Here is a 57,671-nt window from a genome sequence, read left to right as displayed (position 1 = left end):
GGTCTCGGACAGCCTGCGCAGAGCGGAGTTCAGGGAACGTATCTGGTCCGGTTCGAGTGCCTCGTCGAGTACACCGCGGTCTGGCGAAGAGCCGTCCGGGTGGGGTGAGTTCTCGGGCTTCCTGGTCATTCGCTTCTCCTCGACTCTCGACACCCTCAGTATCTCCCGTCACGCATGGGTGCCATGCTGGGGCCCGCCGGCCGAGGTGGAGAAGGCCTGAGGAGAACGACCGAGGCGAACCGAGGCGAAGGACCGAGGAGAGGGACCGCGTCGTCATGGCTCGGACGCAAGGCTCAGGAAGCGGCACCGGCGTCGACCGTTCCCTCGCCGGTCTGGTCGGCGGAGTCTTCGGGCGCCTCGGGCGTGCGGGCGGGTTGGTGTTTCTGCTCGCGGGGCTCGTGGTGAGCGGGTGGGGCGCGTACGAGGGGGCGTATGCGGCGGGCTGGGCGGGCACACACGGCACCCTGACCGTGAAGCAGTGCGACGTGAGCTACCCGGGCAACGCCTCCCGCAGCAGCCGTAAGAACCGTCGGCCCGTGCGCTGCGAGGGTACGTTCGTCGCCGAGGGCGGCAAGAGTACGGACGCCCATGCCACCGTGCAGGTCAGGCAACGCTACGCGCCGGGCACCGAGTTGGCGGTGCAGCAGACGGAGCCGTTGACGGCGGCCGACGCGGCGGATGCCGACTACGTCCAGACCGGCATGGACCGGGCCTGGCGCCGGTTCGGAGCGTTCTTCGGCGGGTGGGTCCTCACGGGCCTCGGCGTCTTCTGCCTCGCCACCGGTTTCGCCCCGTTCGGCCGGAGCCGTGTCTCGTTCGACGCGGCGTGGGAGGCCGCCGGGCGGGGAGCGACGCGAGCGGCCTTGGTCGGGGTGATCGGCGTGGGCCTCGTCGGAGCCGGGGTGTCGTTCCTCGTCAGCTACGTCTTCTGACAGCGCACCCGGTGTCGGCCCCGGCTGCCGTCGGACGGTAGTCTGCGCCGGTCAACTTCGCGTTGATCTCTCTTCGTTCAGTCAACCACGGGGTCTTGCAGGCATGTCGACGCCTCCGCCGCAGTACCAGAATCAGCCGCCGTACGGACAGCAGCCGTACGGACAGCACCCGCCTCCCTATGGACAGCAGCAGCCGTACGGGTACCCGCAGCAACCGCAGCAGCCCTACGGAGGCCCGCAGCCGCCGCAGCCTCCTCGGGGACCGCAGCGTCCCCAGCCGGGAGGTCTGTTGCGGATGCTGAAGGCCGCCGTGGTCGTCATAGCGATCTTCGGTGGTCTGGCCTACTACGTCTGGGACTACAACACCAGCCCCACCGGCGGAAAGGCGAAGGCGGAGGCCTCGGCGTCGGCGGAGGCCGAGGAGGCCAAGACGCACGACCCGCAGGTCGGCGACTGCGTCAAGGTCGCGGACCCGCAGGGCAAGCCGTTGCCCACGATCGTCGACTGTGACTCGCCCGAGGCCGAGTACAAGACGGGCGAGATGCTGCCTGGCACCCAGCTGGAGTGCGACGCGAAGTACGACTACGGCATTCAGTACAGCAGCAGTCGGGGTCTCGATTACAAGTTGTGCTTCACCAAGGTCTGAGTCGGCTGAGTCGGCTGAGTGGGCTGAGTCGGCCCACGAGTCGCCGACCGCCGACCAGTACCGGCGCCATCCGCACGAGCGGTGGCCATCCGCACGAGCGGGCGGCGACCGGTACTGGCGCCGGCTGATCGCCTTGATCGAGCAGGTCAGGGCAGCGCGTCCGCCAGCGACGCACCCGCCGCCGCGAGAATGATCGCCATCATGGCCAAGCGGGTGCGTGCGCGCCGCGCCAACTCCACGCTGAGACCGGCGGAAGCGAGCGCCAGGCCGTACACCACGGTCCCCACACCCGCCGGCGTCCCGCTGTTGAGACGTCCCACGATCACGACGAGGCAGACCAGCGCCACCAGCGCCCCGGCGGCCATGAGGCCACCGCGAGCGCTCCGCGCCTGCTGTGAACGCTGTCTCGCGAACCCCGGGTCAACTCCCTCTACGAAACTCGCCCTGAGCTCATCCACGCCGGGCGGGGTCGGCTCGCCCCCGCCGTCTCGCATCTGCATCTCTACCTGTTCCCCGCCGAGTTCCCGGCCGTGCGTAGTCATGACGAGGCAGCGTAGGTGAATTCGCTAAGCTCACGCACCATGTTGCCTTCGCACACGCCCTCCCCCGCGCCGGACGCCACGGTCATACGGACCGGCCGCCGCGGTGCCATGGTCGGACTTCCCTGCTCCGTCCTCCTCATCGCGATGGGCGCCGTCGGCGTCTTCGGTGCCGTCGTGATTGCCACCGGGAACCAGAAAGGCGAGTCCACGCCCGGCGGGTACGCGGGTCTGGTGTTCATGCTGGCGCTGGGCGTGCTCGGCGTGTTCCTCTTCATCACCAACTGGGCGAACCGCAAGACGAGGATCCTCGTCGACAGCACCGGTCTGTGGCTCGACGGCGGAAGGCTGCGGAACGTCATCCCCTGGCAGAGCCTCGCCGGGGTCGGCCTCTACTGGAGCAAGCTCGGCCAGCGCCAGAAGCTCTACTCCCTGGAGCTGTTCCCCAGCGGCCCCATCGACCGGGACGACCCGGTCCTGTGGACGCTGGTCCGCGACGAGGAGCCGCTCCATCCCGGCCTGCCCCGGCTGCACTACCGCGTCCCGTTCCCCAGTGGCTGCCAACAGCAGGTGGTGGCGGCGGTCCAGCAGTACGTCCCGCACCTCTGGCTCGGCGAGTCGGAGCGCGCGCAGGGGCACATCGGCCGACCTGACGTGAAGGGGCACAAGGAGCGGACCCGGGGCCGTACGCAGTGACACAGCTGCTCATACGGGACGAGTGCCGCCGGGCGCAACGGCCCTGCCCTGGAACGAATTTGTGACAGCAACACTCTGAAGTCGCCTGCTGATGAGTCCGTAAGCTATGGGCACGGCTGTACATCTGTGTGGTTTCCCTCGACGGGTGAGGGAGTTGTACGGCCGTGCTGGCTGACGGGGGTGCTTTCTGCTGTGGCGATGATGTTGCCGGACGAGCTCGAATGGGTTCTCGAAATGCTGGGCTACAAGTGGCCCACGGCGAACGAGGACAAGCTCAGGGACTGCGCCACCGTGTGGCGGCAGTTCGGCGAGAAGGTCAACGAGCTCCACACCACCGCCAACAACAGCGCGCGTCAGGTCACGGCCCACAACGCCGGTGAGTCGATCGACAAGTTCACCAAGACCTACGAGAAGTTCGACGGTGGCGGCGGCAACGACGGCTACCTCCGCAGCGCCGCCGAGGCCGCCTTCCTCATTGCGAACGTGCTGGAGGCCTGCGCCTACCTCGTCGAGTTCGCCAAGTGGGCGGTCATCGCCCAGCTCATCGCCCTGGCGATCGAGATCGTCGCCGCGCACGCCGCTGCGCCCTTCACCTTCGGCCTGTCCGAGGTCGCCGGCCTCGGCGCCACCCAGGTCACCCGCCTGATCGTCCGACGCCTCCTCGACGAGCTCAAGAAAGCCATGATCGAGGCGTTCATCGAGATGCTGAAGGAGCCTGCGATCTCGGCGGTCGAGGCGATGGTCACCGACCTCATCCGGCAGACGGTGAACGTCGGCTTCGGCGCCCAGGAGGGCTACGACATCGGCGCCACCATGAAAGCCGGCGGCGAGGCAGGTCTGGACGCCCTCAGGCAGAGCCCGCAGACCTTCGCCGAGGGCATCCGCGACAGCCTGGGCCAGAAGGCCGGCAGCCGGGCCCGGCATGCGGTGGACAGCCGGATCGATGGGTACGACGGTCCGTCGGGGGGTGACATCGGCAGCGACTCCGGGCCGGGGAGTTCCAACTCATCGCCCTCTTCATCGTCCTCTTCGTCCGCGGACTCTTCATCCTCGGACTCTTCATCCTCGGACTCTTCTTCGTCGGATTCCTCATCCTCGGACTCGTCTTCCTCCGACTCCTCATCCTCCAACTCGTCGTCCTCTGACTCAAGTTCGTCAGGGTCGGACTCCTCCAACTCGACGCGCTCGGGCAACGGCAGCATCCCCGGGGCGAACATAGGCAGCGGCATATCCGCCGACACAGGTGGCGCCGACATCCCCGCACCCAATATCGGCGCGGGCCCCGACTCCGGCTCCGGGCCGGGCTCCGACTCCGGCGATCCGTCCTCCTCGGACAGCCCGTACTCCAGGCCGACGCCTTCCGCAGGGCCGTCCCTGTCGGACTTCGACGACCCCTCGTCCGGCGGTCCGTCGTCCGGCAGTCCCTCGTCCAACGGCTCCGACTCCAACGGCTCGTCCAGCACACCGAGCACGTCCGGCCCGTCACACTCCGGCGGCGGCTCCCCCGTGTCCGGACTGTCGTCCCCGAGCCCGCAGTCCACGCCCACTCCCGGGTCCGCGTCGTCCGGCGGTACGTCGTCCTCGCCGGGGGGCGGCTCGCTCGGCACCCAGATCGACAGTCTGGCCGCCAGCGCTCCCACGCAGTCCAACGCGGCACCGACGCCGACCACCGCCGACCCCTCTCACGCCAGTTCCGGCAGCCGTTCGGACGGCGGCGGGGGCATGCCGACATCGCCCACTGCGCCTTCGACCGGGGGGCCGACTCCGGGTGGGCACCACAACCCGGGGACTTCCGGCGGTGCCGGCACCCCGTCCGCGACCAGCCCGAATCCGAGCTCCGGTCCGGCGAGGAACCCTTCCGCCGGCACGCCAGGAACGCCCTCCGCGACGGGGACGGGGCCTGCTTCCACGCCGAGCCCGACATCTCCTACGACGCCTCGGAGTACGCCTGCTTCAACGCCGGACGGGCGAGTTCCGGGTACGGGGGACGGCCGTACTCCCGGTACGCAGGGCACGCCGGACGGTCGAATACCGGCCCAGCGTCCCGGGAGTACGACTCCGGGCGAGGGCAGCACGCCGCGGAACACGCCCGGTACGACGCCCGGCGACCGCACTCCGCCACGTAACACGCCTGGGACCGCCACACCGGGGGACGGCACCACGCCGCGCAACACCCCCGGGACCACGACCCCGAACGACGGCACCACCTCGCGAAACACCCCCGGTACGTCACCTGGCGACCGCACTCCGCCCCGCAACGGCACGGACTCGACCGGCGGCAGCCGTACCCACACTCCGGGCCAGAACCCGGGTACGACCAATCCGAACCAGAACCCCTCCCAGTCGGCTCCCCCCAGGACCGCATCGCCCTCCACGAGCACTCCCACGACGTCACCGTCCCCGTCGACGGGCGGCGGGCCTGAGCGCAACTCGACACCGGGCAGTGGTACGCCGAGCTCCTCGACACCGAGCAACAGCACCCCGAACTCCTCGACCCAGCCCGGTCCCGCCCCCCACAACCCCACCGCTCAGGGCACGCCCGGCACCCCGAACCAGCCGAACGCCGGCTCCACCCCCAACAAACCGCCCCACCAGCCCGCGGGCAGCACGCCGAACACCCCGAACCAGCCGGGCGCGCAACCCAACACCCAGCAGCCCCCGGCGAACACCCCGAACCAACAGCAGCACCCGCAGGTCGTCCCGGTCCCGATCCACCACGTGACCCCGGCACCGAACAACCAGCCCACCTCACAGACCCCGCACGCCACCCCCAACCAGCAGGACTCCTCGGAGACCCCGAAGCCGAAGGACACCCCCACCCCGGCCTCGGAAACCCGCAACACCAACCCCCCAGGCGGTGTCACCGACCCCACCCGCGCCGAGCAGGACGCCCTGGAGAACTCGGTCCCGCGAGACGAGAACGGCGACCCGACCCGACCGCCGAACCCGGCGGACGGCCGCTGGGTCGAGCGCATCAACGGCGAAGGCCGGGACGCCCCCGGCCGCAACAACAACTGCGTCGACACCGCCCTGTCCACGGTCGACACCTACGCCGGCAACCCTACGGCCGCAGGCGCACGCACCCCCGACCACGACGCCGACGGCAACCCCTCGGACCGCGGCGAAAAGGGCGGCCGCGACCGAATAGAGAACACGCTCGGTGCCCGCTTCAGCGACATGGGCAACGGGCCCGACGCCTTCAACCGCCTGGAGAACACCCTCCGCGACAGCGGCCACGGCTCACAGGCCGTGATCATCACCCAGGACGCCAACGGGCGGGCCCACGCGTGGAACGCCGTCAACCACAACGGCAAGATCACCTACATCGACGCCCAGACGGGGCAGCAGAGCTCGAAGCCGCTGCACAGCGGGGACCACGGGGTCTTCGCGATTCCGCTGGACTCCAACCGGCAGCCGGTGACGCCCGACAGCACGGGGGCACCGGAGAACCGACCCCTGTCTCGGTCGGCATCGACCACTCCGGCAGGCTCTGACCGACGCCCGCCGGATGACCCTGCCGGCGCTCCGCCCTCCAAAGACTCCAGGTTCGACCCCGAAGAGGTACGCGGCTCCGCCGAGTTCGGTGAGCGGCAGCAGACCGATCACACCCATGTAGATGGCATGCCGATGGAAGAGTCCCAGGCAACTCTCCGTCAGACGCATCATGTGTCACAGGTCGACCTCGGGCCAGTCCTCGCGAATGCCCGGCGCTGGGCCGAGGATGGTTCGCTGGATCGCGTGGTACAAGAAGCGCGAGAAAAGGGCCATGTCACTCAGTCCCGCCTGAATGAGATTCTTGGCAAGAAATTCCAGCAGCTCAACGACGACCAGAAGATGGCCGTCGTAGCCGGTATCGCGCGTATCAGCAACACGTTCCACGAACAGCATGCCGTCGGCAACAACCCGATACAGCAGGACCCGGATCGACGCCGGGAAAAGGGTATAGAGCGGGGAGTGAACCCGCTACCGGGAGTCGGCATGCACGACAACCACCGGGTTCGCCGCGGCAACGATGCCAAGACAACCGGCCCTGCCGACGTTCGAGCCAGAAGATATCTCGTCGCACAGGAAATCGGTCCCGACGCCTCGAAGGAGGCGAGGGACAAGGCTCACGAGGATTTCGACAAGATATGGAATGACCACAAGGACGGTGACCTGCGCCCCGACATGTCCGGCAAGAACTATGCCGTTCTTGAGGTGCACGAAAAGGTCGGAGACAAGACCGAAGTTCACTATGTCATCGACTCATCGATCCCGACAGGCGCCAATTATCATCAGGACCATTCCGAGCCTCACCTGGGTGAGTGGATGAGGCAGGTGGAGGCTGCGGAACCGGGCAAGTACAAGGCCGTCAGGCTCTTCACAGAGTTCGAACCATGCGGCAACGTGACCGGCACAGGAGGCTCCAACTGCTCGGATTATCTCAGCCATGATCGCGAGCGGGATTCCGGATCACCCCGAGCCAGGAATAAGGACGATCGCGAGAACCGCCCCCCTGAGGTGCAGAACAATCCACCAAAGAGCGATCTCCGCATTTCCTATGGAATCGGATACCGCCGAGGCGATCGCTTCGGTTACGAAGCCGAAGCTGCCGCCGCCGAGTACGCCACGGCTGCCGAGCGTGATGCAGCCGTCAAGGAAGCAAGGAAAATGGACAATGCGGAGCGAAATCGAGTCAAGGCCATCACCGATGAACAGATGATCAAATACCGCGGCGAATGGCTGCGAGTCTGGAAAGCCGCCGCCTCAAACGCCGAGTGAGAGCGTGAGATCCATGGCCTAACATGAGCGGCGAGCCAAGCTAGACATGAATCGAGGACACGTGGAGTTGACCCTTGAGCAGGCCTTGGAACGGGCTCAGGCATGGCTGGCGGCGCCACCGCACCCGGGACAACGCACTCTGGCGATCCGCGGCACGGTCGGCTCGGGCAAGACCGAGTTTCTTCGGACACTCGCCGAACAAATGCCGGATGCTGTCTACTTGGACTGCCGGGGCCTGCGGGCGGAGGACATCGCTCATCGTCTGCTGCAGGCATGGGGAGTCGACGATGCGAATCAAACCCTGGGCGATGGCGTACGCCGGCTGACGCGCGACGGGGTGGCACTGCTGGCGAATGTCCAGTGGGCTGACGAATTCGTGACCTCTGGTGAAGCAAGCCGGATCACCAGAGATCTGGTCGCCCATTTCACCCGGACCTCTCGGGCGGCCATCCGATTCGTCATCGAACGCTCAGCGGACAGGCCATGGGTCTTCCTGCCGACCCGGAATGAGTTGGTTCTCCAGTCGTCATTCGACGCACAGCCCGCCGATACGACCCTGGCCGACACGCTTGCGGCTCACCCAGCCCTGTTGGCTCTGGCTGCCGCCGAGCTTCGCGACGTGCCCCTGAGCGTCTGGGAAAAGCTGTGCATGATCCTTGAGATCAGGGTGTCACAGCAGGAGTTGAGCAGGTTGCCGGCACGCCTGCCGACGGTGCTGCATGTGTCTGCCGATGGGGACGGCCAGGTACGGGTCCGCTTCCAGGCGGAAGCTGTACGCCACCGGATCCGGGAACTGAGCCGGGTCGATCACGCGGCCGTCGTCACAGCGCTTGTGGACTCCCACAGTGAACGAGCAGCTGGACCCTGGCGAGCGGCGGGACCTGTGGGGGCGTACGCAGCCCGGGTCCTGGGCCTCCACGCCGTCCATGCGGGCATGCTCGACGACTTGCTGAGTGACGGCCGAGTCCTGGCGAACCTGGAAGCGACCGGTCTCCTGCAAGCCCTCGCTGTCCGATGGTCCGACGGTGTGCCCCAAGGCGGTATCGCTATCGACGCTCACTACCTGGAGCGACTGGGGCTGGCCGCGGCACCGCATGACGAGTGGGTGGCCTGGCTGCACCACTGCGCGCTGAGCCGCGGAGAGGAGCAGCTCGTGGAGTCGGTCGCAGCAGAAGCCGGGGCACGGCTGCCTTGGCGCACGATCTGGTCCAACTGCCGCCCCTACGGCGTGTTCGGTCGCTTCGGGAAATCGGACAACGGGGCCTCGGGCTACCCGTCGAGCGCAGAGCTCGCGACGGAGGACATTGCAGCGCAAGCCGCAGAGAGCCGTAGTTGGCCGATCCCTGCGGCGGGGCCTCCTGTCCGCGACATCTTCGACGGGTGGGAGAGCCGCGACGACATCGGCTACTTCCGATCCAAGCGGCTGGAATCAGGACACTGGCTGTTCGCCGGCGCATCCGGGGCTTTCATCGTAGACGTGCAAGCCGTTCCCGAGCTGCAGCCGGACCTGCCCGCCATGCCGAACCCCTTCATGGACTCACCCATTACCCGGGCCGGTGTGTGGGAATGCCCACCACCGGCATTGGCCGAGGGCGCGCCAAGCCGCGCATGGCTGGAGGCAACCTTCGGCCGCGGAACATGCCGCCCCCTACAGGAAGATGAACTACCGGCCGGCCTCGTGCACACAGAGAGCCGACAGTTCCTCATGGAGACCGGGCTGCCTGTCCTGGCCCACCACCTGCCATTCATGAGCACCATCGATGCCGCCGAGACAGGGCTGGTTCCCATGCTATGGCCGGAGCATGCGATACCCGCCGATGTCACGGGACCCTTTTACCACTTGGGGTGCTGGGGCGGAGGAATCGTCCTCCTTGACGGAGGGACCGGAGCTGTTGTCGCGGACGGCAACACAGGTTATGGCGATGCGATCCTGGCGAGCAGTCTCCGAAATTTCTTCATTCTGCTTCGGTTGTGCCACGAGTTCCTTGTCAGTGACTTCGCCACGAACTACGAGCGCGGGGACGCCCTCGAAAGCCTGCAGGAATGGGCCAACAAAATCGAACCGCTCACGGAGGACGCCCTCATTTGGCAGCACGCCCTCGATACAGATCTGAACGCCTGGGTCGCGATGTAATGTATCGGAGCTGAGGCGCTGGCTGCTCTGGACCGTCGTCACCGAGGGCGTAGAGGGTTGCATGTACCTGAGACCGTCGAACCTGTGTAGGAAAGTCTCAGTTAGGCTGCTTGGAGAGGGGAACCCTCCGGCACCTTGAGAGGGCGTCATGGCTCCATATCCCACTGGTTCTGCATCGTCCGTAGACCAACGCCGCGTCTCCCGAATTGAGTCGTGGTGGCACGATGGTGGTCCTGAGCGATCCGTGGAGCTCGTTGGGACTACCGGGACCGGAAAGACTGGGGTCCTCCTGCGACTGCGGGACGCACTCCCCACCCCTGTATGGGTGGACGCCACCGGGCTCACCGCCGAGGAGATCCTGGGAAAGATCCTCGACGCTTTCAACGTGCCCGATCTATCGTCCCAACGGGTGGATTGGGTGTGGGAGCTCAAGCGTGCGGGAGTGGGCAGCAGACCTCTTCTCATCGCCAACTCGCAACGGGCCGGGCGTACGCGTCAGTCCATCCAGCCCAGCCGCCTCATCAAGCGCGTGCTGGGCCCGCTGGTAATGGATGCGGGAGCCAAGGTGATCGTCGAATCGCGCCCAGAGGACCGTTGGCTGCGGGACTGGCTGACTCTCCGTGTGGATGCATCAGCGGGCCCACCTACTGGCCTTGGTGCCGCGCGTAGCCAACCGGCTTTGCGTGCACTCGCGTTCGCCGAGTTGCGTTGGACACCTTTCCGGGTGTGGTCGGCATTGGCACAGGCCGTCGGCGGCGTGGGTATCGGCGAGGACTTCCTGGCCACCCTGGCCCGGGACCTGCCTGACATTGTTGAAGCCGTCGAGGGTCGGGCCCGATTCGTGGACGAGCGGATCGTCGATGCGCTACGAGAGGAGACGGCCCCTTCGGACAGGCGCCAGATCCACACACGGTTGGTGAGTCAACTGCTTTCCATGGCAGAGGAGTTGGCCCCCTTGGAGGGCTGGGCAGCAAGTGGGCCCGTTGGGCACTACATCGCTCATGCCCTACCCGTACATGCACTTCAGGCTGACAGACTTGAGGAAGTACAGAGTGAAGGGCGCCTGGTCGCGCATCTCGATCCGGCAGCGCTCCTCGACGCAGCGAATCAGCAGGCCTCGGCGATCCCCAACGAAACCCTCATCGGCGACGCAGCCGCACTGTGGGTGGGGGGTGTGGGTTCGGTCAGCCAGCCTGAATGGGCGGCTTGGCTCCATCTCATGGCCACCGCGCGCGGCGATTCGCAATCTGTACAGGCGCTGGAGCAGTCAGGGATCGACTTTCCATGGCGCACCCGTTGGGCGCATTGGCGCCCTCCATACGGCTGGCGCAAGACATACCTTCGTGCCAGCTCTTTGACAGAGATCACCCAAGTCCAGGTGGGCAGACGCGTCGCCGTAGCGGGGAAGGGGCGATGGGACCGACGGGTCCGGCTGTGGGACGTCGAGTCGGGTGATCTCATCGCCGGGCCGTGGAGCGACGGAATTCCGGAACCAGGACAGTCGGAGCCGCTCTGGCCACGAGGTCAGGACAATCAACTGACCCAGCCCTGGTCGGAGTTGAACGCGTTCGGCAGCAGTCTGGCCGGTCCTCAGTTCACCGAGGCCCTGCGGGTGGGTGACGGTGTCGCCCTTGCCGGGATCGGCGGCGTGGTGATGGTCGCTCCGCGCGAACCGAGCACATTCATTCAGCCGGAACAGACCTATGGAGCCGCTCTGCTCGGCCACTTCGGGCTGGTCGACAACGACGCTCAGGACTTCTGGGAAGAGCCGGATCGCACGGTTCTTGAGGACCTCTTCGAGCCACAGGCAGTACAGCGACTCCGTGCGACGGAGCTACCGCCAGGGCTACGGAACGAAGGTGCCCGGCACCTGCTCGGCGAAGTGGGCCTGCCCGCCTTCACCGGCGCCGAGATGAGTCTCGTGGCCGTCGCAGAGGAGGGACTCACCGAGCTGACGGCGGAAGAGGTGTGGGGAGAGGACGATGGCAGCGGCATGTACTACCAGCTCGGAACCTGGCTGAAGGGCCGCATCGTCGTCGGCGGCGACAGCGGCACCGTCTATCGCCTCCCCGCGGAGGGCGAGGACGAGGACTCCGACCCCGAGGTAGCGGCGAGCTTGGGGCAGTTCGTGGCCATGTTGCAGAACTACGTGCTGGGGCGGTGCCTGCTGCCCATGGCATCAAGCCGCACGGAGCGCGAGGATATCCGGGATGAGATCGAGAACCTGCTGACCGCGATCGACGAGGACGGCGGAGCCTCCCGAGCCTGGAACTATACGCTCGATGACAACGACTGAAGGCGATGAGGCATCAGACAGCCGCCCTTTCGCGTGTATCACCTCATCACCTGTATCACCAGAGCAAGCCCTGGCCGAGCTCTTGAAATGGTCGGACACCGGCACCCAGCGAGTGGCCGAGTTGACCGGTCCTCCTGGGTCCGGACGGACAGAGACGCTGTTGCGGCTGAGTGAGGCCCGCCGTGAGGCGGTGCTCGTGGATGCCACCGGGCTGACCTGTGAGGACCTCATCGATCGGGTCATGACGGCCGCTGGGTTCACCGCTCTGCCGGAGAAGCGGGCGGACTGGGGATTCGAGCTCGAAGACTCCCCGCTCGGGGGTGGGCTGGTCATCATCGTCAATGCCCACCGTGCGGGACGTACTCGGCGCTCCACGGAACCCGAGCGCATGGTGCGCCGCTTCACCGGTGAACTGGCCGTTGGCGGCGGTCTCAAGGTCGTGATCGAGCGGGACCTGCCGGATGTCCGGTCGGCACACGATCACTTGGTCGTAGCACTGCAACCGAGCAGTTCCGAAGAGGATGAAGAGGCTGTGGGGCACCTGCCCGACGGCACGGACACCGAAGCGTTGCGGGCACTCGCACTGTCCGAGGTCCGTCGTACTCCCTTGCCTGTGTGGACCGTCCTCGCCCAGGCGCTGGGGTCCCATGTGGGCCGGTCTCCGGATGTCGCCACAACGCTGGAGGCTTCCAGCGAGCTACTTGAGGTGGAGGGCGACGGCTGGGTCCGCTTCCGTGACGAGCGGCACGCCGAGACGCTGCGTCTGACCACCGATGCCGAGATCGTACGAGCCGTGAATGTGGAGCTGGTCGCATGGCTGCGCGATCAGCCCGCGGCAGCGACGACCGGCCAGTACCTGGCGCAGGGACTGGCGATGCACGCCGTACAGGCCGGCGAGTTCGACTCCGTTCAGCGCTCCGGCCGGCTCGTCGCCCGTATCGATCAAGTCGCCCTGATCGACGCGGCCCACGCCGACGACTCGTATGTCGTGAGTGGTGCATCGCCGGCCGGGGACGCGGTCAACTTGTGGATGTGCGGCGTCGATTCCCTGTCCCAGGGTGAATGGGCATCGTGGCTGCACCTGATGAGCACGGTGCGTGGCGACACGGAGACCGCCGCCCAGATCGCCTCGTCCGGCCGGCCGCTGCCGTGGCAGGTGCGCTGGGCCCACTGGCGGCCGCCGGGTGCCGTGAACGCCGCGTACGTTCGGCCCGGTCCACTGGGGGACCCGGTCATCGCCCCTGAGGACTATCTCCCTGGCCGGCACGCCGTTTGCGCTCCGGGGGAATGGGACGAGCGATACCGGGTCTGGGACGCCGAAACCGGCGAGGAACTGGCCGGCCCCTGGCCGGAAGCGCTGCCCGCACCGGGGCGGCGCGAGCCGCTCTGGCTCACCGACGTGGAACGCAACGTCACACCCGACTGGGACGATCTGACCGTGTTCGACACCCTGGAACCTCCCTTCGTGTCGGATCAGGTGAAGGTCGGCGACCTCCTGGTCGTGACAGGGCTCGGCGGCATTTTCGCGGTCGAGCTCCACGACCCCGCCGCAAGTCCGCGCCTCAGCAAGGTGCACGGGGAGCCGCTCTTCGACGACTCCGGTTTCCTCCCCGCACTGCACCACGGGACAGCACGGCGCCGAGGCTCGTACGACCCCGACCACTTCGAACCGGGCGTCGTACGCCGCCTGCCCACCGGCCTGCTGCCCGAGGGGGTGACGGACGCCGAGGCGCGCCGCGTTCTCACGGACGTCGGACTGCCCGCCTTCGAAGGCGCGGCGATCCGGCTGGAGGCTCTGGACGTAGTGGGTCTGCCCCGGATCGCCCCTGGCGACCTGTCGGCAGACGCCGTCCCAGGTGCGTACTACAAGATCGGTACGTGGGGTGCCGGCGACCTGGTCCTGCACGGCGGAACGGGGCAGGTCGTCCTGTTCGGTGCCGACGACTGGAGGGGCGTAGACGACGACTTCGATGCCTACTTCGACGACGAGGCCGAGGAAGCCTACGAGACCGACGAGACCTACGAGACCTACGAGACCGACGACGAGCAGCAATCCAGCGCCGTGTTGATCGCCAGCAGTCTGGCCGCGTTCATCGACCTGCTCCAGCACTACCTTGTGGCTCGGTGCATGCTGGCCTCGGCGGGGAGCCGTATCGAGCGCGTCGCGATCAGGGACGATCTGCAGGACACGCTGCCCGACCTCGACCACGGCGCAGAGACAGGCACAGGCGCAGACGCGGGCGCAGACACTGCCTTCTGGACTGCCGCACTTCGAACCACCGACTGATCGATCCCCCTGACCGCCCCCGATACCGAGAAGATCTGACGGTAGAAAAGACCCGACGCATGAGTGCCACCGCCGCCCCGAAACGCGCTGAAGTCACGGCAGAACTCGCGCTCGACCGTGCACTGTGGTGGATCGACCGGCCTCGCGACACCAGCGCCTGGCTGTGGATCGGCGGGCGCTCGGGCAGCGGTCGAACGGCACTGTTGCGGGAAGTCGTTGCCCGCCATCCGGCCGCGGTCCGCGTCGACTGCGTCGGCCGGTCCGCGGAGGAGGTGGCCCGGGAGGTGGCGACGGCCCTTGGTATCGCCGCCACGGACTCCTTCGACGACAACTTCGCCACCATGACCCGCCGGATCAGCGACGATCCCGTGGTCGTACTCGCGAACACGCAGTGGGCGGGCCGGTTGCGCACCTCGCGCGAACCAGTGCGTGTGCTCGACGAGGTGGCACGGACGCTGATCAGGCACCATCGGCGCGGGCTGCGGATGCGCTTGCTGATCGAAGTCGACGATGCTCAGGCCACGGCCGCCGAGTTGGGCGGACGACATCTAACCCTGCAAGGGAGCTTCGGGAGTCTGCCCGCCTTCGCGGAGCCGGACGGGGATACGGCCTTGTCGTACGCCCTCCGCGCGCTGGCGTTGGCCGAGCACCGCTTCGTTCCCATGCCCGTGTGGTCCCTGCTCTGCTCCGCCCTCGGCCGAGACGTCCCGGAGTCCCGGCTCGACTCGCTGCTCGGCGACGACGCGGCCGGGGAGTGGATCCACCGGTCGGACGACGGGACAGGCACTCCCCTGGTCTCCTTCAAGCAGGAGGCAGTGGCCCGGCAATTGCGTACGCAGATGCCCGCCGAGGAGGCCAGGTCCTGGCACGCGCGCGCAGTGACCGCACTGTCAGCCGCAGACGCCCCCGAGGCGACGCGCTGGTACGCCCGTCGCGCCCTGGCCGGCCACGCTGCGGCGGCCGCCGGCCAGTTCGAGGCGTTCCTCAAGGACATGGCAGCAGTCGCCGGGGTCTGCCATGAGTCGCTCTTCGAGGCGTTCGAGGCCGCGTTTCACGGACGGCCCATCCCTCAGGGGAGCGCTGGGGCCCGCCTCCATTACCTGGCTCGCCGCGGTGTTCGGCCTTCGTCCCAGGGTGAGTGGCTGGCGCTGTTGCACCTGGCCCTGATGCAGGCCGGGCCGACGGAGGCAGCAGCCGCCGATCGGCTCCTGTCGGCTGCCGGGCCCGTGGCCCTGCCCTGGCGGACGCTCTGGGCCGAAGGCGTCGGTGCCGGCGTGTTCAGCACGGACGCCCTGGTCAGGCGCCCGATCGTCCGGACGCTCCGGATCGTGCACACCCCGACCGGCGACCTGGTCACAGCCCGCACCCGCCACGACCACATCGGCACCTGGGACCTGGCCACGGGCGCGCCCCGGCCCGAGCCCGGCGAGACCACGGACGCGTCCGGCACGACGCAGGCGGATCAGGGGCCTCAAGGGTGGCGCCCCGCTGGAGCCGCCGGCGGTGAAGTAGATCTGCCCTGCATGCCCCAGTACATCCGTCGAGGCGTGCGCTCAGGCCATCGCATCGCCCTGGCTTCCATGGACGGGGTGTGCGTGGTCGAGGTCAATCAGAGCGCCGGACAGGAAGCCGCACCAGGCCGCCTCCTCAAGCGTCTGGTCGACACCGACACGAAGCTCGCTCGGGCGGACCTGCCGACCCCGGCCCTGGCCCCCACGACCGATTGGCTGACCGATGTCTGGGGATCTGCGGCGGTCAAACGGTTCCCGCAGGAGACCCTGCCAGCCGCTCTCTCCGATATCGGTGCGCGCGAATTCCTCTCCGCAGTCGGCTTCCCCTGCGTAACCGGCTTCCTCGAACTCGACACCACCGGCCTTGCGGACATGGGCCTGCGTCCCATTGCCGAGCCGTTCGGAAAGCCGGACGAGGCGGACGAGGCGGACGACGCGGAGTCCACGTACTTCTCCCTCGGCAACTGGCAGGGGGCGCGACTCCTCCTCGACGGCCGCGACGGGCGCGTGCTGCAGGACGGTTCGTCGGGGATCGACGACGAACTGGCCGGAAGCAGTCTCGGTCAGTTCGTCGCGATGGTCCGCCTCTACTACTGGTGGCGCGCCTCCGACTGGTCGATCGAGGACACGGAGTCGGACGTACGTCACTGGCTGAACCTCATCGACCCTCAGGCATTTCAGACACAGGGCTGGCAAAGGGTCTTCGAGGACTACAACTTCGACGACCGGAGCTGACGGACCGGGGATCCGCCGCCCACGGAATGGAAGGGATTCACCCCAGTGCCCGAGATCAACGCCGAGGACTGGGCTCGCATCGAGATCTGGCGGGAGCTGCCCACACGGCAGCGGAGGGTGTTCTCTGTTCTAGGTCCGACGCTCAGCGGCAAGACCGCGTTTCTACGAGCAGTCCAGGACCGCTGGCCCAGCGCCACACTCATCGACTGCCGGGGTATGAGTGCCGACACGGTGGCTACTCGCATGCGCGAAGAGTGCCGTGCCGCCCCTGCCGGTCGTCCCTGTGTCCTCCTCCTCGCCGATGTGCAGTACGCAGGTGAGGTCCTGACGTCGACCGAACCGGCCCGAGTGGCGGAGATCCTGGCCCCGGGGTTCAGACGGTTCGAGGGCCGTGAGGTCTGGGTCATGGCGGAGTACGACCCGGACCTCGTAGCCCCTCCCCGGATCGCCGAGTACGAAGTCACCCTCCCCACACCGGCGTCGGCGGGTGGGGCTGCCGTGGAGGAACCGGCCACGGCCCGCCGGCTCGGGGCACTGGCCGCAGCCGAGCTACGTCAAGTGCCACTGTCCGTCTGGCAATTGCTGTCCTCCGCAGGCGGTGCGCCCACACCGGCGCAAACGCTCCTCTCCTTCGCCGAGCAGCGACCCGATGTCCTGGTCATGGACGAGGACCGGTCATCAGTCGCTTTCCGCTCCGAAGCTCTCCTCCACTCATGGCGACGCAGGCAGCCCTGGGATTCCGTGGCTCAGTCCCGCGCCGTAGAGGCGCTGATGGCCGGGGCGGCGGACGGAAGCCCGGGGCTCTGGTCCCAGCAGGGACCGTTGGGCCGGTACGCCGCCCAAGCTCTCCCCCTCCATGCGGCGCTGGCTGGTGCGCTCCCCCGCCTGTTGGACGACGGTCGGATGCTGGCCCAATGCTCGGCCACCGCGCTGCGCGAGGCCCTGGCCATCGCCCACCCCGACGGAGTGCCGTATGCGAGCGTGGCCGCGATGCTGCACTATCTGGAGGTTCAAGGCATCTCCCCCTTGTCACAGGGTGAGTGGGTGGCCTGGCTCCATCACGCGGCGCTCAGCGCGGGGCGCGTGGAGCTGGCCGAGCAGCTACTGGCTTCGGGGGTTCCGTTGCCGTGGCGGACCACTTGGACCCACTGGCGCCCCCTGGGCGTCTTCGGCCGAATCCAGGGCGAGGCCGGTCGTGTCGACGAACTCGGCGTGGCAGTCGGCGAGTCCGGCCCGACCGTCATCACGGCCCGGGACGTGACCACGGGCAACAACGCCTACCCGAAACACCGGTACATCCGTCAGGAGTGGTTCCCGGCCACCGGAGAGCCTGCCTCAGCTCCGGTCGAGGTGCGCGCCTCCCTGTCGGAGGGGGATCTCCCCTGGAGCAACGCACGCCACTCTCCGGGTCCCGAAACGCCCACCGCCCCTTTCGCCGAACACACGGACAGCGGCTGGCAACTGGGGGCGGTGGCGGGGACGCTCCCTGATCCGCCCAACTGCCCGTCCGCGGTGACGCAGGGCCTTTACGTCGATGGACGCTGGGTACTCACCGGCTCCGGAGGCCTCTTCGCCGTATCCGTCCAGGCAGCTGGAAGTTCGGCGCAGGACACATACGGCAAGCGGCCCATGGTCGCCGCACACACCCGGCCCGCTCCATGGCCGCTGCCGCCGTCCGCGTCCGCTGCTCTGCGCGGTGACGGAACGCGGGACTGGCTTGAGGAGACCTTTGGCGCAGGGGCCTGCCATCGGCTGGCCGGGGATCAGCTCCCCCAGGGGCTGGACGACCCTGCCGCGCGCCGCTTCCTCACCGAGACAGGCCTGCCGGAGATCAGCGACTTCCTGCATCTCGCCATCACCCCGCGCGGCGACCGCCCCCTGCCCGAAGTGGCCTGGCCCGGTCGGGGCCGGGACGTGCCCCGGCAACGCCGTGCCAGGAGCGAGGCGCCCAGCAACGGCCCGTTCGACGAGCTCGGTACCTGGATGTACTCCAGGCTCCTGCTCGACGGCAGCACCGGTCGGCTCTTCAGGGACACCACGGGCGGCTCACCCGACCCCGTCGCCGGCAGCAGCCTCACCCAGTTCTTCGCCATGGTCCGGCTGTACGACGAGTTCCGCAGGACACACTTCCCCTACGCCGCCGACCACGAGGACGCGCGGCACAACCTCGCCAGGTGGTGCGAACAGATCGACGGTGCCGCCGCACGTGCCGAGGCCTGGACGCTCATCCTTGAGGGTCACGACTTCGAGGACAGCACCTGGGACTTGGCCTCCTACCGGGCTGAAGGACGCTGAAGGACCAACATGATCACGATTCCACGTCATGAAGTCCCTATGGGGACTCTGCCTCAGGTGCTGAAGGTGATGCGAGGTCAGGCACGAGAGGCACGTCTTCCGCTCCGGCACCGGGGCCTGGGCCCACACCGTACTGGCTCAGGCGCCGGAACTCGGCGACAAACTCCTCGCCGCGGTGGACGCCAGCGACCCCGACCTGCTCCGCCCCGCATCACGCGGCGCCGTACTGAACCTCATGTACCCGCCCATGAACCTCCTCACCCAGCTGGTACGCGGCGACCAGGACCGGTTCAACACCGAACTGGCCAAGACCATCGAATGGCACAAGGACTACTGGACCGGCGACGAGGAACGGGCCCGCGACTCCGACGGACTCATCGCCCTCGGCCCCCTGGCCATCGCCTGCCTGGCCCGGGACTCGGGCTTCACCATCGAAGTCGAAATCGGGTACCTGCCCAAGTACCTCCTCGACGGCGGCTGGTATGGCGAATTCCCCACGTAACGCAGGGACGGAGCCCCACGACGCCATGCCCTTGAGGCCGGCCCCTAAAGGACCACGGAGCTCACAAAGACGCACAGGCCACACCCCAACAGACCGCCGAAAAGCAGGCTGAGGGCGGTGATTCGCGTCCCGCGCCGGATGGGCCGGCTTCCTGAACGGAAGGCAGCGCTCAGCGGGAACATGGCCACGCCGAACATCGACGTGCCGATGCACCAGAACCGCACAGCCTCGACGTAGAACGACGCGAACGAGCCGGGGCGGAACGACCCCCACCTGTCGACCACCGCCTGCACCTTCTCGCCCCTGTCTCGGTCCGCACCGGGTTCGAAGTCCTCCACGTCGAGGCGGGCCCCGCCGTCGTCAGGTCGGAAGGTGCCGGTGCACTCCACGTCGTCCCCGATGTCGTCCTTGCCGCAACGCTCGATGGTGACCGTCCCCTGCGTGGCGCCGCGCACCTTCGCGGGGCCTTCCTCGTAACCGGACGCGATGAGGACCAGGCCGAAGAGCACGAAGAAGATGCCCACCACTCCGGCCCCGATGCGGCTGCCGACACCCCTCTTCGCAGCAGCCGGGCCGACGCCGGGCACTCCGGCTCCGTCCTTTCGCAGGTTCGGCTGGCCGCTCGCGTCCGTCTTCATCGCTGTCCCGTTCCCTTGGTGTGGCGTCGTAGGTCGTAGTTCGTAGTTCGTAGGTGTGCCGTGTGCCGTGTGCCGTACGTGCGACATACGCAAGGCTTGCGCCCCCGGCCGACTCCAGATCTTGGCGAGATCGTTTCGTGCAGGTCAAACTGCCTGGAGCCGAACGCCGGCAACCGCCATCGCCGATCACACGTCGATACAGGACATGATCCATATCCCCGAGAACCCCGACACATCTCCTACGGCCGATCTACTCAAACCCTTCGAAACCTTCGAAAGCTGGAGCAGGGTCAACGCGGACACCAGCCCCGACGACGCCGAGCCCCTCGTACTCGACTGCGCACGTCACCTCACCGCCGACCCCGGCGGCGATACGGCACACGTGTGGGTGGCCGGGCTCGCGGAAATGGTGCGGTATCTCGCGGGGCAACCGACCGCTGAGGCCGAACGGGCGGCGGTCGAGGCGCTGTTGGCAGCCGCTTCGGCGTTCGGCGAGCGAAGCTGTGCGCACGAGACCCACCCATACGAGGAGGAGTTCGGCGACCTGGCCGAGGACGACCCTGCCTGGATCGGGCTGCCCACCTCGTATCTGTTCGCCGACCTGCCCCAACGGCCCCGCCAGGACGCCGATCTGTGCCCCGCCAACATCGCCGGAATCGCCCGCGTCACCGCCGACATGATCAGGCCCTTCTCGGCCGCCGACGGCATACCCATGGTCGTACCGGACGACCACACCTCGTCGGTGGAGCGCCTGTCCTCGATCCTCTGCGACTACCCCAACCGGGAGCCCGGCCCCACCCTTGAGTCCAACGCGGGCGTCGACGACTCGCTCGCCACCAAGGGGGCACGAGCGGGCTACGTCATCACTCAGTACGCGAGCTGCTGGTACGCCGTCTACCGGATCGCGGAGCGGTCGGTCTTCGACGCGATGATCGAGGGCTTGGAGACTGTGCTGCCGAAGCTCGGGGACCCGACGGCCTGCACACACGGCGACGACGAGCATCCTGACCCCGAGTTCGAGTCGGCCGACATCGCCGAGATCGGTTTCCACCTGCGCAGCCCCGGAGGCCGGGCGGAGCTTCGGGAGGCGCTCGACGAGTACCCGCCCGACGCATGGCTGTGCCCGCGTTATCTACGCGACCTCGCCGACGAGGCGCTCACCGAGCTGCGCACAGCGCACACCTCGAAGTTCGGGGTGCGCGACACCACCGCCCTGGACGGCATGTACGTACAGCCCGACGGGTCTCTCGACATCGACGCGCTGACCCGGTGCGTCATCGACGGCGACGAATTCGACGAGGCACCGGAGAACATCGCAGTATGGGCCGCCCGCCGGCACGCGTCGTCCGACGACCCCCACGAGCGACTGGTCCTGCTGCTCCTCACTCTCTGGGTCACCCAGGTCCGCGACCTTCCTTACGGCGTCGGCCGCGAGGTTCGGGCACTGCTCAGCACCGTCGACCCCGCGCCACTCGAAACGGCCTGCAAGCACGGCGACGAGCACGCGGACGGGCACGCGGACACTCACCTGGACAAGCGCCTACGTCGCTGGGACAAGCGCGGATTCGCCGCACACCTCCGCCACCTGTACGCACCCGACTCGTTCCCAGCACCGGAGGCCGCCCAGGCCGTCGCCGACGTATGGGGATGCCCGCGCTTTCTCGCCAGCTGGGCCCGCGAACTCGTCCTGCGACTGGACGAGGCGTACCGGTGGATGGACCAGGAGGACGGATACGAGGGGAGCACATTCAGCCGGGAGCGGTGACAGGCGCCCTTCACGCAGCCCGCTCCGACTCCGACGAGCCCCTCCTGATCTCACTGATAACTTGCTGTTCCTATCAATTCACTCAGTGGGAAATCGATGAGTCAGCCGCCCTTCCAACCGCCCCAGCAACCCCCGCAGCCGCCACAGCAACCGCCGAACGCCTACAACCCGTACAACCAGCCGACCCCGCCGCAGCAGCCGCCGGGCTTCGGACCGGCGTCGCATGCCTCTGGGCAGCCGCCTGTTCCAGGCCAGCCACCGATGCCTGCCCCGGGCCAGCCGCCGATGCAGCCGATGTATCCCGCACCGCCGTTCCAGGGGATGCCCTACGGGCACCAGCCGAACGCGAGCGGCCATCCGGTCGGCGCGGTCTTCCTCGCGCTCTTCGTCTCGCTCATCATCTCGATGCTCTACAGCGGCCTCATCCTGCTCACGTACAAGGACCAGACCATCACCGTGGCCAACACCATGTACTTGGGCCACGCCTTGATCAACGGAGCGGTCGTCGGCGCCTTGATCGGTGCGGTGGGTCACCGTAACCATGGCGCCTGGATCTGGGGAGCCGTGATCGCCGCGCTCGGCGCCTTCTTCGGCTACACCAACGCTTTCCCGCTCGTCATCGCCGACGCCCAATCGCCCGCTGCCATCGGTGACATGATGGAGGCCGACCCCTTCATCCCCGCCAAGGCGTGGTGGAACGACGAAATCGGCGGCGGAGTCGACTGGTTCTCCCCGCTCGGGCTCGTGCTGGCCGCGGTCACCGCCTGGGGGCTCGCCTACCTCATCGGAAACAGGCGCCGTCAGAGGTGATCGCTGGTCAGGCGCCGACCCGGACCACCGCCTGGTCCCCGGTCGGCAGCCTGACCCCAGTCGGCTTCACTTGAATGTCGACGACGGGGCACCTCCCCGGCCCGAACCGCCTTCAGCGGAACGCCGGACTGTCGCCGAGCCCCGCCAACGCCGCCCCGATACAGGTGACCATCATCGCCCAACGGGTGTGGCCGATCCTCGCGAGCACAAAACCCCACCCGCCCAGAGCCACACCCACGGCATACGTGGCGACCCAGACCCCCGCCGCGTCGCCCTGGGCGAGTCGTACGACGATGAGGACAAGGCAGACGACGGCGACCAGCCCGGCAAGTGCGGCGTACGTCCAACGCGCCTGCCGCAGATCGCGCCGCCTGCTCTCCGCGAGCCCCGGTCGCCCCTGTTCCTGGAACTGCGCCCGCAACTCGTCCGCGCTCACCCCGGAGCCGGAGGAGAGCGGCTGACCGCCTGTCCCGCCCGGCCTGTTCGCCGCCGTCTCATCGCCATGCGTGGTCATGAAGCGGAGCCTAGCGGTCGGCACCCGACACGACGGGGGCGCTCAGACGTTCCATGCACTCCGCCCATAAACACCGCCACTGTCGTACACACTGGTCCGGTCCGCCACTGTCGTACACACTGGCCGCCCCGGGCCTCGCGGCGGGTGCTCTCCCATGGCAGCGGGTGCTTCCCCTGGGTGTGCATTCCGGATCGCAAGGGGCAACGACCGGGAACGTACGCGCTGAGCCTCGCGACAGAGATGGAGGGCGAGGGCGGCCGCCCGCCACGACGCCTCAGCGCTGACCCCGCCGCCCTTCCCGGCCGGAGTCGTGCGCGGGCGCGTCCCGCTCGGCACGTGCGCGGTCCAGTTCCTCCTGCTGCCGTGCGTCCCACTCCGCGAACCGGACCTTGGACTGCTGGCGTTCGGCGTACGTCTGGTCGTCGGCCGCACGGCGGATCTCGTGCATCCGCTGGTAGACGGCCTCGGCGTAACGCGGGTCCTGGAAGGCGTCCTTGACGTCGACGTGCCCGCTCAGCACCGAACGGGCCATGTCGCGCAGGGCCGGGTCGAGCGACGTCGTGTCGGCGATGGTGCGCAGGGAGCGGTGCAGCCGCAGGGCCTGCTCGGGGTCCTGGGCGACGCCCATGAGTTCCTCGTCCTGGATCTCCCGGTCCGCGGTCATGGGTCCGGCACATCCTTCCTGTGGCTGCTGCCTGTCGATTCCGTATGTGGCGGGTTCGTCATCCGAACTCGCTGCGAGCCCAATCCTGCGCGTTCCCCGAGGTGTTCGAGGAGCGGGAGCCCGCAGTGGAGGGGGCGGCGGCTGTGGTTCTGCCGGCCGCAGGCGTGGTGTTCTGCGTGCTGTTCGAGGAGCCGGAACTCGCCGCGGCGGCGGTGTCGGTGCCCCCGTCGGATGCCTGGGACGACTCGGATGCCTGGGCCGACTGGGACGAGTGAGCGGCGCCCGCACCGTGTCCGGACACCGCGTCGACGCCCTGCTGCACACGGTCCCCGGCCGCCCCGGTGACCCGCTCCGTCGCGGTGTCGACGGCGTTGTTCACATGCGTGGCGGGGTCGACATAGTCGGCGAGGGTCGACCCCTCGCCGCCGGTGACCTCGTTCTTGAGGCCGTCCACATACTCGCCGGCCGCCTTCTTGGCGACGTCGGCCGTCTCGCCGAGGTCGACGCCTGAGCGCGCGTCGAAGTAGGTCTCGATGCTCTGCTGGCCGATGTTCTGCGCCATCCCGACGGCGGCTTCCGTGGCCTTCTCCTTGGCCGCGTCGACCACCTTCTCCTGGACGAACTGCTTGCCCTGCTCCTTGAGTTGGTCCTTGGCGAACTGCTTGACCTTCTCCTTGGTGATCTTCTCCAGCTGCTCCTTGGCGACCTTCTTGAGGGCGTCCATGGTGGCGTGCTCCATGGCCTTGGTGACCGCCTCCATGACCTCCTTCTTGAGCCTGTCGAGCAGCTCCCGGACGATCAGCCGGGTGGCCTGTGTCGCGCCCAGCGCGCCGACCTCGGAGAGTCCGAAGGTGAAGGGTGCCGCCGCCTGCGCGGCGATGATCTCGATGGCCAGGGCGATGAGTTGGACGATGACGGCGATTTTCGCGGTGAGTACCGCGACGGCGGCCGCGTCGAATGCGAAGGCAATCACTTCGCACGCGGTCTTCGCGTCGGGCAGATAGCTGTCCTCGCCGTTGGCGCCGGTATAGGCGCCCCACTCCTTGCTGAAACCTTCGATAGCGGTACCGAAGTTGTGGGAGACGATGGTGCGGGCGAGGCCCTCGCCGTCCCTCTGGATGTCTTCGAGTTCCTCGCCGAAAGCCCGCCAGGTCTCCGCGACCTTGTGCAGTGCTTCTTCGTCCACCTCGGGCCAGGTGTAGCCGAGGAGGTCGAGCACCCAGACAAGCTCACCGGGCAGTGTGAGCGACATGCCAATATCCCCCGAATTTAATTAGAGTTGACCGGCAAATTCAGAATTGGCCGGTGAGCCCGTCCATCTGGCCGCTGTTCGAAGTTTCCGCCGCGTCGTAGTTGCGCGCCATGTCCTGCAGGTTGTGCCCGACCTTCTGCAGTCGTTCCGCAAGACTGTCCATCGATGTGAAGATTCCGTCGCGAATCGGCGTGTAGACCTGACCGAAGATCTCCCCGAAGTCCGCGTCCGCCCACGGCTCTCCCAGCGCTTCGAGGGCGTCCTGAAGCCGCTTGGACGCGGTGGAGAAATCGCCGCCGAGGTCGACGAACTTCCCTCCCTGCCGCCGGAGTACATCCGTCTCCACGTTAAAGGTGTCGAACTCCATGGCTCTCCCCCGGACTCCCCTTGCCGTAGTTCATATTGGACGACAGACCGATACCTTAGACTCCTCGCGCACTGCCCCGCCAAGCCCGTAAGTCAAGAGATCGTCAAGTCATTCAAGGGGACACCAAAAGTGGTCACAACACAGCCACATTCCGGCAGCGCGAGAAGTCTGTGGATGGGAAGACTCCTCGGCCTGGGGCTGCTTCTCGTGGCCACGGTCGTCGCCGCGGTGACCATTCCGGAACTGCGCAGTGAACTCGCCGGTGAGGGCACCGAAGGAACCCTCACCATTTCTTCATGCGAGACACACACGAAGACCCACTACGGCACACACAGGCGTTCCACCGAACTCAAGTTCAGCTGCACCGGAAACTGGCGCGCGGACGACAGTAAAGCCACGTACGAAGACGTGGTGGTGGAAACCTCGTCGCGTTTTGAAACCGGGGCGAAAATCCCGGTGATTCAGGTGGACGACACCTTCGAGCAACCGCAGGACCGGGACCCCGGAGACGACGCCGCGATCCTCGCGTTCTGCCTCTCGCTGCTGGCCTTCGGCATCTACTGCCTGCTCACCGGCTTCGGCGCCCGCAACGGCCCCGGCCCGGGGGCCTCTTGGCAGCGCCTGCCGGCCCGAACCGTCACCGGCCCCGTCCTGGGCGGCCTCTTCACGCTGGGCGCCCTGGGGGCGCTCGTCTGCGCCCTCGTCCTGTGACATCCGTATCCCCACTCTGAGGAACCCTCAATGACCCAAGTACACGGGAACCCCGCGCCGAACACCGCCGCAGCGGGCGACCGTTCGAGCCTGTACCGCCTCATCGGCGCAGGCCTGATCCTCGTAGGCGTCGTCCTCATGGCCCTCGGCGCCTACCTCGGCCCCTACACCTACGCCACGTCCACCCCGGGCAAGCTCACGGTCGACACGTGCACGGTCGACTACAAGTACCGATCGAGCACGTCGAGCAGCTCCCGGAAGAAGACCAAGACCAGGTGGTGCTACGGCACTTTCACGTCCAACGACGGCTCGGTCAAGGACCTCAACGCCGAGCTCAAGAGCGACCTGCACCAGCGCGGCTACGTCATCGAGGCCATCAAGACCGGCGACACCACCTACAAGCTGGACCATGGCTGGGTCGGCGCGATCGCCACCGGGTGCGCTTGGTTCTTCGGTGGCTTGATGCCCCTGTCGATGGGCGTACTGGCCGCCATCACCGGCCTCTCCTCCTCGTATCCGTGGAGCCGACGCCGGGCCCGCCCTTACCTCATCACGTCCGTGGTGGCCGTGATCGGCCTCATCACCAGCCTGCTGGTGAGGCTCTTCGCGTGACGGAGGGCCCGCCCCGTCCAGGCAACGCTGATCGCCGAATGGACGCGGCACGCTGACGCTGGTCGCCTCGCGTCCCTGACGTACGGAGAGAGCTCTCGTTGCCAGGATGTGGCGCCTGGCAACGAGAGCTTTTGTCGTAGGGCGGCGGGACTCAGCCGGGGTAAGACCCCTGAGGCCGCATCAGGCTGGGCGCCTGCGGAGTCGGCTTGCGCCGGCCCGACAACGCCAGCAGCACACCCCCGGCCAGAAGCGCCAGGCCCACTCCAGCGGCGATCAGGCCCGTCAGCCACAGGGACTGATCCATCTCCGGGTGCGTCGTCTTCGGTGTGCCGTCCGGAGTCGCCAGGTGCTCCTTGCCCTTGTACGCCACCGGAGCTGTCTTGTCCTCGGGAGGGGAGGCGGCTGCCTTCACCGCTGCGGCCGCGTTGATCCGGCCGTAGCCGAGCACGGCGCTGCCGCCGCCCGCCGGGCGATGGGTGGTGGCGGTGAGGACGCTGTTGACCTGTGCGGGGGTCAGCTTCGGGTTCTTTGCCTTCATGAGCGCCACGACGCCGGCGGCCAGCGCACAAGCCGGAGAAGTGCCGTTGCCTTGCCTGTAGCCGCCGGCGTTCGTCGCGCTGATGATGTCGACACCGGGCGCGGCCACGTCGTTGTAGGTATGCACGGAGGAGAAATCGGCGCGCGTGCCGTTCTGCTGTGTGGCGGCGACGGCGATCACACCCGCGTAACCGGCCGGGTACGAGGCCCCGTTGAGCACGTCGCCCGCGTTGCCGGCCGAGGCGAGCACCGTCACGCCTCGGCGTGCGGCATAGGCCAGGGCAGCGGCCTCGTCCTCGTCGTAAGAGCTGAACAGGTTGTCGCTGCCGAGCGACATGGAGATCACGTCGGCACCGTTCTGGACCGCGTAGTTAATGCCGTCCGCGATCGGGTTGTTGCCCTTCCTGAAGGCCTCCTCCAGTTCCTCCTGGGTGCGTTCCTCCTCGTGCTTGTCATCGATGACACGAACCGAGAGGATCTTGGCCTTCGGGGCCACCTTGAGGACGTCCGAGGCCATGGCCGTCCCGTGCTGCCCCCACTTCGGGTCGCCTGCCTTCAGCCCGTCCTTGAAGAAGTCGGGCCCGGTGGTGACCTTGCCCTTGAGGGCGGGATGGTCCGCGTACACGCCGCTGTCGAGGACCGCAACCGTCACTCCGTCGCCCTGGCTCAGCTGCTGGGCCGCAGAGAGGCTGAGTGCCGCGCCCTCCCATCCGACCGGCGTGGCCGCCTGCGCCGGCGCGGTGGCCAGGGTGCACAGCATCCCGGTGAGGACGACCGCGGTTGATGTTGCGCGTATGGTCCGGAACTTCACTGCGGGACTCACCTTTCGAGGTTCCCGAGATGGATGTAGAAGGTCTTGCTGAGGGCGTTCGCCGTGTCCATCCAGGGCTTCCTGTCCTCGTCGTTCGCGCCGTAGTCGCCGAACTCGCCAGGCAGGTTGCCCGACGTACGGCCGTTGACCGCGCCGGTCGTGACAGCGACGGCATAGCCTCCCAGGGCTTCTCCGCCCATGCCGTTGCGCCTGTTCCCCTGCCACTTCGCTGCGAGCGTGCCCGGCACCGCGAACGGCACCACGGCCGCGTCAGGAACGTCCGCGTGCTCCTGGCTGTCGAAATACTCGCCCATCTCCTGGCTGGCAGTGCCCTCGGGCACGACGATGATCGCGACGGTGGCGAGCATCTCACCGGTGAGATCGACGTACGTGGCACGCAGAACGGCCTCGCAGCCGAGACGCTCCGCGGTTTGCTCGGTCTTTCCGCTGAGGGCCTTGGAGCACGAGGTCTCCTGCGAGATGCCCATACGGCTCCACTGCGCGACCTTCTTGTCCGACGCGTCGTGCATGTTGGACGGTTCGCCGACCGTCGCCGGGAAGAGCCGTTCGGTGGTCTCGTTGCGCCACAACGTCGGCCCATAGGCAGAGTTGGGTATCGACTGCTGGCTGTTGCTGTACGCGTGAGCCGCCAGGGCTCCACCGCCGAGCATGCCGAGCACGCCGAACACGCCGAGCAGACCGCCGATGACCTTTCGGGCAGTGCCGCCCCCGCTGGAGGGAGGAATTTGCGCGCCGGGCATGGGGTTCCCGGGGAGAGGGCTTCCGGGCGGGGCGTACGCGCCGTACTGCGGCGGCCCCGGCTGGGTCGGAGGCGGCCCAGGGGGTGCCGCCGGAGGTGCAGCCGGGGTGGGCGGCGGCACAGGGCCTGCCCCCTGCCATTGCGGTTGCCAACCGCCCTGCGGGGGCGGCGGCTGCCCATATGGGTTGCCGCTTCCCGGCGGCGTGGGATAAGACATCGGTTCTTCCCTCTCACAGATCTATCTGCGAGGGAGCACGATGGGTGGTCCGGCCTCCCATGACAGAGTCCGCGTCTCGACTGACTCGCAACCCAGGTTGCTGCGAAGCCCGACTACAGCCACTCGCGCACCTTTCGGCGCCCCCGCGAATATCGCAACAGCTTATGACCTTCGCAGACGCAAGGCGTATCCCGCCCGTGGAACTCGTATAACGATCTCATTGAAGGTTCGTGCCCCGATGGGACGGTGTCTGCTCGGCACGAACACCGGTATCCATCTCGCAAGAAGTTGTGAAAGTTCTGCGAACGAGAAAGGTCCGACGGGGACGTCCGAGTCTGTTGGACAGCGTGTGATGACATCAACTGACCCCGAGCCGCCGGAACCTCCCTGGAAGCTAGGCGAGTTGGTCGGCGAGGAGGAAGGCCATGGTCTCGCTCGCAGCCACCCTGGTCCACGCCTGTGCTGACCCATGGGGATGGCAGCCGCTGGCCAGAATCGGCATGCGGTAGCAGACCACGCCGACTATGCCGGACCGTTCCAGGCAGCACCCCGCCTACCGGCTGTTGTTCCTACGGAGCCCAACCTGGGACGTGGGCCCCTACCCCGGCCCTGCTCGATTGCGAGACCTTCGGTGGTCCAGTGTTGTGGCAGCCTGCATAGACTCTCGGATAATGTCGATATCCCCTCCGCCCGCTCCCACAGCCACAGTCATTCCCTACGGCCGGAGAGTCGCCCGGCAGCTTCGTACTCGGTGGGATCTTCATGGCGATGGGTGCCTCCTGCTGTTCCTGGCAGTGGCCATAACCGCCGGGCTCAACGGCAACGAACCTCAGCCGGTTGGACTCGTGGCACTGCTCTTCGCGACCATTGGCTACTCGGGCGTCAAGGCCTTCCACTCGGCCCTCTCACTTCACCACCTGGCCGTGAGCATCTACGACGCGGGGCTGTGGCTACGCGCCCGCAATGGGGAGAGTGTCATCCGCAGGGACACTCTCGCCGGAGTTGCCGTCCACTGGAGTGAGACCGGCAACCAGGGTGTCAGGCAGTACTCGATCAAGCTGCGCCCGAGTGGCCCGATTGACCGCGACGATCCAGTCCTGTGGGTCCGGTCCTGGTCCGTGACGAAGAACCCACCCGGCCTCCCGCGCCTGCGTCATCGCTTCCCGACCAACGGCGAATACGCCAGGTATCGGGAGCCCCTGGTTGAGGCGATCCGGCAGCACGCCCCGCACTTGTGACGCGGCGAGAGGCAACGCGAGCCGGGCCACTGCGGCTTCCCCAACGCCGAGGGGCATAGGGAACGCACCGTCGGCACCGTGCGCTGAGGCTGCGGGCCTTGGTTGCGCCTTCTGGCCGAACAACAGGCGGCTCGCCACGACAAAGAAACAGAGGAACACGATGACCATGCCAGAACTCCCCGATATGGGAGATCCTATTCCACAAGAGGGGCCTACGCAAAGCCAGTACAGCTACTACAGAAACGCGTTGATCTTCTTCGGCCTGATGTCCCCATGGGTCTTCATTTATGTGTCGACGAGGAAGCTGAGCCTTGTCTGGCTTTCCGTGCTGAATCTGATCGGCATGTACACGGGGTTCTACATCGTCGTTCGCGCCTGGCGACGGAACCTGACTCGACGCCTGTATGTAGCGCTGGCGAGTTCGTTGGCCTGCTTGATCGTCTGCACTTCGCTGTTCAAAGTGCTGAACTGAACTGCCACTTGGGTCCCGGGCTTCATGCCGTGTTCCACACGGTGGAGGGCCGCACCTTCAGTCGCTTGCCGTGGATCAGCTGCTTTGTGCCTGCAGATGGGCCAGGGGAACGACCGCAGCGCAGCTGCCGCAATCAGGCTTCGCGGATCGTGCCCGTGCCCAAGTCACTGCCGGGCGCGAGGCTTTCCAGGTGCCGCTTCATCTGGAGTCCCGCACGCCTCCTCCCCACCAGAACTGCCAGTACGGACGCGCCAGCGAGAGCAACCGTCGCGACATCACCCACGCCAAAGGTGATCACTGTCAGGGCCGCGATGCCGAGTAGGAGCGCCTTCAAGACTGTGGAATTGGCACTCGTCTCCACGGGAGAGGCGGGGTGAAGTGCACGAGGTTCGCTCAGTGCTGGGAGTTCCCGGTCCGCTGGGACAAGTGCGCTCACCGGCAGGTCGACTGAAGCATCCGGAGACTCAAGCCATCCGGCGACGTAACGCTGTCCATCCAGAATCAGTACGGCATAGCCGACCGAATTCACGTACGGGAGCTGCCGAGAGGGACGTCGCCAATAGACGTGGCCACGGACGCCCGTGAGCAGCTGAGCCAGAGGCAGGGGGTCGACGATGTCATCCAGAAACAGATGCAACTCACCGAACTCCGCGCTCGTCATACGAATGCGGGGCTTGAGCGGCTTCGTCACCGATGTGGACGCCGGCCGCGCATCGAGGGCCGCTCCCACCCCTGTGACGGAGACGGGCAGTGCATGGAGTGTGCCTTGCTGTCGAGAACGGTGGAGGCCGGCCACGGGGTCAGAGCGCCAACGGCCGAACAGATTCATGAACCAGCAGAAGGCAAAGCACCCCAGGGTCAAGAAGACCGTCCAGAAGTCTGCCCGCCCACCGATCTTCTCCTCAAGCGACTGCCGATCCCCGACAAATACCTCTAGGTCAGGTGACGACGGCGCGAAGAGGACCCAGATCTCTTGTCCTGCCTTCGGCTTGTCGCTCGACGTCATCTCCACCTCAGAGGTCTGGGGCCCCTGGTCGAAAGGCACAGATACCAGCACGGTGGAGGAGTAATGCCCGGTGCGCTGACTGCTTACATACTTCGAAGAGAGGACCTTCTCGATCTCAGTCCTACGCATCGCGGAACCTGCGTCAACGATCTCCCACGCTGCAGGCGTTGGAGACAGCGCTGCATAGGCCACCAGAAACGCGGGCACCACCCAGGACCAGGCCGCGAACCCGACCCAACCGTTACGCTGCTCCACCCACCAGTGTTTGCCCCCCGCACCCAGGTCATCGGTCAGGCGGCGGAGCAAGAAGACTCCGCCGCCGACAGCCACTGCTGCCACTACGAGGCAAGCGAAGAGATCCCACCTGGGGGGCCGAGTGGAGGGCTGGATCAGAACTGCGACGACCAAAGCCGAAATGCTGAGGCCCAGCAGAGCCAAGCAGCGGGCCAGGGTGCTGGACCTTGTCATCATCCGAAATCTTCCTCAAGACTGCGCTGCTTACGACCGAACGACGTCGTCGGCTCGTCCGCGCCCTTTTGCTTGCCGTCCTCTTCGTTACTTCCGACTAGCTCTCCGCCTGCGCCTGCCAGTCCGGCACCCACACCGCCAGCGGGCACCTCAATGGAGAAGTCGGGGTTCTGGCCGCGCTGTCCGTATCGTGACGCATCCCAACCTTCCGCAACGGGGATGTTGTCCCTGTAGTGTCCGGCGCCACCGACTGTTGCTCCGCCAATTGCCCCGCCAACTGCATTGATCAAGGCATTCTTACCCCACTCGGGGTCTTCGTCTGTCGTGAGCGCGGTATGGCCATCCACGGCAAGTCCACCGGCCACATTGCCGACAACACCACCAGTGATGTTCTCGGTGAGACTCTTGGCAAGATCACTCGGCGGTCGGGCCATGTCATCCATGATCTTGCCGGCCTTGCCTGCTGCTGCTGCCCCCGCAGGGGTGCCGACGGCTGCGGCAAGTCCTCCCTGCCAGGTCGCTTCCCAGACCTTGGCACCATCGATGTCCTGGCCGGAGAGTCCGGCACCGAGCAGCGTTCCACCAGTATTGCCAGCCCAGTTGACGAAAAAGCTGGCAGCCAGCTTGGTCATCTTCCCGGCCTGTTGGTATGCGCGGATTGCCGCAGCGATACGCCGTAGCAGCGTACCGAGGCGGGCAGAAATCCGGATCGCCTGAGCAGCGAGCCGAGTGACATTAGCGGCAGCGGCACCGCCCGCGACGCCGAAGCTCACAAAGGACAAAGCCACGCCAACACCGATCGAGACACCAATTTCGGTGTAGATAGCGTGAATCTCATCGTTGACGGTCTCGATCTCATCGGCCACATGATCGAGCTGCTTGGCGATGTCGTCGTACTCTTCGACCCCTTGCTCGACCGCAGCCTTGACCTTAAGCCAGTGCTCCCTGAAGGCCTCCGCGGCTTCACCGCGCCACGTGTGACCGACTGTGTCTTGGACGTTCCTGTCGAGCGCCTTGAGCAGTCCATCCGGACCCGCTACATCGGCCTTGAGCTGCCTCCAGGCCTTGGCCGCCTGCCTCAACTCATCCGGCCGACCCCCGGGGTTGACGATCTCGAGTCCAAGTTCAACGAGTTCCTCTGCACCCGACTCCTTGCCGCTCACTTGTCACCCCCGACGCCCTTACCGAAGAGCACAGCAACATCCTCATCATTCACTTCAGTATTTTTATTGATCTTCCTCAGGGCATCTGCGATGGCGTCCAGATGTTCGTGAACTGCCTTCATCGCAGAAGCTGCACTCGTCGAGTACTCGATGTAAGCGTTTCTGACCTCGTCCGATTCCGTGAGAAGCCCAAAACCGTCAGAGATTGCCTCTTCTCCGGTCTCATTTTCGAACTTCTTGAGATAGGCGCGCAGATCGTATGCCTGGAGCTCAAACTTCTTGGCGAGACCTCTGCCTGCCCCATCCGCGTAGTACGCCTCGTCGTCAGCCACTTGTTTCCCCGTTCATGAACGACTCGTGAGAATCGGTTGATATAAGCCGCCTATTACTGCGGCGGCCGTCTCCTCAAGCCTGGCGCTACCTTGCTGATCCTGAAGTGGGTTTTTGTCTGTTACTTGTGCTTCGACAAGTCTCACAGTTCTCCTTGTGGCCTCCTGCACACCCTCGCTTCAGCAGCACTCTGGCCCTAACAGGACATGGCGCCATGTCCCCATGCAGGCCTCAAGAGCAGTGCTGGCACAGGTCTGATGATCATGTGGGCATGGAATCGATTGGTCGCCAAGCGAAAACCGTGCCCGCCCCTGCGTCCGCCGGCCTCGACGCAGATTCAAGGAACTCGGAATCACCCACCCGCTCGTCTGCTCGTTCCCTACCTATTCACCTGTCCCAGCACGGATGTGGCGAGCCCTTACTGCCCTTGGCCCGGAGGCGGCTGTTGCGCGTAGGGGTTGGGGTGCTGCGGGGACTGCCCTAGAGGCGTCGGGTATCCCTGGTCGGGAGCTGCAATGGAGTACCCCTGATTGGGATTTGCCAGGTACGGCTGCTGAGGCGGGTGCCCCATGTTCTGGGGGTGGGCTCCGACGCCAGGGCTGACCGGGCCGATACCGGAGTTGCGGCGGTTGCGCAGTACAGCGAAGACGACGACGGCGCCAATTACGGCTCCGAGGCCGATAACTCCTACCACAAGGACAACGGCACCCATTGAAGAGGACCCCTTCTCATTCTCGGCATGTGCGTCACAACATCTGGGCTACGACGAGACAAGGCAGCATGGTCGTCGCGTGAGTCCCTGTCCCCCACCTTTTCAAAGCTCGATTGTCGTCACGGTAACCACGCAGCATGACCAAGAGACCCGCGTGCGTGCCGAACAAATTGAGCGCTGCCAGCCACCAATGCGTGCCAGACACGATCGACATGACGAAGCACAGCCAAGGGACGAGGATCCCGAGCCCGAGCAGGATGGTGGTGAATTGGCTCGCCGTGCGCGACACCATCTCATCGGCAGCGGTCGAGGGATCCAGGTCCGATAGTTCCGGATTCACAGCTTCTCCGAGGGGGTGCCACCCCTACTGACCCTGGTGCGGGGGCTGTTGAGCGTAGGGGTTGGGGTGCTGCGGGGACTGTCCCGGAGGGGTGGGGTAGCCCTGGTTGGGAGGCGTGTTGGGGTACTGCTGGTAGCCCGTCGGGGGCTGGGGCGGGTAACCCGTGCCGTGAGGAGGGGTTCCGCCGCCGGAGCCGGGGCCGCCGTTACCGCCATTGCGGCGGCTGCGGATTACGGCGATGGCGATGCCGATGACGACCACGGCGGCTGCGATGCCGGCGATGAGAAGGATGCTGCCCGAGGAGGACTTCTTCTTCTTTTTCTTGGCCAGGCTCGTGCTGTCGTTGTCGTCGGATGCGGCACCGGAATTCGTGGACGTGGACGGCGAGGACTGGGCGAGAGGGCCCTGCTTGGGGCCCTTGGGGATGTCCTTCGTCAATGCCGCGTACGGACGGATGATGCCGTAGCCGTACTCGTCGTCAGGCGTCTTCTTGACGTCGTGGTCGAGCAGCGTGGCAGATTTGATCAGGCGGTTGATTACCTGGCCTGCGGTGAGGTCGGGGTACTTGGCGCGGACGAGGGCTGCGGTGGCGGAGACGTAGGCAGCGGCATCCGATGTACCCGTTCCCTCTGCGTAGCCGCTGGACTGGGTAGGGTCTGCTTCCACGATACTGACGCCGGGAGCAGTTAGTGTCATGCCTTCACCGAAATTGGTGTTGGACCAAATTTTCAGTGACTCATCAACAGCTCCGACCGCTACCACTCCTGGAAGCTTCGCTGGATACGCCAGACCTGCGTCTCCATCATTGCCTGTCGCGGCGACAACAACAACATTGTGCTGCTGTGCATAATTGATTGCTTCGGCGCCCTCAGAACCAGGAGCAGCCAGCGAATCACCAAATGACAAATTGATGACGTCTGCACCCTGATCAACTGCGTATCGCACTCCTTCTGCCCACTGATCGTCATTGAAGTCGTCACTCTCGGCCGCCTTGATGGGGAGGATCTTGGCCTTCGGCGCCAGGCCGATCACGCCTGAAGCATTGCTCGTCCCATGTCCGTGACCAGCGATGAGACTTGCCATACCGGTGCCATGCCCGTCGGTGTCATTCTGGGCATCACCGCCTCCGGTGACATCTTTGCCCTTCAATACCTGTCCCGTCAGATCGGGATGCCTACCGTCCACTCCGGTGTCAACGACGGCAACTGTCACGCCCTGCCCCTGTGACTCTGACCAGACTTTCTTAAAGTCAATGACATCAATGACCCACTGCTTGTCGCGGATGTAATCCGCTGAGGCAGTAGGGGCCGAAGTGAGGAGCAAGGCTCCTGTCAACGTCACGACTCCTGTCGTGGACCAGAATCGCTTGACACCCAATTCCTTGCTCCTCACTCAACTATGACTGGTTCCGCCAGTCTTCATGCAGCGAGCCGCACGTATCCTCCGTGCGGCTCGCTAGTATGCCTACTCGATGGTCCGCGGCACGTTCCGGTTGCGGTCCTCTTCCGAAATCCAGGTCTCTTCGTCCTCGACCAGGTAGTCCGGACGGTCGCCCTGGCTGTTCTCCTCAGACCGTCGACCGTTGCGACCGCCCATGCCACCGGCCATTCCACCTCCGGCGCCGCGCTGAGTTCCGCCCCGGCTGCCGTGCAGGCCCGCGCCGCCGCCGGTGCCCTTGCCCGTGACGCCCTTGGCTGCGCCGACCACGCCGCCACGAGACTTCGCGAGGGCGCCGCGGCCGCCTGCGCCGGCACCGCCCCGTCCCGCCGCGCCAGCTCCGCCGCCACCCATGCCGCCCATACCGGCTCGGCCTCCGGCGCCGCGGCCTGCTGCCGCGCCACCGCCAGTCAGACCACCGCGACCGCCCGCGGCTCCGATACCGCCCCGCGCGGCAGCACCTCGTCCAAGACCGGACACTCCGCCAGGAGCGACGGCACCTGGGCCCTGAGTTCCTCCAGTACCGAGGCCACCGCTACCGCCGCTGACACCAGCAGGGCCCGTGCTCGGGCCCGTCCCCGTCAGGCCTGGAGAGATGCTGTCCACCTTCGTGCGGGCTGCCGGGAGCTGAGAGCCTCCCGTGATACCTGCATCTCGGGGCACCCCAGGAGCCGGCTTGATGCTGGCGGTGGAACCTGCGCTCCACGGCTTGTTACCCGAACGAGCTGTACCAGGCCCTCCCCCCGTAGGACTCGGCATTGTGATCGGAGGAGGCATTGTCACGTTATTACTCGGAGGAGTGACGCCCTCCTTCTCGTTAAAGGATCCGCCACTCTTGAGGTTCTGCCCATAGACCTTGTAGTTGGCCGCCAGTTCCTCCATCACCGCCATGGCCTGAAGGCGGCGCTCCATCCCCAGCGACAAGTTCTTCTCGTTCGCCTCGGCGACGGTGCCAGCGCTGACGCCCGCAGCCAGGTCCTTGTGCGCCTGGCTGTCATCGCGGTTGTCGTTGTCATTCATTTTGTCGCCCGCGCTCTCCAGCTTGGACGGTTCGTGAATGTCAGCCATCTTGCTCTTGGCAGCGTCGAGGTCCTTGCTGATCGCAAAGAGTTGCTCCGCCGTGAAGTTGGCGTGTGCAGCCCCGTTCCGAATCTGGACGCCGATTTCGTCCGCCCGACGCTGAAATGCTTCGGCTGCTGCGCCATCCCAGTGCTCGCGGACGGTTTCGACAGCTTTCTTGAGCATCCCGGCGACGCTGTCATTGGCGGAAACCTGGTCCACACCGCCAGTCGCGCCGTCCCCGTCACCACCGGACAGGATGTTGTGGACCATTTTCCAGTGGGTTCCAACCTCCGAAATCTTTCCGGGCTGGGAATCCATGATCATCTTGCGCAGACCGTTGACCGAGTACTCAACGAACGGCGTCTTCCCGTTCTCAGTCGCACGATTGAAGGGCACGTTTTTACGCGCAACCTTGTCGGACTCAACGAGTCGTTCATGATTGCTTTTCTGCTCTTGCGCCCTAGCCTTGTTGTTGTTCTCCTCCTGGATCTTGCTGGACGCCATTTCCTCGCTAGCGCCGGCCATGGTCCACTCCCCTCGTCAGTGCTTTCCGGAACTAGTTAGTCTGCGCCAGCCGGCCCTTGGGCGAGCCACCCGAGTCGCCCCCCACGCCCTTCTTGATCTCGTGCTCCTCGTCGTTGTACCTGTCCCGGACCTTCGAGGTTTTCGTGCTGAAGTCGTCGATCAACTCGTGGAGCTTCTTGATGATGCCCTCGATCTTGGTCTTCATTTCACTCGAAGCCGCGTGGAGGTTCTTGGCCTCCTGGAACACAACTTCTCCACCAGTCTGACCGAAGGCGTGTTCCGGAATTGCCGTGTCGTACTTCGACGTGTTGCCGGCCTTGTCCATGTCGTCCAGCAACCGCCAGAGCTTCCGGATGACCTCATCCAGCTCGCTCAGATCAACCCGCATACCGTTACTCATACCCCGTTGTCCTCTCCCCTGTTTCTCAAGTTGTCAGCACCCACTCGGTGCCCCCACCGTCATCGCCCAGGCCTGCTAGACGGTCCGGCGGGCACGGCCGACCCGCTTACTACGCCAATCCCGCACAGCCACCCCACTCCCCGCAACAACAAGCGCAAGCGCAAGCCCCGTACCCAGAACATAGATAGCGACCCGGCGCTCCCGCTCCGCCTCGCTCTCCCCCATGGTCACAGCCATCGGGACGACCTTGCCCGTGCCGGCCTCGACCGGAGGATCCGGCTGCGGAGTCTCACCCGGCGTCGACTCCTCCGACAGCGCGGCGACCGGGTCGACGACGCCCCATCCGATGAAGGGGTTGGCCTTGCGGCCCGGGCGTTGGGCGGTTTCCTCGATTCGGGTGGCGATCTGGGCCGCGTCCCAGTCCGGGTACTTCTGCTTCAGCAGAGCCGCGACCCCCGCGACGTACGGCGCCGCGAAGCTCGTGCCGTCCGCGCTGCACTGGCCGTCGATGGGGACCGTGGAGACCATGCTGACGCCCGGTGCCGCGACGTCCACGAAGTCGCCCGACTGTGAGAAGACGGCGCGTTCGTCGTTGCGGTCCGAGGCCGCCACCGCCAGGACGCCGTCGTAGGCGGCGGGGTACGTCCTCGCCAACTTGCCGTCGGCTCCGTCGTTACCGGCGGCGGCGATGATGAGGGCACCCTTACGCACGGCGCTCTCCACGGCACCCCGCAACGTGTCGTCGTCCTGCTTGTTCTGGGTGTCCGACGAGATGTTGATGATCTTCGCGCCATCGGCGACCGCGTCCCCGATCGCGTCGGCCATGGTGCCGGCGTTGCCCTGGCCCTTCTCCCCCTCCCCACCTGCGTAGCGGTAGGAAAGGATCTTCGCGTCCTTGGCAATGCCGACGAAGCCCGTGCCCTTGAGGGGGCGGGCGGCGATGATGCCCGCCACCCGGGTGCCGTGCCCTTCGAGGTCCTGGGTGCCGGAGCCACCGACATAGGACCTTCCGCCTGACACTGCGCTGGTCAACTGCTTGTTGTTCTTGTCGACCCCGGTGTCGATCACCGCGACCTTGACGCCCTTCCCCGTCGCCTGTCCCCACAGCTGGTCCAGCAGGATCCGCTGGAGCGACCACGGCGTGGACTTGATGACCTTGCCGCCGAAGACGCATTCCGTGCTGTCCGCCAGGCCGATTCCCGTGTCGGTCGAGACGGTGCCGCTCGAACCAGAGGCGCCTGCCTCCGTGAGGCGCGCGGACGCCGACGGGTCGGCGAATGCCGGCGGCGTCGACGCACAGAAGATCCCGGTCACCGCAAGCACGCCAAAAACCCGCTGCAGTGCGCGGGTTCCACTGTTACGGCTGCTGTTACGGCTGCGCGAGCGGGCTGTCCGGCCCTTCACGTTCAGGCCCCCCATGTTCAGGCCCCCAGGGCTTCCTTGCTTCTCTCGAAGCTGGGTCAAGTGTGTGTGACGGATGTAGCGATAGGTGTGAAGATTTGCAGGATTTGCTGCGAACAGCTTCACAGAGGCTGTTCGCGATCCCGCAGAAGTTGCGTACGGCCCCGAAGCAGAGGTCGGCCCAGCGGACGCGTTGGCGTCGGCTGGGCCGATCCTGCTCATCTCATGCCTCTCGGGCCGCCGCCGGGCTCAGGCCCAGGTGTTGGCGTTGCTCTTCTCAGTGGCCTGGTAGTTCTCGGCCGCGCTCTGCAGCGCGGTGGAGATCTTCAGCAGGGTCGCGTGCAGGTCGGCGGCGGTCTGGTCCCACTCGCGCTGCTTGCGCTGGTAACCCTCCTGCGCCTCACCTTCCCAGGTGTTGGCGACGCGCTTGACGGCGGCCTCAAGGTCGTCCAGCTGCTGCTTGATGCGGCCGGCGGTCGACTTCACGTCCGTGGACGCGTTGGTGATCGTTGCGTAATTGACGAGGATCGACATCGTCATTCCCTTTCAGGAGGAAATCGAAGGAAGTCTGTGGAGGTCAGAGAACTCGGGAAGAGCTCGGAGAGAGCTGAGGACTGAAGCACTTCGGACAGATCCGGAGAACTCCAGACCGGACCGGCTCGATCAGCCGAAGTCCGACATGATCTTGCTGATCTCGGAGTTCTGCTGCTCTTCCGACGCGGAGTAGTTGCTCCGCGTGGAGTCCACGGCTTCCTTGATGTCGTTGAGGATGTCGCTCATCTTCTTCGCGTCCGCGTTCCAGCGGTCCTGCAGCTGGCGGTACGACTGGGCCGCCTGGCCCTTCCAGCCGCCGGCGATCTGGTCGATCACTCCGTTGAGTCGGCGGATCTCGCCCTGCAGCTGACCGTTGGCGGTGTTGATGTCACCGGAGAGCTTGGTGAGTTCGTCCTCTGTTACCCGGAATTGGCCGGCCATGTTGAACCTTCCCCCATGTCGTCGTTGATCCGGGAAACCTGCACTGGTGCCCGGAGAAGCTTCGCACCGTTGAGCGCTGCAAACACTCTATCGTCAGCCTGCCACTGGATCACAGGCACGGCCAATCAGTTACACGGCTCACACACTTGAGCGATCATCTTGTGACGCTCGCGCCGTCGTACTGTCAAGTGCGCCTGGCCACAACCCCGTTGACGGGGTCACTGGCTCTGTTCCTGTGACGCACTGCCGGTGTCCAGAGTGGGCCCCTTCGGGATGAATACGGCCCACGGCTTGGGCACGATCGCGGGCTTGGAGACGTCCTCATAGCCCAGTCGCGTACGTGCCTTGTCCGTCTCGCTCGCGTCACCGCCCGACGAGCCCGACGTCGAGCCGCCGCCCTTCGCCGCCTCACTGTCGTTGGTCGTCGGCAGCGCGTACCGCAGGCCCGTGTCCGTCAGCAGGTACTGCGCACCGCCGCCCTCCGCCGTACCGGCGATCTCCTTGAACAGGAGGCCCGACCCGGACGAGACATAGGCGCTCAGCGAGTCGGCGACGATCCGCTTCGGGTACGTCGTCCCGGCCCAGGCGGCGAGCTGCGGCTTGTTGCCCGCGCCGATGGTGCCGTCGTAGACGCTGCACGAGGTGGTACGCGCCTCGCCGTTCGCCGAGGCCGCGGGGTTGGCCTGCTGCGGAACGGTCACGGGCCAGCCCTGGTCCGCGTAGAAGCGGTTCGCCTCGCCGTCGTTGGCCTGGGCGATGGTCTGGGTGTCGACCTGGATGTCTTGGATCGGGTCCGTCCCGTACGCCGTCTGGGCGGAGGGCGACGCCTTGAGCAGGGCGGCGACGAAGGGCGTGATGGCGGCGATCTGGTCCTTGAGGACGACGTAGTACTGGTCGCCCTGGGCGTCCTGCGCCTTGAGCACCCGGCCCACCTTGTTCGCCTCGTCGGGCAGGCCCTGGACCGAGGTCGCAGCGCCGACGGACGGGATCGTCGGGAAGGTGATGACCCCGCCTTCGTTGAGAGTGCGCAGCCACTCACGGCTCACGGGTTGCGCCTGGGCGTCCCGGCCGACGACCGCGGCGCGCAACTGCGCCATGGTGGGCTTGTCGAGGCCCGCCTTGTCGCCCAGCAGGAAGAGGTTGCCCTTGCCGTCGACCAGGAATTCCCGTCCGGTCTGGCGGTCGGTGACGTACAGGACCTTGCCGGCGTCGACCTTCCCCGCGTTCTGGAGCGACTTGGCGTCCTCGGCGTCGAAGACGAAGACGGCACGGTCGATGGCGCCGGCCGATCCGGTCGCCGGCCGCTCGCACACCGCCCAGGTCTTCGTCTCCTGCGCGTCCTCCTTGGACGGCAGCCGGTCCGGGGCGTACGGGATGCCGATCGTCGCGCCGTGCCGGATGCCGCTCTTGTCGATCTCCTTGCCGGGGACCTCAAGGACGGTGCCCTTGCCCTTGTCGAGGAGGAGCTTGGCGGAGGCGTAGTTGAGGACGGGGTGGAGGACCTTCTCCACCTTGCTGTCCTTCGGGTTCGGGTCGAGGACCACGTACCGCGTCGTGGAGTCGCTGTCGACGATGATGTACTCGCCCGGGGTGTCCCAGCCCTTGGGTGCCGTGGGCTTGATGACGCCCCAGGCCAGGAAGCCGAGCACCAGTACCAGGCCGACACCGAGGCTGGGCATCACCGTACGAATGGGACGCGGCGAGCCTTCTTCGGAGCCTCCCGGCGACGGCGCCAGGAACGCCGCGACGGTGCGCTTGCGAGCGAACGTGTAGGCGGCGAGCTCGTCCTGACGCTTTGCCATGGTCCCCGTGTCTCCCGTTGTTGATGCTCGATTGCCCGACCGCGCTGCGAAGGGGGATCGGGCCGCGCGGCCACCTGCGCCACGCAGGCCCCTACTATGCCCTGCGTCGCCGTACGGCGATTCATCAGGTGGGCGGCCGCCCCCGCATCTTCACAGAGCTTCACGACAGCGCTCCACCATGCGGGGTCGGTCCGTGACAGTCTGGCCACCTGGGGTTTCGGTGTCCCCTGTGTCGCCTCGCGTTCCGCAGCGGGTACCGTGAGCCACTCGCATGGATGTTGTGGGCCATCGGTGCCCCTGGCCCGTCGATGGGATCTCGGACAACGGATTCCGCCCCGACGAACGGCCAATACTTCGCGAAAGGGATGTCCCGGGGGATGACCAGCGCTACGAGCACTCGGCGCGGACGCCGCGCACAGCAGCAACAGGGAGGGCCGAACGGCAGACGTACGTCGGCCCCGCAGGCCGCCCCGGTCGCCGCTTCGCCGCGCACGCTGCCCCGCCCCGGTGGGCTGGGCCCGGTGCGGCTGCAGCAACTCATCCTGGTGGAGCTCGCGGCGGCGGTCATGCTGGCCGCCTGGGCCGCCGACCAGTCGTGGTTGCTGGTCCCGGCCGTTGTCGTGGCGGCACTGCTGCTGCTCCTCGCGGTGCTGCGCCGCGGGCGCCGCCCGCTGCCCGAGTGGTACGAGACGACGCGCGCCCTGCGGCAGCGCCGACGCGACGCCAAGATGCCGGTGCCGCCGGGGACGGACGCGATGCTGGCCCCGGTCGTGGAGTGCGACCCCGCCCTGCGGACGTACAGCTTCGTGTCCCGTGACGACCGTTCGATCGGCCTGATCGGCGACGGCACCTTCCTGACCGCCGTGCTCTTCGTGCAGCCGGGCGACGAACCGCTGCGCCCCGCGGCCGCCGGACGGCAGCTGCCGCTGCGCCTGATCCAGGACGCCCTGGAGGTCGACGGGATCCGGCTGGCCTCCGTGCAGGTCGTGCAGCACACCCAGCCGGCGCCCGCGCCGCATCTGCCGCAGCAGTCGCTGGCCGCGCGGTCGTACGGCCCGCTGCAGGCGCAGGCCGGTTCTCCCGCGCTGCGGCTCACCTGGGTCGCCCTCAAGCTCGACCCGGAGCTGTGCCCGGAGGCCGTTCAGGCCCGCGGTGACGGCGTGCCCGGTGCGCAGCGTGCCCTGCTGCGGGTGGCCGACCAGCTGTCGAGCCGACTGGCCGGGGCCGGCTTCAAGGCGACGATCCTGGACGAGACCGAGCTGGTGCACGCCCTCGCGACGTCCAGCTGTCTGAACCCGCGCGCCAACGCGCAGCACGGCCAGGACGGCAGGACCCAGCGTCGTACCGTCGAGGCGGTGCGGACCTGGCGCGTGGACGACCGCTGGCACACGACGTACTGGGTGTCCCGCTGGCCGCAGTTGGGCACCGGCGGCGTGGCGCTGCCCGAGCTGGTGACGAGGTTCACTTCGCTGCCGGTGCTCGCCACGACGTTCAGCATGACCCTGAGCAAGGCCGGCAACCGGGGTGTCTCGCTCACCGGGCACGTCCGGGTCACCGCCCGTGGTGACAGCGAACTCGGTCAGGTGGGGCGCGAGTTGGAGCGGGCCGCGAGTGCCGCGAAGGTCGGCCTCGTCCGTCTCGACCGGGAGCAGATCCCCGGAGCTCTCGCCACTCTGCCGCTCGGAGGTACGTACTGATGTCCTTCCCCGCCCAGACCATGCCCCCGGGACAGCAGGGCCGGACCCCCGGACGCACGCCCGCGCACGTGGCCTCGCCCACCGACACCGGCATGATCCCGATCATCCGGCAGCCTGAGACCCCGCAGCAGCAGCGCCGTATCTTCAGCCCGGGCTTCGGGTTGCGCGGGCCGCGCCGTAACCGGCATGTGGTCACCGCCGACGAACTCGCGGCGATGAGCATGCCGATCGGTGACGACGGCGTGATCATCGGCACCGACCCGGAGTCGCAGCCGTCCGTGCTCGGTCTGTCCCGTCCGACCGCTTTCGACGTCGTCCTCGTGGGTGGTCTGTGGCTCGCCCAGATGCTGGCGTTGCGGGCCGCCGCGACCGGGGCGCGCGTCGGTGTCGAGACCGGCCGTCCGCAGGCCTGGCAGCAGTTGGCCCAGGCGGCCGGCGGCGGCCAGCAGTGTGTGACGGTCTACCCGGTGGGCCGGGTGCCCGCGCAGGGACCGTCCGTGTCGAGTCCGGTCGTGCTGATCCGGGACTGCGGTATCCGCCCGCCACGCGGACGGGTGACGTCCGTGCCGTGGCAGGCCGTGGTGACGGTGCTGCCCTTCGTCAGTGAGCACGCCCCCCGTTGGCTGGCCCAGGCCCATCTGGTCGGGATCCAGCGCATCTCGCCGTACGAGACCGAAGTGGTGAAGGACACGCTTGGTGTTCCCGAGGAGCATCTCCAGCACCTTCCGACCCTTCACGACGGCGTCGCCCTGTGGTGCACTCGCAAGCACCACAAGTTCGTCATGACCGAACCCACGGACGCGGAGACGGGTCTGCTCGGCGTGGCCCGCCGTATGGACTGACGAGTTCGGCCCGCCGTACGGGCTGACGCGTCGTCGTCTCCCGTGGCGGGAGCGGACAAGTCGCACCCATCGGGCGTTTCCGTCCGTGCCCATGGGGGCTTTTCCGTCCCGCCATGCGAGTGATTAGGCTTCTGGTGGTGCGGTGACGATCGCAGTCGCGTGGGACTCGCCACTCGGTCCGCCCGACCGCGACGACGACCAGCTCAGCAGCAGTGGCTGACCAGGAGGCAAGCAGTGAACAGGGATCGGTCCGAGTACAACGGCGGGAGCCCTACCTCGGACGGGGACGATCACGAGGTGGATCTCACCGGTGAGTTCGAAATCGTCTACACACCTCCCGCCTGGTACGCCCAAGGCACGCAGTCCGGCCCCGCGGGAAGCGGACAGCCCGACTCCGCCCAGACGTCACCACCACCGCCGACCGGTCCACCCCTAGGGTCGCCCACCGGTCCGCCAGGTGGTCCCGCACAGCAGGGGCCGTCCACGCCGTACGCGCCCGCACCGGCGCAGACGCCCCCACAGGGCGTGCCGCAGCCGCCCGCGCAGCACACCCCGGCTCAGGGCACGCCCGGCGCCGACCAGCAGGGCCCCGGCACGGGTGGCTACGGCTTCCCGCAGCAGCAGTCCGCGCCGGGTGCCCCCGCGGCCGGCGGCGCGGTGCCCGGCGGATACGGCTATCCCCAGCAGACCGGCGCCGGTGCGCCGCAGCCGGGTCAGGACACGTCGGGTGGCTTCGGCGTGCCTCAGCCCGGTCAGGACACCTCGGGCGGCTTCGGTGCGCCCCAGCCCGGTCAGGACACCTCCGGCGGTTTCGGCGTGCCCCAGCAGCACAAGCCCGCCCAGCCGCCCGCTCCGGTCCAGCCGCCCGCCGCACCTCAGCAGCCCGCTCCGGTCCAGCCCGCCGTTCCGCAGCAGCACACGCCCGCCCAGCCGCCGGCCGCGCCCCAGCAGCACTCCCCTGCCGCTCAGTCGCCCGCCGCGCCTGGCTTCCCCGTACTGCGCCCGGTCGGCGACGAGGGCCAGGCCCCGACCCCGACCGCGCCCCCGGCGGCCGGTGTCCCGGCGGCGGCCGCACCCGAACAGCCCGCCCCCGCGCAGCCCGTGGCGGAGGAGCCGGAGATCGAGCTCAACCACGCGGCCGCCGACGCCGAGGCGGCTCTGCTGTTCGGCGGTGGCGACGACGATGAGCCGGAGGCACGGCAGGACGACGAGGCGGAGTCCGCCGACGTCGCCGCGTCCGTGACCGGCGCGGACGGCGACGAGCCGACCCAGGACCGGTCCGACGCGGACTCCTCCGCGCAGCCCGACCCCGAGGCCGCCCCGACGGCCGCACCGGCGACGGCGGAAGCCGAGCCCGAGGCACCGGCGGAGCCGGAGGCGCAGACCCCGCCGACGCCGGCCCCCGCCGCCCCCGCGCAGCCGCCGGTCGCTCAGGCACAGCCGCCTCAGCAGCCGCAGGCGCAGCACCCCGCTCCGCCCCAGGCCAACCAGGCCCTCCCCCCGCTGCCGCAGGGCTTCGTCCCGGCGAACCCCGCCCAGGGGGTACCGCAGCAGGGCGGTCAGCCGGACCCGCAGGCCGCGGCCGCCGCACAGGCAGCCGCCGCACAGGCAGCCGCCGCACAGGCAGCCGCCGCACAGGCCGGCGGATACGGCTACCCGCAGCAGCCGCCCGCCCAGCAGCCCGTCCACCCCGGGCAGCAGCCCCCGCAGCAGGGCGCGTTCGGCCCGGCCCACCAGGGCGGCTACCCGGCGCAGCAGCAGCCCGAGCACCCGGCGGCGCAGGGCGGACAGCCCGAACCGGTCGATCCGCGGCAGGCGGGCCAGCCCGCACCGCCGCAGGGTGCGCAGCCGCATGCCACCGGTTACGGCTACCCGCAACAGCCTCCTCAGCCCGCGCAGCCGCAGGGTGTCCAGCCGCCCGCCGGTTACGGCTATCCGCAGCAGGCACCGGCCCAGCCGCAGCCCGGTTACGGCTACCCGCCCCAGCAGGCGCCGCAACAGGCCGGCTACGGCTACCCGCAGCAGGCACCGCAACAGGCCCCGCAGCAGCACGCACCCCAGCAGCCGGCGCCCCAGCAGCAGCCTCCGGCCCAGCCCGAGCAGCAGGCCCCGCAGCAGCACGCGCCTCAGCAACCGGCGCCTCAGCAGCCCGCACCGCAGCAGCAGCCCCAGCAGAACCCCGCCGCCTACGGCAACCAGGCCCATCAGGGCAACCAGGGCTGGAGCGCCCCGCCCGGTCCGCAGGCCGGCCCCGGCGCTCCCCAGCAGCAGCAAGCCGCGCCCGGTACGCCGCTCGGCTACAACGCCGCCGTGGAGCTGTCCTCGGACCGGCTGTTGCGCAACCAGCCGAAGGCCCGCAAGAACAACCAGGGCCCGTCGCGCTTCAAGCTCGGTGCCAAGAAGGAGCTGGCGGAGCGGGAGCGGAAGCTGGGTCTGATCCGGACGCCGGTGATGTCCTGCTACCGGATCGCGGTGATCAGCCTCAAGGGCGGCGTGGGCAAGACCACGACGACGATGGCGCTCGGCGCCACGCTCGCCAGCGAGCGGCAGGACAAGATCCTGGCGATCGACGCCAACCCGGACGCCGGCACCCTCGGCCGACGCGTGCGGCGTGAGACGGGCGCGACCATCCGCGACCTGGTACAGGCGATCCCGCAGCTCAACAGCTACATGGACATCCGCCGCTTCACCTCGCAGGCGCCCTCGGGCCTGGAGATCATCGCCAACGACGTGGACCCGGCGGTCTCCACCACCTTCAACGACCAGGACTATCGCAGCGCGCTCGACGTGCTGGGCCGCCAGTACCCGATCATCCTCACGGACTCGGGCACCGGTCTGCTCTACAGCGCGATGCGCGGAGTGCTGGACCTCGCCCACCAGTTGATCATCATCTCGACCCCCTCGGTGGACGGTGCGAGCAGCGCCTCGACGACGCTCGACTGGCTGTCGGCGAACGGGTTCGCGGACCTCGTCCAGCGATCGATCACCGTGATCTCGGGTGTCCGTGAGACGGGCAAGATGATCAAGGTCGAGGACATCGTCGCGCACTTCGAGACCCGCTGCCGCGGTGTCGTCGTGATCCCCTTCGACGAGCACCTCGCGGCGGGCGCCGAGGTGGACCTCGAAATGATGCGTCCCAAGACCCGTGAGGCCTACTTCGACCTCGCGTCCGTCATCGCCGAGGACATCGCCGGCACCCAGCAGGGCTTCGGCAACCCGAACATGCAGTACCAGCAGCAGCCCCAGCAGGGGTACCCGCCGCAGCAGCACCCGCAGCAGCCCCAGCAGCCCTACGCCCAGCCCGGCGGCACCCCGCAGCCGGGTCAGGGCTGGGGTCAGCCGCAGCAGCCCGCTCCGGGCCAGGGCTGGCAGCAGCAGGCGCCGCCGCAGGATCCGCAGCAGCACGCACAGCAGCAGCATCCTCAGCAGGGCGCCGTACCGCCGGGCTGGACCCAGCAGTAGCGCGTGAGGAACGAAGAAGGGCGGCCGGTGCCTGAAAGCACCGGCCGCCCTTCGGCGTCGTGGGACCGGCCGGTCGTCGGCCGATTCATGGCCGGGCGACGGCCCGTCGCGGGAATCGCTACTCCGCGGCCGCGATCAGCTCCCGGCAGCGCTTCACGTCCTCGGCCATCTGCTCCAGCAGGGCCTCCAGCGACTCGAACTTGGCCTGGCCACGGACGAAGGACAGGAAGTCGACGGCGACGTGCAGGCCGTACAGGTCCAGCCCCACGCGGTCGATCGCGTACGCCTCCACCGTGCGCTCCGTGCCGTCGAACTGCGGGTTCGTGCCGACGGAGATCGCGGCCGGCATCACCTCGCCCTGGGCGTGCAGCCAGCCGGCGTAGACGCCGTCGGCGGGGATGGCGGTGTGCGGCAGAGTCTCGACGTTGGCGGTCGGGAACCCGAGCTCCCGCCCGCGCTGAGCCCCGCGTACGACGACGCCCTCCACGCGGTGCGGGCGGCCCAGGATCTCGGCCGCGCCTTCGACGTCGCCCTCGCCGACCAGGCGCCGGGTCAGGGTGGAGGAGAAGGGCTGACCGCCGCCCGCGTCACCGGTCACGTAGAGGTCGACGACCTCGACCTCGAAGTCGTAGACCTTGCCCTGCTCGACGAGGAACTCGACGTTGCCCGCGGCCCGGTGTCCGAAGCGGAAGTTCGGGCCCTCGACAACCGCCTTGGCGTGCAGCTTGTCCACCAGGACCTTGACGACGAAGTCGGCCGGCGACAGCTTCGAGAACTCTGTGGTGAAGGGCAGGATCAGCACCGCGTCCACGCCCAGCTCGGCCATGAGGTCGGCGCGGCGATGGTGCGGGGCGAGCAGGGGCGGGTGGCTGCCGGGGCGGACGACCTCGCTGGGGTGCGGGTCGAAGGTGACGACCACGGCGGGAACGCCCAGCTCACGGGCTCGGTCCACGGCATGCCGGATGATCAGCTGGTGTCCGCGGTGGACTCCGTCGTAGGAGCCGATGGTGACGACGCTGCGCCCCCAGTCCTGGGGGATGTCCTCCAAGCCACGCCAGCGCTGCACTGTGCCTGCTCCTTGTCGCAAATTCGTCGAACCCGTCGAACCCGTGTCCGTCTTTGCCTCACACGCTCTTACGCAGGTCTAAGGGTGCCATGCCGGACGCCTCGGGCCCGCATCGGCCTGGTGGCTGTGACCGGGTGCACGTACGGACACGCCGGTCATGCGGGAACTCGTACGCCGGCCAGGTTCTCGATCATCCTTCGGGAGCTCGGTCCGACCACCGCCGACCACTCCTGCGGGGCGTCGGTGAGCCAGCCGGCGACCTGCGCGGCGAAGCCGGGGACCCGTCGGCCGAGGTCGACCAGGCCCCGGTCGAAGCGGGCCGCGCCGTCCGGGGTGCGGACCAGAAGCAGACCGGTGTGATGGACGAGGCCGCGGAGGTCGTCGTCACCCCGGTCGTCACCTCGGTCATCGCCCCGGTCGTCCCTCCGGTCGCCGCCGCGCTGGACGGTGGCCTGCAGAAAGGCGTCCAGGACGGCCGGGGCGCGTTCGTGGGCGAGGAGGAATGCGCGCAGTTCGCGGCGGAGCGGACGGGACTCGGGGGTGCCGGGCTTGGCGAGTACGGCGGCGAGGGCGGCCCGCACCTGTTCCGTGCCGCTGTCGAGCAGGCCGGTGACCAGCGGGAAGAGCACGGTGCGCGCCGTGACTCCGTGGTCGAGACGCCGGTCGACGTACGTGGCCACGTCGGCAGCGATCCCGGGATGCCGCCCCACCGCCTCGCGTACGAGGGCACCGACGCGGAGAGCGAGGCCGGGCGTGGTGACGTCGGCGAGGGTGTGCAGCGCCTGCCCGGCGTCCGGTCGGTTCAGGCGTGCCCGGAAGGCGTCCAGGACGGGTTCGGGGTGGGTGGCCAGGGCGGCGACCAGGGCGCTGGGCGGGAACTGCGGGTCGGCGGCCTCGAAGAGCGCCAGCGCCTGCGGGAGGTGGCGGGTGCGGGTGCGCGGGTCCCGGACGAGGAGGGCGACCGCGCCGCTGTGCAGCGTGCAGTCGTCGGGGCGGGCGAGCAGGGCGAGGGCGGCGTAGCGCAGGAGTTCGCGGTCGGCCTCGGTGTGGACGTGGGGCGCGGCGCGCAGTCCGTACGCCACCGCCGCGACCCGACGCGCGGGCCGCTCGTCGTGCGCCCAGCGGTCGATGGCCCGGCAGACGGCGGACGTCTCCTCCTCGGCCAGCACGGCGAGGAGCTCGTCGGCCTTGCGATGCGCGCTGTCGACGAGCGTCTCGGTGAGGTCGTCGAGGGCGCCGTTCCGGTGGGCGTAGAGCAGGGCCTGGGCCGCACGGGCGACGGTCGCGTGCGGGGTGGCGGGCAGGGAGCGGTCGTCGTCGAACCAGCGGGTGAGGTGGCGTTGTACGGCCGTGGGGGCGGCGGCGAGGAGGTGGGCGGTGGCGTCGAGGTAGCGGGGGGTGTGGGAGGGCGGGGGCAGCGGGGTGTCGTCGCGGGAAAAGGAGGCGTCGGAGGGGGACACGTAGGAGAAGGAGGCGTCGGAGAAAGAGGTGTCAGGGGCGGCGCAGTACGGCGGGGCCTGCGCGCGACCGCCGGTCGTGGGCCGGAAGGCGTCGCTCGGGAAGGCGTCGCCGTGGACGCCGTCGGCCTCGTGCGGTGGGCCGTCGGCGCGGACCAGGTCGCGCAGGAGGTCGAAGCGGTCGGTGTCCGGGAGGCGGAGTCCGGTCCAGAAGTCGGGGTGGAAGTCCGGGGGTGCGGGGCGTTCCCGGTGCCGCCAGGCCACGATGCGGTCGGCGAGCAGGCGCAGTACGTCGAGGTAAGGCGTCGCGTCCGGGACGCTCAGCAGGGTCTCGGCGAGGAGGCGGGCGGCCCACCAGGAGTGCTGGTCGGCGTCGAGGGCGTGCGTCAACTCCTCCAGGCGGCAGGCGAGTCGGGCGGTGCCGTGCTGGCGGGCGAGGAGGAGCAGGGCCTGCACGACGGGGCCGATGCGGTGGTGCGGCACCGGGAAGGGGTGCGCGGCGTCGGGGTCGGCGCGGCGGTGGACCAGGGCTTGGAGGGCCTCGTCCAGATCGAGGTGGATGCCCTGGATCCAGTCGGCGAGTTCCTCGTGGGCGAAGCGGTAGCCGTGCCCAGCGGGGACGAGGAGCCCCTCGGTGAGGACGGCGGAGGCCCAGCCGGTGCCGCCGCCGAGCCTGGCCGGGGCCGGGCCCCAGGGGAACACGGCCTCGAAGGACGCACGGTCCAGCTCTCCCTGGCCCGGTCCGAGGCTGCGGCGCGCGGCCTCGTGGACCTGGCCGGAGACCTTGGCGGCGAGGCGGCGTACGGCTGTGCCGCGCAGGCCGTTCTCGGCGGCGAGGCGTACGGCGATGCGCAGGCACATGAGGTCGAGGTGGGCGGAGAGGACGTCGTCGCGGTCGAGTCGGGAGTGCGGGGTGTCGGGGAGGGCGGCGCGGACCTCGGAGAGGAGGCGGAGGGTGAGGGGGTGGCGGGCGTCCGGGGCGGCGAGGGCGGCTTCGGGGATGCCGTAGCGGGTGCGGGCGTGCTGGGCCTCGTCGGGGGTGAGGTCGCCGAGTCGGACGCAGGGCGGGAGGCGCCGGAAGTTGTCGCCGCCGCCCCTGCCCGTCCCCTTCTCCAGGGGCGCAGCCCCGTCGGCCTCGCTCCCCCCGTACAGCAGCTCCTCCGGAAACTCCGCTCCCGCCCCCTCCCAGTACTCCGCCCTGCACGCCACCACCAGCCGCGCCCCGGTCTCCCGCAGCCACCCTGCCGTGCCCTTGGTCCAGTCCGTGAGGCGGTGGGCCAGCAGCGGGGGCATCTCCTCGGGGCCGTCGAGGAGGAGCAGAAGGGGGCGGCCGGTGGTCCGGGAGAGGTGGGCCAGGCGTTCGGGGGTGGTGTCGCCCAGGTTGGTGGGGTCGGACGTGGCCGATGCCGCCACGATGCGGGCCGCCCGGGTCAGTGCCCGGCGCGCGGCGTCGGCCACCGAGTCGTCGTCGTCCTTGAGGTCGGCGCCGCGCAGCCACAGCGTGGGCGCCGGGGCCGGGCCGCGGTGGCGGCGTGCCGCGAGGGCCGCGAGTTCCGTCGTACGGCCGCTGCCCGGGGACCCGACCAGGGCCAGGACCGCGGCACCGCTCTCGGCGAAGGCCTTGAACTCCCTTGCCGCCGAGGCCCGTTCGACCGGGGTCACCTCCCCCACGCCCCCGGCCTCCGCCCGGCCCACACAGCCCGCCAGCGTCCCCGGCGGACCGTCCTGCCCCACCGACGTGGCCGTGAGTTCCAGTACGCCCGCCAGGTTCAGGTCGGCTCCGTACGCCGGCACGGTCGCCGCGTTCTCGGCGAGCAGCTCGGCGAGCGGGCCGTCGGCCGACGGCCGCAGGGGCACGGCGAACCCGGCGTCACGGCCACCGCACTGCAGGGCCGTGCCGAGGACGCCCAGCACCGCGCCGGACCCGGCGTCGAGCACCGGTCCCCCGGCCGCCCCTCCGCCGAGGCGCAGTGCGTCCCGGCCGGCCGTGCCGATCGCCAACTCCAGGGCACCGTCGAGGAGATGGAAACGGTCCGTCGCCGCGTACGTCACGGACGCCGCACCCAGCACCCGCGCCTCCCGCCAGCCACCGGCCGCGATCCGTACATAGGCACCGGTCTCGACCCGGTCCCGCACCGTCACCGGCAGCGGGTCCACGCCCAGGCCCTCGGTGCGTACGAGGGCCAGGTCCAGCGTGGGCAGCGGAGTCACCGCACTCGCCGGAACCACACAGCTCCGGCCGCTCTCGGCGGCGTACAGGACCAGCCGGGGCAGCCCGTCGACGACCTCGTGGCTGGTGACGACGGTGCCGTGGTGGTCGGCCACGAAACCGAGACCACGGGGCCGGCCCGCCAGGTCATGGATCCGGATCAGGGCATCGTCACGGACGCGGGCGCCCGGCCCGTCGTGGGACTGGGACTGGGAGTGGAAGTGAGAGCGGGAGTGGGAGTGGGAACGGCGTGACTCCCGTGCACAGGCATCCGTACCGGACCGGCCACCGTCATCCGCGTCATCCGCTGTATCCCACACACCCTGCGCACCCTGCGCACCCCGCGGGCCCCGTCCCGCCATCGTCGAACCTCCCCGCCGTGCACCCAGACGCCCATACGCCCGCGCCCTGTTTTTTCGACGTTAGGTGCGAAGTGATCAGCGGGGCAGATCGCTCGGCGAACGCGCCCCCTTCCGCTCCCTCGGTTCACTCCGAGCGCCCGCACGGACGGGTGAACAGAGGGCGGTCGTTGGATACACCCTAGGGGTGGGGGAACCGAGGGGGGACCGTGGAGCGGCGGGCAGAGGACTACCCCGTGACCGCCGCTCCACGGGCAGGCACTCGAAAGTGGCCCGGCACCCGAAGGAGACCGGATGCCGGATGGCCCAGTGCCTCAGCCGAAGACGGCCAGGCTCTTCGCCTTGCCCTTGTGCTCCTCCACGAGCGCGAGGAAGCTGCCCTCGGGGTCGAAGACGGCGACGGGGCCGGAGCTCGCGTACTCGTCGGGCATGTCGAGGCGGACGCCGTTCGTCAGCAGCCGGGCGCGCTTGGCGTCCACGTTCCAGCGCGGGAACGCGGCCGTGGCGGCCTCGGCGATCGGCATGACGGTCAGCTCCTGCTGGTGCTGGTCCAGCGTCTTGGCGGAGTCCAGCTTGTACGGCCCGACGCGGGTGCGGCGCAGCGCCGTGAGGTGGCCGCCGACGCCCAGGCCGGCCCCGAGGTCACGGGCCAGGGCACGGATGTAGGTGCCGGAGGAGCAGACCACCGACACGACCAGGTCGAGGACCGCGGTGCCGTCGTCGGCGACGGCGTCCCGGATGTCGTACACGGTGAACGAGGAGACGGTGACGGGCCGAGCCGGAATCTCGAACTCCTCGCCGTCCCTGGCCCGCTTGTAGGAGCGCACCCCGTTGATCTTGATGGCGCTGACCTTGGACGGCACCTGCATGATGTTGCCGGTCAGCTCGGCGATCCCGGCGTCGATGGCGTCGCGGGTGACCTTCGAGGCGTCGGTGGACCCCGTGATCTCGCCCTCGGCGTCATCGGTGAGGGTGGTCTGGCCCAGGCGGATGGTGCCCAGGTACTCCTTCTCGGTCAGGGCCAGATGACCGAGGAGCTTGGTCGCCTTCTCGACGCCGAGGACGAGGACGCCGGTCGCCATGGGGTCGAGGGTACCGGCGTGCCCGACGCGGCGGGTGCGTGCGATGCCGCGCATCTTGGCGACCACGTCGTGCGAAGTGAAGCCCGACGGCTTGTCGACGATGACAAGGCCGTCGGGCGTGGTGTGCTTCTGCGTCATTCCGCGGTGTCGCCGTCCGTCTCGTCCTCGGAGCCCGGCTTGCGGTACGGGTCCGCCTCACCGGCGTACTTCGCGCCCGCGGACGCCTCGCGCACCTTCTCGTCGGACTGGCGCGCCTTGTCGAGGAGGTCATCGATGGTGCGTGCCGTGTCCGGCAGGGCGTCGGCGACGAAGGTGAGGGTCGGCGTGAACTTCACGCCGGCCGCCGCCCCGACGGCCGACCGGAGCACACCCTTGGCGCTCTCCAGCCCTGCCGCGGCGGCCGCCCGCTCCTCGTCGTCGCCGTACACCGTGTAGAAGACGGTCGCCTCCCGCAGGTCACCCGTGACGCGGGTGTCCGTGATGGTGACGTGCGAGCCGAGCCGCGGGTCCTTGATCCCGCGCTGCAGCTTCTGGGCCACCACCTCTCGGATGAGGTCCGCCAGCCTTTTCGCCCGCGCGTTGTCGGCCACTGGTCCGTCTCCCGTTCTTTCTTCTTCTCGTTCTTGGCTGTTGGTCGTCAGTCGTCGTGATCACCGTGGAGACGCCGCCGTACCGACAGCAGTTCCACTTCCGGACGGCCGGCGACCAGCCGTTCGCACCGGTCCAGTACGTCGGTGAGGTGACCGGCGTCGCCGGACACCACGGCGATGCCGATCCCGGCCCGCCGGTAGAGGTCCATGTGGTCCACCTCGGCCGCGCTCACCGCGTACTTGCGCTGAAGCTCGGCGACGATCGGGCGGACGACGGAGCGCTTCTCCTTCAGCGACCGTACGTCGCCGAGGAGCAGGTCGAAGGACAGAGTCCCCACATACATGTGTAGCCGGTTCACCCGCCGGTACGGGATCGATGGCCCCGCCTGTCTGCGTGAGCGGGACATCAGAACCGTACAACGAAGGGGGCTGGACGATCGACGGATATTACGCTCCGTAGACCCTCGCGCCCGCCTTCGGCTGCCGGTGGGCAAACGGCGCACCGGCCGACGGGACCGAAGTCCCGCCGGCCGGCACAGACCGTCGGCTGTTACGCCCGCGGCTTCTCGCGCATCTCGTACGTCGCGATGACGTCGTCGACCTTGATGTCGTTGAAGTTGCCGAGGTTGATACCGCCCTCGAACCCTTCGCGGATCTCGGTGACGTCGTCCTTGAAGCGACGCAGACCCTCGATGTTGAGGTTCTCCGCGACCACCTTGCCGTCGCGGATGAGGCGCGCCTTGGTGTTGCGCTTGACCTCGCCGGAGCGGATGAGAACACCCGCGATGTTGCCCAGCTTGGACGACTTGAAGACCTCGCGGATCTCCGCCGTGCCGAGCTCGACCTCTTCGTACTCCGGCTTGAGCATGCCCTTGAGGGCCGCCTCGATCTCCTCGATCGCCTGGTAGATGACCGAGTAGTACCGGACGTCCACGCCTTCGCGCTCGGCCATCTGCTGCGCACGCCCGGCGGCGCGCACGTTGAAGCCGATCACGATGGCGTCGGAGCCCATCGCCAGGTCGATGTCGGACTCCGTGACCGCACCGACGCCGCGGTGCAGGACGCGGATGTCGACCTCTTCGCCGACGTCCAGCTGCAGGAGGGAGGACTCCAGAGCCTCGACCGATCCGGACGCGTCGCCCTTGATGATCAGGTTCAGCTGCTGGATCTCGCCGGCCTTGAGCACCTTGTCCAGGTCCTCCAGGGACACGCGGCGCGTGCGCTTCGCGAAGGCCGCGTTGCGCTCGCGAGCGGCACGCTTCTCCGCGATCTGGCGGGCCGTACGGTCCTCCTCGACCACGAGGAAGTTGTCGCCCGCACCCGGGACGTTGGTGAGACCCAGGACCTGCACCGGCGTGGAGGGGCCGGCCTCGGCGACGTTGTTGCCGTTGTCGTCGAGCATGGCGCGGACGCGACCGTAGGCGTCGCCCACGACCATCGTGTCGCCGACCCGCAGCGTGCCTCGCTGGACGAGGACCGTCGCCACGGCACCGCGGCCGCGGTCGAGACGGGACTCGATCGAGATGCCCTGCGCGTCCTGGTTCGGGTTGGCCCGCAGGTCGAGCGAGGCGTCCGCGGTGAGGACCACGGCCTCCAGCAGGGAGTCGATGTGCAGACCCTGCTTGGCGGAGATGTCGACGAACATGGTGTCGCCGCCGTACTCCTCGGCCACCAGCCCGTACTCGGTGAGCTGACCGCGCACCTTGGTCGGGTCGGCGCCCTCGACGTCGATCTTGTTGACCGCGACGACGATCGGGACGTCGGCCGCCTTGGCGTGGTTGAGCGCCTCGACCGTCTGCGGCATGACGCCGTCGTTGGCCGCGACGACCAGGATCGCGATGTCCGTCGACCGGGCACCACGGGCACGCATGGCGGTGAACGCCTCGTGACCCGGGGTGTCGATGAAGGTGATCGCGCGGTCCTCGTCGTTGACCTGGGTCGAGACCTGGTAGGCACCGATGTGCTGGGTGATGCCGCCGGCCTCGCCCGCGATGACGTTCGTCTTGCGGATGGCGTCGAGCAGTCGGGTCTTACCGTGGTCGACGTGACCCATGACGGTGACGACCGGCGGGCGGACCACCAGGTCCTCCTCGTCGCCCTCGTCCTCGCCGAACTCGATGTCGAAGGACTCGAGAAGCTCGCGGTCCTCCTCCTCGGGGCTGACGATCTGAACCGTGTAGTTCATCTCGCCGGCCAGGAGCTCCAGCGTCTCGTCGGAGACGGACTGCGTCGCGGTGACCATCTCGCCGAGGTTCATCATGACCGCGACGAGGGACGCCGGGTTGGCGTTGATCTTCTCCGCGAAGTCGGTGAGCGACGCACCGCGCGACAGGCGAATGGACTCGCCGTTGCCGCGAGGCAGCATCACGCCGCCGACCGACGGGGCCTGCATGGCCTCGTACTCCTGGCGCCTCTGCCGCTTCGACTTGCGGCCACGACGCGCGGGACCGCCGGGACGGCCGAACGCACCCTGCGTGCCACCACGGCCACCGGGACCGCCGGGACGGCCACCGAAGCCGGGACGGCCACCGCCGCCACCGCCGGGACCACCGGGGCGACCGGCGAAGCCGCCGCCACCGCCACC

At 68.1% G+C, this 57,671-nt stretch carries 46 protein-coding genes and 2 pseudogenes (1 of these 48 running past the window's edge); 21 read left to right on the top strand and 27 right to left on the bottom strand.

What is annotated here, in order from left to right; translation table 11 throughout:
- Positions 1-129, bottom strand: the 5' portion of a protein-coding gene (locus tag POF73_RS35720; protein ID WP_272123282.1) for a hypothetical protein. 300 nt of this gene lie to the left of the window's left edge; the window shows 129 of its 429 coding nt (coding positions 1-129); it begins with the start codon at positions 127-129; its stop codon lies beyond the left edge, outside the window.
- A gap of 146 nt (positions 130-275) precedes the next feature.
- On the opposite strand from POF73_RS35720, the gene POF73_RS35715 reads away from it, so the two are divergent.
- Positions 276-932 carry a hypothetical protein gene (locus tag POF73_RS35715; RefSeq protein WP_272123281.1) on the top strand — a complete coding sequence of 219 codons (657 nt, stop codon included), beginning with the start codon at positions 276-278 and terminating at the stop codon, positions 930-932.
- 295 nt (positions 933-1,227) lie between these two features.
- Entirely contained in the window at positions 1,228-1,578 is a 351-nt protein-coding gene (locus POF73_RS35710) for an LppU/SCO3897 family protein (protein ID WP_272123280.1), read from the top strand.
- Between the two features lie 146 nt (positions 1,579-1,724).
- Here POF73_RS35710 and POF73_RS35705 read toward each other — a convergent pair whose 3' ends face one another.
- Positions 1,725-2,120: a hypothetical protein gene (locus POF73_RS35705; protein ID WP_272123279.1), complete on the bottom strand. Its 396-nt coding sequence runs from the start codon at positions 2,118-2,120 to the stop codon at positions 1,725-1,727.
- 39 nt (positions 2,121-2,159) lie between these two features.
- Between POF73_RS35705 and POF73_RS35700 the strand changes: the two genes are divergently transcribed.
- Together POF73_RS35700 and POF73_RS46375 are read left to right on the top strand one after the other, a co-directional pair.
- Complete coding sequence (locus POF73_RS35700) at positions 2,160-2,813, top strand: hypothetical protein (protein WP_272123278.1); 654 nt, start codon at positions 2,160-2,162, stop codon at positions 2,811-2,813.
- A gap of 198 nt (positions 2,814-3,011) precedes the next feature.
- Positions 3,012-3,368, top strand: a pseudogene (locus tag POF73_RS46375) (WXG100-like domain-containing protein); the annotation flags it as partial.
- A 239-nt stretch (positions 3,369-3,607) separates the two neighbouring features.
- Here the strand turns inward: POF73_RS46375 and POF73_RS46370 are convergent.
- The gene (locus POF73_RS46370) at positions 3,608-4,483 is read right to left on the bottom strand and encodes a hypothetical protein (RefSeq protein WP_443049689.1); all 876 of its coding nucleotides are present in this window, start codon (positions 4,481-4,483) and stop codon (positions 3,608-3,610) included.
- A gap of 12 nt (positions 4,484-4,495) precedes the next feature.
- A complete protein-coding gene (locus POF73_RS35690; RefSeq protein ID WP_272123276.1) occupies positions 4,496-5,293 on the bottom strand; it encodes a hypothetical protein in 798 nt (265 codons plus the stop codon).
- 238 nt (positions 5,294-5,531) lie between these two features.
- Here POF73_RS35690 and POF73_RS35685 point away from each other — a divergent pair, with 238 nt between their 5' ends.
- The 7 genes and pseudogenes from POF73_RS35685 to POF73_RS35655 all read left to right on the top strand — a co-directional run.
- Positions 5,532-7,574, top strand: a complete 2,043-nt coding sequence (locus tag POF73_RS35685; protein ID WP_272123275.1) for a toxin glutamine deamidase domain-containing protein — start codon at positions 5,532-5,534, stop codon at positions 7,572-7,574.
- A gap of 61 nt (positions 7,575-7,635) precedes the next feature.
- Positions 7,636-9,708 (top strand): SUKH-4 family immunity protein, encoded by a 2,073-nt coding sequence (locus tag POF73_RS35680; RefSeq protein WP_272123274.1) that lies wholly within the window; start codon positions 7,636-7,638, stop codon positions 9,706-9,708.
- Positions 9,709-10,033: 325 nt separating this feature from the next.
- Entirely contained in the window at positions 10,034-12,004 is a 1,971-nt protein-coding gene (locus POF73_RS35675; protein ID WP_272123273.1) for an SUKH-4 family immunity protein, read from the top strand.
- Positions 12,005-12,164: 160 nt separating this feature from the next.
- On the top strand, positions 12,165-14,291 hold the full coding sequence (locus POF73_RS35670; protein WP_272123272.1) for an SUKH-4 family immunity protein: 2,127 nt from the start codon (positions 12,165-12,167) through the stop codon (positions 14,289-14,291).
- 59 nt (positions 14,292-14,350) lie between these two features.
- Positions 14,351-16,537, top strand: coding sequence for an SUKH-4 family immunity protein (locus POF73_RS35665; protein WP_272123271.1), 2,187 nt, complete (start codon positions 14,351-14,353; stop codon positions 16,535-16,537).
- A 45-nt stretch (positions 16,538-16,582) separates the two neighbouring features.
- Entirely contained in the window at positions 16,583-18,832 is a 2,250-nt protein-coding gene (locus POF73_RS35660) for an SUKH-4 family immunity protein (RefSeq protein ID WP_272123270.1), read from the top strand.
- A 127-nt stretch (positions 18,833-18,959) separates the two neighbouring features.
- Positions 18,960-19,334, top strand: a pseudogene (locus POF73_RS35655) (immunity 49 family protein); the annotation flags it as partial.
- Positions 19,335-19,378: 44 nt separating this feature from the next.
- On the opposite strand, the gene POF73_RS35650 reads toward POF73_RS35655, so the two are convergent.
- On the bottom strand, positions 19,379-19,972 hold the full coding sequence (locus POF73_RS35650) for a hypothetical protein (protein ID WP_272123269.1): 594 nt from the start codon (positions 19,970-19,972) through the stop codon (positions 19,379-19,381).
- A gap of 205 nt (positions 19,973-20,177) precedes the next feature.
- On the opposite strand from POF73_RS35650, the gene POF73_RS35645 reads away from it, so the two are divergent.
- Positions 20,178-21,737 carry a hypothetical protein gene (locus POF73_RS35645; protein WP_272123268.1) on the top strand — a complete coding sequence of 520 codons (1,560 nt, stop codon included), beginning with the start codon at positions 20,178-20,180 and terminating at the stop codon, positions 21,735-21,737.
- Positions 21,738-21,833: 96 nt separating this feature from the next.
- Complete coding sequence (locus POF73_RS35640; protein ID WP_272123267.1) at positions 21,834-22,547, top strand: hypothetical protein; 714 nt, start codon at positions 21,834-21,836, stop codon at positions 22,545-22,547.
- Between the two features lie 112 nt (positions 22,548-22,659).
- Here the strand turns inward: POF73_RS35640 and POF73_RS35635 are convergent, their stop codons facing one another.
- From POF73_RS35635 to POF73_RS35620, 4 genes are all read right to left on the bottom strand, one after another.
- Entirely contained in the window at positions 22,660-23,061 is a 402-nt protein-coding gene (locus tag POF73_RS35635) for a hypothetical protein (RefSeq protein WP_272123266.1), read from the bottom strand.
- Positions 23,062-23,335: 274 nt separating this feature from the next.
- The gene (locus tag POF73_RS35630) at positions 23,336-23,725 is read right to left on the bottom strand and encodes a hypothetical protein (RefSeq protein ID WP_272123265.1); all 390 of its coding nucleotides are present in this window, start codon (positions 23,723-23,725) and stop codon (positions 23,336-23,338) included.
- Positions 23,726-23,783: 58 nt separating this feature from the next.
- Positions 23,784-24,977: a WXG100-like domain-containing protein gene (locus tag POF73_RS35625; protein ID WP_272123264.1), complete on the bottom strand. Its 1,194-nt coding sequence runs from the start codon at positions 24,975-24,977 to the stop codon at positions 23,784-23,786.
- 40 nt (positions 24,978-25,017) lie between these two features.
- A complete protein-coding gene (locus POF73_RS35620) occupies positions 25,018-25,344 on the bottom strand; it encodes a hypothetical protein (RefSeq protein WP_272123263.1) in 327 nt (108 codons plus the stop codon).
- A 207-nt stretch (positions 25,345-25,551) separates the two neighbouring features.
- Between POF73_RS35620 and POF73_RS35615 the strand changes: the two genes are divergently transcribed.
- Together POF73_RS35615 and POF73_RS35610 are read left to right on the top strand one after the other, a co-directional pair.
- A complete protein-coding gene (locus tag POF73_RS35615; protein ID WP_272123262.1) occupies positions 25,552-26,055 on the top strand; it encodes a hypothetical protein in 504 nt (167 codons plus the stop codon).
- A gap of 30 nt (positions 26,056-26,085) precedes the next feature.
- Positions 26,086-26,667: a hypothetical protein gene (locus POF73_RS35610; RefSeq protein ID WP_272123261.1), complete on the top strand. Its 582-nt coding sequence runs from the start codon at positions 26,086-26,088 to the stop codon at positions 26,665-26,667.
- A gap of 151 nt (positions 26,668-26,818) precedes the next feature.
- On the opposite strand, the gene POF73_RS35605 is transcribed toward POF73_RS35610, so the two are convergent.
- Both POF73_RS35605 and POF73_RS35600 read right to left on the bottom strand, forming a co-directional pair.
- Positions 26,819-28,015 (bottom strand): S8 family peptidase, encoded by a 1,197-nt coding sequence (locus POF73_RS35605; RefSeq protein WP_272123260.1) that lies wholly within the window; start codon positions 28,013-28,015, stop codon positions 26,819-26,821.
- Positions 28,016-28,023: 8 nt separating this feature from the next.
- Complete coding sequence (locus POF73_RS35600) at positions 28,024-28,776, bottom strand: hypothetical protein (RefSeq protein WP_272123259.1); 753 nt, start codon at positions 28,774-28,776, stop codon at positions 28,024-28,026.
- 1,061 nt (positions 28,777-29,837) lie between these two features.
- Here POF73_RS35600 and POF73_RS35590 point away from each other — a divergent pair.
- Both POF73_RS35590 and POF73_RS35585 read left to right on the top strand, forming a co-directional pair.
- Positions 29,838-30,230 (top strand): hypothetical protein, encoded by a 393-nt coding sequence (locus tag POF73_RS35590; RefSeq protein ID WP_272123258.1) that lies wholly within the window; start codon positions 29,838-29,840, stop codon positions 30,228-30,230.
- Between the two features lie 160 nt (positions 30,231-30,390).
- Entirely contained in the window at positions 30,391-30,702 is a 312-nt protein-coding gene (locus POF73_RS35585; protein WP_272123257.1) for a hypothetical protein, read from the top strand.
- Positions 30,703-30,835: 133 nt separating this feature from the next.
- Here the strand turns inward: POF73_RS35585 and POF73_RS35580 are convergent, their stop codons facing one another.
- Genes POF73_RS35580 through POF73_RS35570 form a run of 3 tightly spaced genes read right to left on the bottom strand, consistent with a single transcriptional unit; the run spans position 30,836 to position 33,671 of the window.
- Positions 30,836-32,146: a hypothetical protein gene (locus POF73_RS35580; protein WP_272123256.1), complete on the bottom strand. Its 1,311-nt coding sequence runs from the start codon at positions 32,144-32,146 to the stop codon at positions 30,836-30,838.
- Between the two features lie 29 nt (positions 32,147-32,175).
- The gene (locus POF73_RS35575; protein ID WP_272123255.1) at positions 32,176-33,339 is read right to left on the bottom strand and encodes a WXG100 family type VII secretion target; all 1,164 of its coding nucleotides are present in this window, start codon (positions 33,337-33,339) and stop codon (positions 32,176-32,178) included.
- On the bottom strand, positions 33,336-33,671 hold the full coding sequence (locus tag POF73_RS35570) for a hypothetical protein (protein ID WP_272123254.1): 336 nt from the start codon (positions 33,669-33,671) through the stop codon (positions 33,336-33,338). The genes POF73_RS35575 and POF73_RS35570 overlap by 4 nt, the downstream gene beginning before the upstream one ends.
- A gap of 578 nt (positions 33,672-34,249) precedes the next feature.
- On the opposite strand from POF73_RS35570, the gene POF73_RS35565 reads away from it, so the two are divergent.
- Positions 34,250-34,384 carry a hypothetical protein gene (locus tag POF73_RS35565; protein ID WP_272123253.1) on the top strand — a complete coding sequence of 45 codons (135 nt, stop codon included), beginning with the start codon at positions 34,250-34,252 and terminating at the stop codon, positions 34,382-34,384.
- 361 nt (positions 34,385-34,745) lie between these two features.
- Here the strand turns inward: POF73_RS35565 and mycP (POF73_RS35560) are convergent, their stop codons facing one another.
- From mycP (POF73_RS35560) to eccB, 7 genes are all read right to left on the bottom strand, one after another.
- A complete protein-coding gene (mycP, locus tag POF73_RS35560) occupies positions 34,746-36,062 on the bottom strand; it encodes a type VII secretion-associated serine protease mycosin (RefSeq protein WP_272123252.1) in 1,317 nt (438 codons plus the stop codon).
- Positions 36,063-36,185: 123 nt separating this feature from the next.
- Positions 36,186-37,745: a hypothetical protein gene (locus POF73_RS35555; RefSeq protein ID WP_272123251.1), complete on the bottom strand. Its 1,560-nt coding sequence runs from the start codon at positions 37,743-37,745 to the stop codon at positions 36,186-36,188.
- Between the two features lie 31 nt (positions 37,746-37,776).
- Positions 37,777-38,145 carry a hypothetical protein gene (locus POF73_RS35550; protein WP_272123250.1) on the bottom strand — a complete coding sequence of 123 codons (369 nt, stop codon included), beginning with the start codon at positions 38,143-38,145 and terminating at the stop codon, positions 37,777-37,779.
- 75 nt (positions 38,146-38,220) lie between these two features.
- On the bottom strand, positions 38,221-39,468 hold the full coding sequence (gene mycP / locus POF73_RS35545) for a type VII secretion-associated serine protease mycosin (protein ID WP_443049687.1): 1,248 nt from the start codon (positions 39,466-39,468) through the stop codon (positions 38,221-38,223).
- A gap of 327 nt (positions 39,469-39,795) precedes the next feature.
- The gene (locus POF73_RS35540) at positions 39,796-40,086 is read right to left on the bottom strand and encodes a WXG100 family type VII secretion target (RefSeq protein WP_272123248.1); all 291 of its coding nucleotides are present in this window, start codon (positions 40,084-40,086) and stop codon (positions 39,796-39,798) included.
- A gap of 123 nt (positions 40,087-40,209) precedes the next feature.
- Positions 40,210-40,521 carry a WXG100 family type VII secretion target gene (locus POF73_RS35535; RefSeq protein WP_272123247.1) on the bottom strand — a complete coding sequence of 104 codons (312 nt, stop codon included), beginning with the start codon at positions 40,519-40,521 and terminating at the stop codon, positions 40,210-40,212.
- 218 nt (positions 40,522-40,739) lie between these two features.
- The gene (gene eccB, locus POF73_RS35530; RefSeq protein WP_272123246.1) at positions 40,740-42,323 is read right to left on the bottom strand and encodes a type VII secretion protein EccB; all 1,584 of its coding nucleotides are present in this window, start codon (positions 42,321-42,323) and stop codon (positions 40,740-40,742) included.
- A gap of 377 nt (positions 42,324-42,700) precedes the next feature.
- On the opposite strand from eccB, the gene eccE reads away from it, so the two are divergent.
- From eccE to POF73_RS35515, 3 genes are all read left to right on the top strand, one after another.
- Positions 42,701-44,020 carry a type VII secretion protein EccE gene (eccE, locus tag POF73_RS35525; protein ID WP_272123245.1) on the top strand — a complete coding sequence of 440 codons (1,320 nt, stop codon included), beginning with the start codon at positions 42,701-42,703 and terminating at the stop codon, positions 44,018-44,020.
- Positions 44,020-44,862 (top strand): hypothetical protein, encoded by an 843-nt coding sequence (locus tag POF73_RS35520; protein ID WP_272123244.1) that lies wholly within the window; start codon positions 44,020-44,022, stop codon positions 44,860-44,862. The genes eccE and POF73_RS35520 overlap by 1 nt, the downstream gene beginning before the upstream one ends.
- Before the next feature lie 159 nt (positions 44,863-45,021).
- Positions 45,022-48,324, top strand: coding sequence for an SCO5717 family growth-regulating ATPase (locus POF73_RS35515; RefSeq protein WP_443049686.1), 3,303 nt, complete (start codon positions 45,022-45,024; stop codon positions 48,322-48,324).
- A 118-nt stretch (positions 48,325-48,442) separates the two neighbouring features.
- Here POF73_RS35515 and POF73_RS35510 read toward each other — a convergent pair whose 3' ends face one another.
- From POF73_RS35510 to infB, 6 genes are all read right to left on the bottom strand, one after another.
- Positions 48,443-49,390 (bottom strand): bifunctional riboflavin kinase/FAD synthetase, encoded by a 948-nt coding sequence (locus POF73_RS35510; protein WP_272123242.1) that lies wholly within the window; start codon positions 49,388-49,390, stop codon positions 48,443-48,445.
- 155 nt (positions 49,391-49,545) lie between these two features.
- Positions 49,546-53,217 (bottom strand): trypsin-like peptidase domain-containing protein, encoded by a 3,672-nt coding sequence (locus POF73_RS35505; protein WP_272123307.1) that lies wholly within the window; start codon positions 53,215-53,217, stop codon positions 49,546-49,548.
- 512 nt (positions 53,218-53,729) lie between these two features.
- A complete protein-coding gene (gene truB / locus POF73_RS35500; RefSeq protein WP_272123241.1) occupies positions 53,730-54,635 on the bottom strand; it encodes a tRNA pseudouridine(55) synthase TruB in 906 nt (301 codons plus the stop codon).
- Complete coding sequence (rbfA, locus tag POF73_RS35495) at positions 54,632-55,087, bottom strand: 30S ribosome-binding factor RbfA (protein WP_128435254.1); 456 nt, start codon at positions 55,085-55,087, stop codon at positions 54,632-54,634. The genes truB and rbfA overlap by 4 nt, the downstream gene beginning before the upstream one ends.
- A gap of 47 nt (positions 55,088-55,134) precedes the next feature.
- Entirely contained in the window at positions 55,135-55,431 is a 297-nt protein-coding gene (locus POF73_RS35490; RefSeq protein WP_272123240.1) for a DUF503 domain-containing protein, read from the bottom strand.
- 206 nt (positions 55,432-55,637) lie between these two features.
- On the bottom strand, positions 55,638-57,671 hold a 2,034-nt coding region (gene infB / locus POF73_RS35485; protein ID WP_272123239.1), incomplete at its 5' end, for a translation initiation factor IF-2.

This window comes from Streptomyces sp. HD (assembly GCF_028369295.1).
In the GTDB taxonomy this organism is placed as follows: domain Bacteria; phylum Actinomycetota; class Actinomycetes; order Streptomycetales; family Streptomycetaceae; genus Streptomyces.
The sequence above is the reverse complement of the archived record's forward strand: the minus strand, read 5'-3'. Positions and strand labels throughout refer to the sequence as shown.

Bases quoted from the DNA above. Each gene is read 5' to 3' on its own strand.
- POF73_RS35710 (WP_272123280.1), top strand. From the start codon at position 1,228: ATGCTGAAGGCCGCCGTGGTCGTCATAGCGATCTTCGGTGGTCTGGCC.
- POF73_RS35715 (WP_272123281.1), top strand. From the start codon at position 276: ATGGCTCGGACGCAAGGCTCAGGAAGCGGCACCGGCGTCGACCGTTCC.
- POF73_RS35555 (WP_272123251.1), bottom strand. From the start codon at position 37,745: ATGGCCGGCGCTAGCGAGGAAATGGCGTCCAGCAAGATCCAGGAGGAG.
- POF73_RS35620 (WP_272123263.1), bottom strand. From the start codon at position 25,344: ATGGAGTTCGACACCTTTAACGTGGAGACGGATGTACTCCGGCGGCAG.
- POF73_RS35665 (WP_272123271.1), top strand. From the start codon at position 14,351: ATGAGTGCCACCGCCGCCCCGAAACGCGCTGAAGTCACGGCAGAACTC.
- POF73_RS35540 (WP_272123248.1), bottom strand. From the start codon at position 40,086: ATGACGATGTCGATCCTCGTCAATTACGCAACGATCACCAACGCGTCC.
- POF73_RS35520 (WP_272123244.1), top strand. From the start codon at position 44,020: ATGTCCTTCCCCGCCCAGACCATGCCCCCGGGACAGCAGGGCCGGACC.
- POF73_RS35650 (WP_272123269.1), bottom strand. From the start codon at position 19,972: ATGAAGACGGACGCGAGCGGCCAGCCGAACCTGCGAAAGGACGGAGCC.
- POF73_RS35635 (WP_272123266.1), bottom strand. From the start codon at position 23,061: ATGACCACGCATGGCGATGAGACGGCGGCGAACAGGCCGGGCGGGACA.
- eccE (WP_272123245.1), top strand. From the start codon at position 42,701: ATGACCAGCGCTACGAGCACTCGGCGCGGACGCCGCGCACAGCAGCAA.
- truB (WP_272123241.1), bottom strand. From the start codon at position 54,635: ATGACGCAGAAGCACACCACGCCCGACGGCCTTGTCATCGTCGACAAG.
- POF73_RS35610 (WP_272123261.1), top strand. From the start codon at position 26,086: ATGACCCAAGTACACGGGAACCCCGCGCCGAACACCGCCGCAGCGGGC.
- POF73_RS35700 (WP_272123278.1), top strand. From the start codon at position 2,160: ATGTTGCCTTCGCACACGCCCTCCCCCGCGCCGGACGCCACGGTCATA.
- eccB (WP_272123246.1), bottom strand. From the start codon at position 42,323: ATGGCAAAGCGTCAGGACGAGCTCGCCGCCTACACGTTCGCTCGCAAG.
- POF73_RS35640 (WP_272123267.1), top strand. From the start codon at position 21,834: ATGAGTCAGCCGCCCTTCCAACCGCCCCAGCAACCCCCGCAGCCGCCA.
- POF73_RS35550 (WP_272123250.1), bottom strand. From the start codon at position 38,145: ATGAGTAACGGTATGCGGGTTGATCTGAGCGAGCTGGATGAGGTCATC.
- POF73_RS35630 (WP_272123265.1), bottom strand. From the start codon at position 23,725: ATGACCGCGGACCGGGAGATCCAGGACGAGGAACTCATGGGCGTCGCC.
- POF73_RS35625 (WP_272123264.1), bottom strand. From the start codon at position 24,977: ATGTCGCTCACACTGCCCGGTGAGCTTGTCTGGGTGCTCGACCTCCTC.
- POF73_RS35585 (WP_272123257.1), top strand. From the start codon at position 30,391: ATGACCATGCCAGAACTCCCCGATATGGGAGATCCTATTCCACAAGAG.
- POF73_RS35600 (WP_272123259.1), bottom strand. From the start codon at position 28,776: ATGCCCGGCGCGCAAATTCCTCCCTCCAGCGGGGGCGGCACTGCCCGA.
- POF73_RS35705 (WP_272123279.1), bottom strand. From the start codon at position 2,120: ATGACTACGCACGGCCGGGAACTCGGCGGGGAACAGGTAGAGATGCAG.
- POF73_RS35535 (WP_272123247.1), bottom strand. From the start codon at position 40,521: ATGGCCGGCCAATTCCGGGTAACAGAGGACGAACTCACCAAGCTCTCC.
- POF73_RS35645 (WP_272123268.1), top strand. From the start codon at position 20,178: ATGATCCATATCCCCGAGAACCCCGACACATCTCCTACGGCCGATCTA.
- POF73_RS35490 (WP_272123240.1), bottom strand. From the start codon at position 55,431: ATGTATGTGGGGACTCTGTCCTTCGACCTGCTCCTCGGCGACGTACGG.